Below are 57,671 nucleotides of genomic sequence, written 5' to 3' on the forward strand. Positions count from 1 at the left end.
GGCACTTGCGCCTTGCCCTACAATCGGGGTGGAGGTGCCGATGCGAATTTTTCACCTGAACTGCGGAAACGACTGTCCGCTCGGCGGCGCATTGTTCGACGGACGCAGCCTCGGCCCGCTGGGTCGGATCGTCTGCCAATGCCTGTTGATCGAGACCGACGCGCACGGTCTGGTGCTGGTCGATACCGGCTACGGCCTGCGCGACGTCGCGCATCCGCACCACCGCCCCGATCCGCGCATCGCGCTGCCGTGGCGCATGATGCTCAACATCCGGCTCCACGAACGCGACACCGCGATCCGCCAGATCGAGGCGCTCGGGTATCGCGCCGCCGATGTGCGGCACATCATCGCCACGCATCTCGACTTCGACCATGCCGGCGGACTGGAGGATTTCCCCAACGCCACCGTTCATGTGATGCAGCGCGAATATGACGACGCCACCGGCCCGCGCGCCGGGGTCGTCGCGCGCAACCGCTGGCGGCCGCGACAGCTCGACGACGTGCAGCGCTGGCAATGCTATGGCGCGCGCGGCGAGCGCTGGTTCGGGTTCGATGCGGTGCGCGATCTGGACGGGCTGCCGCCCGAGATCCTGATGGTGCCGCTGCCCGGCCACACCTGGGGCCATGCCGGGGTGGCGGTGCGGCAGGACGACGGGCGCTGGCTGCTCCATGCCGGCGACGCCTATTTCTACCGCGGCGAGATGCGGCAGGCGCGGCGGCGCTGCACGCCCGGCCTGCGCGCCTATCAGCGGCTGATGGAGGTCGATGCCACCGCGCGGCTCGACAACCAGCAGCGGCTGCGCACGCTCTCGATCGACCATCGCGACGCGGTGACCGTCACCTGCACCCACGATCCGGTCGAACTCGAGCGGTTGCAGGCGGGCATGCCGTTGTAGACTTTCGTCGCCCCGGACTCGATCCGGGCCCCCGCTTCTTCTTCCGGGCGGCGTAGGAAGCGGGATCCCGGGTCAAGCCCGGGATGACGCGAGATTAACGGACGTCATTCCCCCTTCAGATCGGCGACGATCGGGAAATGGTCGGATGGATAGCGCGCGCCCTCGTGCGTGGTCAGCACCTTCGCCGCGACCGGGCGGAAGCCTTTGACCAGAATATAATCGATCCACTTGCCCGCCTCGGGCGTGCCGGTGAAGTCGTGAAAGGTGCCGGTCGGCGCGTCGGCGGTGCGCGCGAGGCGCGAGGCGTCGGCTAGGAACGCCGTCAGCCGGCGGACCGCGGCGCTGTCGGGCGTGGTGTTCAGATCGCCGGTCAGCACGATCGGCAACCCCGGCGCGATCGCCGGCAGCCGCTCGGCGATCAGCGCGGCGGAGCGGTTGCGCGCTTCCTCATCCTCCGCGCCGCGATGCGCGAAATGCGTATCCGCCATCAGGAAGCGGCGCTTCGCCTTTCCGGTCGTCTCGAACACCCCCCATGTCACCATCCGCGGCAGGTTCGCGCCCCAGCTGATCCTGCCCGGCGTCTCGGGGGTGTCGGACAGCCAGAAGTCGCCGCTGCGGATCAGTTTCAGCCGGTCGGCGCGGTAGAAGACGCCCATATGCTCGCCCTTGTGCCCGCCGTCGCGGTCGCGCCCGAACCAGCGATAGCGCGGCAGCGCGCGGACGATGTCGTCGCCCTGCGTCTTGAGCAGCTCCTGCGTGCCGATCACGTCGGGGTTGGCCTCACGCACCGTCTGCATGAACAGGTCGCGCCGCGCCGGCCAGACGTTGGGACCGTCGCAATCGCAGGCGAAGCGGACGTTGAAGGTCATGACACGCACGTCCTGCGCCTGTGCACCACTTGCGGTCACCAGCGCCGCCGCCGCCATCATCAAACGCTTCATCTGCAACCCTTCTTTCTTTCCGTCTCGCTATCCCAGCGCGCTCGTCATTGCGACCCCGGCGCAGGCCGGGGGAAGCAATCCAGGGCGTCCTGGTCCGGCGCTGGATTGCGTCGCTACGCTCGCAATGACGATTGGCGCTGCCGAGAAGCTGCAATTGCCCCGCCGCAACCAATTCCACGCCCCGCTGCCGCGCGTTTCCGCGCAAGGGATGACAGACGCATGACGACCGGACCCGCGCGTCCGGCGTAGAGGGAAGCGAATGTCACGGTTGCTCGATCACCAACGCCTTACCCACCTGCAACGGCTCGAGGCCGAGGCGATCCACATCATGCGCGAGGTGGTGGCCGAGGCGGACAATCCCGTGATGCTCTATTCGGTCGGCAAGGACAGCGCGGTGATGCTGCACCTCGCACGCAAGGCGTTCTTTCCCAGCGCCCCGCCCTTCCCGCTGCTGCATGTCGACACGACGTGGAAGTTTCGCGAGATGTACGCGCTGCGCGACCGGATGGCGGCGGAAAGCGGGATGACCCTGCTCGTCCACCAGAATCCCGAGGCGATCGAGCGCGGGATCAACCCGTTCGACCACGGCGCGCTGCACACCGACCTGTGGAAGACCGAGGGGCTGAAGCAGGCGCTCGACCATTACGGCTTCGACGCCGCGTTCGGCGGCGCACGCCGCGACGAGGAGAAGAGCCGCGCCAAGGAGCGGATCTTCAGCTTCCGCACCGCCACGCACGGCTGGGACCCGAAGAACCAGCGGCCCGAGCTGTGGAACCTCTATAACGCGCGCAAGAACAAGGGCGAGAGCATCCGCGTCTTCCCGATCTCGAACTGGACCGAGCTGGACATCTGGCAATATATCCACCTGAACGACGTGCCGATCGTCCCGCTTTATTTCGCCGCCGAGCGCCCGACCGTCGAGCGCGACGGGATGCTGCTGATGGTCGATGACGAGCGCTTCCGGCTGTTGCCCGGCGAGGAGCCGGTGCTGCGCTCGATCCGCTTCCGCACACTCGGCTGCTACCCGCTGACCGGCGCGGTCGAGAGCCGCGCGACGACGCTGCCGCAGGTGATCCAGGAGACGCTGCTCACCACCACCAGCGAGCGGCAGGGGCGCGCGATCGACAAGGATGCCGGCGGCGCGGGAATGGAAGTGAAGAAGCAGCAGGGGTATTTCTGATGAGCACTGCACCTGCTTATGTCGTCGACGACCTCATCGCGCGCGACATCGACGCCTATCTCGACAGCCATCAGCATAAGACGATGCTGCGCTTCATCACCTGCGGCTCGGTCGACGACGGCAAGTCGACGCTGATCGGGCGGCTGCTCTACGATTCGAAGATGATCTTCGAGGATCAGCTCGCCGCGCTGGAGAGCGACTCGCGCAAACAGGGCACGCAAGGTGGCGAGATCGACTTCGCGCTGCTGGTCGACGGACTCGCCGCCGAGCGCGAACAGGGGATCACGATCGACGTCGCCTATCGCTTCTTCAATACCGAGAAGCGCAAGTTCATCGTCGCCGACTGCCCCGGGCACGAACAATATACGCGCAACATGGTGACGGGCGCGTCGACCGCCGATCTCGCGGTGATCCTGATCGACGCGCGCAAGGGCGTGCTGACGCAGACGCGGCGGCACAGCTACCTCTGCCACCTGATCGGCATCCGCAACATCGTGCTGGCGGTCAATAAGATGGATCTGGTCGGCTACGATCAGGCGACGTTCGACACGATCGTCGCCGATTACGCCGCCTTCGCGCATTCGATCGGGATCGCCGGCTTTACCGCGCTGCCGATCTCGGGGTTCAAAGGCGACAACATCACCGCGCGCTCGGCGAACACGCCGTGGTATGACGGACCGACGCTGGTCGAGCATCTCGAAACGGTCGAGGTGCTGGCGTCGGTCGATGCCGACAAGCCGTTCCGGATGCCGGTGCAATGGGTCAACCGCCCGCACCTCGACTTTCGCGGTTTCTCGGGGCTGATCGCGACCGGACGCGTCGCGGTCGGCGACCGGGTGCGCGTGCTACCGTCGGGCAAGACCTCGGCGGTGACGCGGATCGTCACGCTCGACGGCGATCTGGAGCAGGCGGTCGCCGGCCAGTCGGTGACCTTGTGCTTCGCCGACGAGATCGACTGTTCGCGCGGCGACGTGATCGCCGCCGCCGAGCAACCGCCCGAAGCCGCCGACCAGTTCGAGGCGACCTTGGTGTGGCTCGACGATGCGAGCTTGCGCGTCGGGCGCGGCTATTGGCTGAAGCTGGGCACGCAGACCGTCTCGGCGACCGTCCAGCAGCCCAAATATGTCGTCAACGTCAACACGCTCGAACAGCTCGCCGCCAAGACGCTCGACCTCAACGCGATCGGCGTCGCGGAGCTGACCACCGATCGTGCGATCGTGTTCGAGCCCTATGCCGACAATCGCACACTCGGCGGGTTCATCCTGATCGACAAGCTGACCAACGCCACGGTCGCGGCGGGGATGCTGCATTTCAGCCTGCGCCGCGCGCAGAACGTCCATTGGCAGGCGGTCGACGTCGGCCGCGAAGCGCACGCCGCGCTCAAGGAACAGCAGCCGGCAGTGCTGTGGTTCACCGGCCTGTCCGGCTCGGGCAAGTCGACGATCGCCAATCTGGTCGAGAAACGGCTCCACGCACTCGGCCGCCATACCTTCCTGCTCGACGGCGACAATGTCCGCCACGGGCTCAACAAGGATTTGGGCTTTACGGAAGCCGACCGGATCGAGAACATCCGCCGCGTCGGCGAGGTGGCAAAGCTGATGACCGACGCCGGCCTGATCGTGCTGACCGCCTTCATCAGCCCGTTCCGCGCCGAGCGCGAGATGGTGCGCGCGATGCTGCCGGCGGGCGAGTTCGTCGAGGTGTTCGTCGACACGCCGTTCGCGGAAGCCGAGCGCCGCGACGTGAAGGGGCTCTACAAGAAGGCGCGCGCCGGGCTGCTCAAGAACTTCACCGGCATCGACAGCCCCTATGAGCGGCCCGAGGCGCCCGAGGTGCGGATCGACACGACCGTCACCACTCCCGAACAGGCCGCCGAGCAGATCGTCGACCTGCTGCTGCGCCGCGCATGACCGTGGAGACGAGCGACGCGGCGCTGGCCGCGCATCTCGCCGAGGTGGCGGGCGCGCTGCTGCTCACGGTGCGCGACAGCGCGGCGCTGACCGAGCAGGCGCTCGCCAAAGCCGGCGACGCGATCGCCAACCGCTTTCTGGTCGAGGCGCTGCGCGCGCAACGCGCTGCGGACGGGCTATTGTCCGAGGAAGAGAAGGACTGCCCGATCCGCCTCGACCGCTCACGGGTGTGGATCGTCGATCCGGTGGACGGGACGCGCGAATATGCCGAGCGGCGTGCCGACTGGGCGGTGCATGTCGGGCTCGCGATCGACGGCGTGCCGACCACCGGCGCGGTCGCCTTGCCCGCGGCGGGCGTTGTGTTGCGCAGCGACGCGCCGGTCGCGGTCCCGCCCGCACCCGAACGGCTGCGGATGGTGGTCAGCCGCTCGCGCCCGGCGCGCGAGGCAGTGGCGGTCGCCGAAGCATTGGGGGCGGAGCTTGTGCCGATGGGCAGCGCCGGGGCGAAGGCGATGAGCATCATCCTCGGCCAGTCCGACATCTATCTGCATTCGGGCGGGCAATATGAATGGGACAGCTGCGCCCCCGCCGCCGTCGCCCGCGCGCACGGCCTCCACGTCAGCCGCATCGACGGCACGCCGCTGATCTACAATTGCGCCGACACCTACATGCCCGACCTGCTGATCTGCCGGCACGAACACGTCACCCCGGTGCTGGCGGCGCTCTCGCACATATGAACGTCGCCCCGGGCTCGACCCGGGGCCCGCTTCTTACTGGCGCGTACCGAAGAAAAAGATTGGCAACGACGCCCCCCGATCCGTCATTGCGAGCGTAGCGAAGCAATCCAGGGCGCCTCGATCCGGCACTGGATTGCTTCGCTCCGCTCGCAATGACAGCCGCAGCCTACCCCCCGATCGCCATCGCCCCCGCCGCCGCAAACCCGGCGATCGCGAGAATCCCCAGCACCCGCGCCAACGATTCCTTGCGGTAATCCGACAGCCGCGCCTCGTTGAGCCAGTACAAGCCCTCCGGCGTCTTCTCGATCGCGCCGAACGCCACCATCCGCTCGAACACACGCCGGTCGAGCCGCGACTTGGGCGTCGGGAACTTGGTCGCGGTCTCCTTCGACGTCGCGCCCGCCGAGGTGAAATGCCAGGTGACGCGGTTGCGCGCCTTGGCGATCAGCGCCGCCATGATCGTGCCGGACATGCGAACTCCTTCTTACTTCTTGCGATTCTGATGACGCAGGTTACCGGGCCGCCCGCGGCGCTTGAGCACGCGCGGCGGCTTGACGCCCTTCGCCGGGGCGCGCTCGCGCGGTACGCCGCCATAGCGCCCCTCGGGCAGCTCGAAGCGCAGCGCCCCCGACACCGGATTGGCCTCGGCGAGCCGCAATTCCAGCCTTTGCCCCTGCGCATATTCCTCGCCGCTCTGCTCGCCGACCAGCCGCCGCGCCGCCTCGTCGAAGCGGAAATATTCGCCGCCCAGATCGCGCACCGGCATCAACCCGTCGCCGCCGATCCCGTCGACGGTCGCGAAGAAGCCGAAATTGGTGACCCCGGTGATCCGCACCTCGACCAGCTCGCCGACCCGCTCCGACAGGAACGCGGCGACATAGCGGTCGATCGTCTCGCGCTCGGCCTCCATCGCGCGACGCTCCAGCTTGCTGATCGTCGTGCCCGCCAGCTCGAAATCCTCGTCGCCGTTCAGCCCGCCCGGCCCCAGTCCGTAAGCCGACACCAGCGCGCGATGCACCATCAGGTCGGCATAGCGGCGGATCGGCGAGGTGAAATGCGCATAGCTGCCCAGCGACAGCCCGAAGTGGCCGTGGTTGGCGGGCGCATAATAGGCCTGCGTCTGCGAGCGGAGGATCTGCTCCATGATCTCGGGCCGGAACGGCACGTCGCCGACCCGCTCGAGAATGCGGTTGAAGGTCGCCGGCTTGACGACCTGCCCCAGCGCGAACGGCACCTCGAACGTCTCGAGATAGTCCTTGAGCGCCACCAGCTTCTCGCGCGCGGGCGCTTCGTGGACGCGGTACATCACCGGAGCCTTCTTCGCCTCCAGCGCCTTGGCGGCGGCGACGTTGGCGGCGATCATGAAGTCCTCGATCAGCCGGTGCGCGTCGAGCCGCTCGCGCGCCGCCACCGACATGATCCGCCCCTTCTCGTCGAGCACCACCCGCCGCTCGGGCAGATCGAGGTCGAGCGGCTCGCGCTTGTCGCGCGCCGCGGCCAGCGCGTGCCAGCAGTCCCAGAGGTTGGTGAGAGCAGGAAGAAGCCCTCTCCCCTCCGGGGAGAGGGTTGGGTGAGGGGTAGGTGTCTCACCGAGACCATCGCCCGTTGCAGCCCCTCCCCCAACCCCCTCCCCGCAGGGGCGGGGGCTTAGGTCCACACCATCGATCGCCGCCTGCGCCTCCTCGTAAGCGATGTTCGCCGCCAGCCGCACCACCGCCCGCGTAAACCGCCAGCTCTTCAGCGTCCCCGCCTTCGTCACCTGCAAATGGCACGTCAGCGCCGCGCGATCCTCGCCGGCCTTCAGCGAGCAGACATCCGCCGACAGGATCTCCGGCAGCATCGGCACAACCCGATCGGGGAAATAGACCGAATTCCCGCGCGCGCGCGCCTCGCGGTCGATCGCGCTGCCCGGCCGCACGTAGAAGCTGACATCGGCGATCGCGACGATCGCCTTCCACCCGCCCTCATTCGCGGGATCGTCGTCGGGCGTCGCCCACACCGCATCGTCATGGTCGCGCGCATCCGCGGGATCGATCGCGACGATCGGCAGATGCGTCAGGTCCTCCCGCCCGTCCCCAAGCGGTTGCCGCGCCACCCGCTGCGCCTCGTCCAACGCCTCCTGCGCAAAGCTATCGGGGATGCCATGCTTGTGGATCGCGATCAGCGAGAAGCTGCGCGGCGCGAACGGATCGCCGAGCCGCGCCACCACCTTCGCCATCACCCGCGGCGGTCGCCCGGCGATCTCGGCGCTGACCAGATCGCCCGCCTCGGCGCCGCCAGCGTCCGAGACCGGATATTCGCGCCGCTCCTTCTTCTCGACGCCCTGCAACCACAACCGGTCACCCTCGCGCCGCAGCACCCCGATCACCTGCTCGGCGGCGGGCGCGAGCACCTTCATCGGATGCGCGGTCCAGCCGCCGCCGGTCTCCTCATTGCGCGCGAGGATCCGTTCGCCGACTCCCAGCGCCCCGCGCTTGCGGTCGCGCACGCGAATACGCGGGGTCGGCACGTCGGCCTCCCAGCGCTCGGGCACGCCCCAGACGTTGCCGCCCTGATCGACGTCGACGATCCGCAGCACCGTCACCTTGGGCAGCCCGCCCATCTTGTGGAACGCGCGACCGGGCGCGGAGTCGATCAGCCCTTCGTCGCCCATGTCCTTGAGCAGCGCCTTGAGCGCGATCTTCTGCTGCGCGGTCAGGCCAAAGGCGCGCGCGATCTCGCGCTTGCCCGCGGGCGTCGCGGAGGAGGTGATGAAATCGAGGATCTGCTCGCGCGTCGGCAGGCCGGGGCTGGGTTTCTTGGGCACGGACGGGAGATAGGGAGTGTGGCGCGGGAAAGCCATCGAGTTAAGCCCTCTCCCCTCCGGGGAGAGGGTTTGGGTGAGGGGCCGGGGTCTCATAGAGAGTCCGGTCTCGGTGAGACCTCAACCCCTCACCCAACCCTCTCCCCGAAGGGGAGAGGGTTACGGCAGTGCCCTACCGCCCCGCCGCCGTCATCTCGCTAATCGGATACACCGGCTGCGCCGACATCGTCCGCACCAGCGTCTCGAACCGATCCCCCTCGACCCGAATCTCATTGAACGCCGGCGGCGAGTTGCGCGTCCGCTTCGACAGCGTCCCCGCGCCGATCATCCGCACCCGCCAGCCGTTGCGCTCATACGGCATGTCGAACGGATCATGGACATGCCCCGACAGCACCGCATGGACCCCGGCATCCGCCAGCGCCGCCAGCGCGACATCGCCGCGCTTGGTCTTCGCGGTCCCCTGGCTGCCGCCGTCGATCAGCGGATGGTGCCCGGCGACGAAGATCAGATTGCCGCGCGGCGCCGCCTCGACCAGCGCCAGCGCGCGGCGCAGCGAACCGTGGCTCACCCGCCCCTTCGACCAGTTCCAGCGCCATTGCGCGCGCGCGGTCGTCTTCAACGGGACGATCGTGATCCCATGGATCTCCAGCGGTCGCTCGATCATCTTCTCGACCGCGGCATAGCGCGAATAGGGCGCGAACAGCCGCCGCAGCGGGTCCCAGTAATAAGGAATGTCGTGGTTGCCGACCTCCAGCGTCACCGGCACGCCCAGGCTCTTCAGCCACGCGCCGCCGTCGTCGAACTCACGCCTGGTCGCGCGCATCGTCAGGTCGCCGGTCATGATGACCGCGTCGGGCTTCTCTTCCGCCACCACGTCGCGGAACCACGCGACCGCGGCGGGGTCCTCCGCGCCGAAATGAACGTCGCTGACGTGGAAAAGCCGGGTCATCCCTGTCCTTTTTATCGGTTATCCCCCGCGCGAACGCATCACGCGCCGATCGGCTGCGTCACCCGCCAAACGAGCGCCCGCCGCCCCAGCCGCCGCTCGACCGCGCCGAGACGCGCCCCCCGAACCCGCCGCGCGACACGACCGAGCTGCGCGTCTGGATACGCTGTGTGGTGATCGGCGCGGTCACCGCGCGCGACCCGACCTGATAATTATACCCGCGCCCGCCATAGCCGCCGCCGTACAGCCACGCGCCCGACGGCGTATACCAGCTGCCGTCGCGGCGGTTCTGGTACAGGCCGTTGTAGCGATAGCCCGATCCGTCGAGCAGCCGCCCGATCATGAACCCCGTCAGCAGCGGCACGAAGAAGCTCTGCCCGCCCTCGTTGCGCGCCAGGCATTGCCCGGACCCGAACTGGTCCTCGCACAGGCTCTTCTCGTCGAAGCGCGGCGCGGCCTTGCCGTCGGTGTTCGCGGCTTCCCTGGCGGCATTCTCGCACGTCACCTTGGCGAACGCGCCGCTCGCGACGCATTCGTCGACGGTCTTGAACGCCGACACCTCGGTCGGCGGGCCGAACTGCTGTTGCTGGTCGGGGGTGCCGTCGCAGCCGGACAGCATCGCCAGCGCGCCGGCGGCGGTCAGCCCGGCGGCGGCGGAGCGCTTGCGGCGGAGGGGAAGGGAATCGGTCATCGCGTCGGCCTCAATAGCTCATGCAGGCGGCGTTGAGCAGCCCGACCGCGATCGACGTCGCCGCCATATACACCGCGCTCGCGACATTGCCGGTTTCGATCCGCGCCACCAGATCGCGGATCACGATCCGCCGCACCACCAGCGACGCCACCACCTGGATCACCCCCGCCAGCACGCCCCATGCCACGAACTCCAGCGGATCGGCGGTCACCTCCAACGCCGAGGCGAGCGGCAGCGCGAACCCGACGATCGCCCCGCCGAAGGTGATCGCGGCGGCCATATTGCCCTCCGCGACCAGCCGCCGTTCGTCATAGGGCGTCGAGACCTGATACAGCCATTTGAAGATCGCGAGGAACAGGCACGCGATCGCAAAGGCGATCAGGAAATGCCCGGCCCCGAACAGAAAGGCGGTCGTGTCGAACATACGTGCTCCCCTTTTCCCATGCGATCGGTGTTCCGGCCCTCACGTCATCCCGGACTTGATCCGGGATCCCGCTTCTTCTTCCACGCCCGCGGAGAAGAAGCGGGGCCCCGGATCAAGTCCGGGGCGACGATGGAAGGGTTCGCCCTTGACTGCAACCTCACCGTCAAACCGGCCTGCGGCTTCATCGTCATTGCGAGCGTAGCGAAGCAATCCTGGGCGTCCTGGTCCGGCACTGGATTGCTTCGCTACGCTCGCAATGACGGGCACCTTGGCGCAGGACGCAGACAAACTCACATCATCCACCCCGTTCGTGCTGAGCCTGTCGAAGCACGTGCGGCAGGCGGAACACCGGAAACACGCACGTCGACAAGCTCAGTGTGAACGGCAGATAAGCGCTACGCACTGAACTCCGCCGGCGACAGCGGCAGCCCGATCATGATGTCGTGCGTCGTATCGCCCCCCTCCGGCCGCGCCGACAGCGCGAGCAACAACTCCTGCCCCTCCGGCGCCAGATCGCGGACGTACAGCATACATTGCTGGCGGATATGCTTCACCGGGTCCCCGTCGCGCTCATAGTAAAGCGCTTCCCACAATTGCACCGGCGGCTGCACCCGTTCGTCGCCGTCATACCAGAAGCGGCGGAAGGGCGGCAGCCCGGCCTCGTTCCACACCGGCTGGCTCAGCCGGTCGCGGAACGCCGCATCGTCCCACCCGCCGGTCGCATAGGTCGACGACCACGGCCGGAACAGCGTGAAGTCGTCGGCGTCCGACCCGTCAGGCTGCTGGCTGACCGCCTGCAGCATCAATTCGTCATCGGTGTAGAAACGATGGACATAGCCGCCGCCGTCGTCGAGCTTGATGATCCCCTGCGCGGTGATCTCCAGCGTGTCGCGGTCGAGCGTGAAGGTGCCGCCGGCCAGCCGCCGCCACGCCAGCGCGTCGAGCCGCACCATCCGTCCGATCGTCACGTCGCGCACCACCGCCACCGCGCTGCGCGCTTCGTCGCGTCCGCCGCCGAACAGGCTGCCGAAGATCATGTCGCGCGCGTTCCCGTCAGCCCATCCACCTTGCCAAAGGCTGCGGGCTTATGCTTGGAGTGTCAAGCATACCGAGAGGACGAAGAGCGTGGACGATACGGCACGGGTGTGGACGATCGGGCGGCTGGCCGAGGCGCTGGGCGCCGGCGATCATGCCGCGGAAGTCAGCGTCGAGCGCGTCGGCGACGTGCTGCGCGTCACGATGCACGAGCACGGCGATCTCGCGGTGTTCCTGAGCGTCGCGGGCGAGCAGATCGTCGTCTCCAGCCTGTTGTGGCCGGTCGCCGAGATGGACGACCCCGCCGCCTTCAACCACTTCCTGCTCAAGGCGCAGAAGCTGGTTCCGCTCTCCAATTTCGCGATCACCGAGGTCGACGGGCGTGAATATTACGAGCTGATCGGCGAGCTTTCGATTGAATCGACGCTGCGCACGATCCTGATCGAATTGCGCGTGCTGGCGCATAACGCGCTGGATGCCGCCGCCGATCTGCGCCACGCCTTCGCCGCTGCCTGAGGAATACTGACCGATGTCGATGTGGAAGCAATTCGTCACGCTGATCCGCGGCACCGCGCATGAGGCGGGCCAGTCGGTGGTCGACGCGCGCGCGCTGACGATCCTCGACCAGCAGCTCCGCGACGCAGGGACGGCGCAGGCCAAGGCGCGCGACGATCTCGCCACCGTCACCGCCAAGCGCCGGCTGATCGAAAAGGACATCGAGCAGCTTTCGACGCAGCGCGACAAATACGAGGCGTCGGCGCGCGCCGCGATGGGCCGCGGCGACATGGACCTCGCGCGCGAGGTCGCCGAGCGGCTGGCGCAGATCGAGCGCGAGCTGAACGCCAAGACCCCGCAGGTCGCCGACATGCGCACCGCCGAGGACCGGATGCGCGGGATCATCAAGCAGGGCGACGGCAAGATCGAGGCGCTGCGTCGCGAGGTCGACGTCGTCCGCGCCAACGAAAGCGTCCAGCAGGCGCAGGCGCAGATCGCCAGCAACACGCACGGCGCGCAGTCGCAGCTCGGCTCGGCGGCCGACAGCCTCGCCCGGCTCAAGGAGCGGCAGGCGGTGCGCGAGGAGAAGTTCCGCGCCGCCGCCGAGCTGGAGGACATGCGCACTGGCGCCGATCTCGACGCCAAGCTGGAGCGTGCCGGGCTGTTGCCGGGCGCATCGAGCGCCGACGACATCCTAGCGCGCCTGTCCGCCCCCCGCGACGGCGGCGAGGCGAAACGGCTCGACGACAAATCCGGCGGCTGATCTCCCGTGGAACGCATCGTCACCGGGGAACGCGCCGGATGGGAGGAGACCGCCCGATCGATGGGCTTCACCTTCCACCACATGGAGGGTCAGCGTTACTGGGACGAACGCGCCTATTACCGCTTCTCGCTCGACGAAATCGAGCGCGGGATCGAAACGCCGAGCGCCGAATTGCATCAAATGTGCCTCGATCTGGCCACCGAGGTGGTCGCAAGCGATCATTTGATGCAACGACTTGCGATCCCAGAGGCGATGCGCGACGTCGTCGCCGCGTCGTGGAGGGCCAACGCCCCCTCGCTCTACGGCCGCTTCGACTTCGCCTATGACGGCACCGGCCCGGCCAAGCTGCTGGAATATAACGCCGATACCCCGACGAGCCTCTACGAGACCGCCCTCTTCCAATGGCAATGGCTCGAAGACCGCATCGCCGACAACACCCTCCCGCCCGACGCCGACCAGTACAACCGCCTCCACGACGCCTTGGTCGCCCGCTTCGGCGCGCTGCTGACCCCCGGAAGTGTCCTGCATTTCGCCAGCGTCGCCGATCACGAGGAAGACCGGCAGACCGTCCGCTACCTTGAGGATACCGCGCGGCAGGCCGGGCTCGACCCGGCGTTCGTTGCGATCGACCGGATCGGTGTCGATGAAGACGGCCAGTTTGTCGACGAGGAAAATGTCCTGATCGCAGCGCTTTTCAAGCTGTATCCGTGGGAGGACATGCTGCGCGAGCCCTATGCCGCGCACCTGCCCGCGACGAAGACGCTGTTCCTCGAACCGGCATGGAAGGCGATCCTTTCAAATAAGGGCATCCTTCCGCTGCTTTGGGAACGCCACCGCGGCCACCCCAATCTCCTCCCCGCCGCCTTCGCCGACGATGCGGCGAGCGTGGGTGAGATCGGCGACCGCTTCGTGCGCAAGCCACTGTTTTCGCGCGAGGGCTGGGACATCGAACTCCACGACGGCACGGCGGAGGATCGCGGTCCCGACGGCGGCTATGGCGAGGAAGGCCATATCGTTCAGGCGCTCAGCCCGCTCCCGGTCTTCGACGGCCAACATGCGGTGATCGGCTCATGGATCGTCGGCGACGAACCGGCCGCGCTGTCGATCCGCGAAGACGACGGCCCGATCACCCGCGACCTCGCCCGCTTCGTCCCGCACGCGATCGTCTAACTCGTCATTGCGAGCGTAGCGAAGCAATCCAGAGCCGGATCAGGACGCCCTGGATTGCTTCGCTACGCTCGCAATGACGATCCTGTGCCTACCCCTTCGCCGCCACCCCGCGGCTGTCGCTGACCTCCAGCCAATAGCCATCTGGGTCCTGCGTATAGATCTGCCGCACGCCGTCGAAGCGCGTCTGCATCGTGCGCGGCTTACCGGCAAGATCGGTCCACGGCCGCTTGTGCGCGTCGAGCCACGCGGTCACGCTCGCCAGATCGTCGACGTGGATGGCGACATGCTCGTTGATGTTCGACGGCTTGGGCGCGGTCCGCCCGTCGAGGATGTGCATCGCGAAACCGTTGCCGAGATCGATCCAGCGGCGGTTGGGCAGCGGCTGCTTGATGAGCTGGAGCCCGAACGCCTCGTGATAGAAGGTCGCGCTGCGATCGATGTCGGACGCTTGGATCGCGACATGCTCGCCCTGCGCGGCGGCAGCGAGGACGAACAGGGCAGATAACAACGACATAAGGGCACGCTCCGACAGGGATCAGGTCAGCCACGCTACCGCATTTTGCCGACCGCGCCAGCCCGGCGAAGGTCTGTCCTACATCGTCCCACATCCGGCATCACGCCCTTATGATGCCGCCGTCGATCCTCAACATTCACCCCGCCAGCGTCTCAACATTCGCAACATTCGCCGGTGCGGTCACGCCGCCGCGCGCAGCGGTTCCGGCGTCGCCGCACCCGTGTCGTTCACCGCGACGCCGCCGGTCCGCTCCAGCTTGCCCCAGCCGACCTTCGGCCCGGTCGCCGCGACGTACAGCGCGCGCAACACCACCGCGTAGAGCAATTGCCGATAGCCGAACCGCTGCATCAACAGGCGGATACCCGGAAAGCGTGCCTCGCGCCCGTCGAGGCGATAGGCGATCCACCCGCACGCCAGATCGACCACCGCGAACGCCGCCCAGAACGCGACCACGGTCAGCGCATCGCCGCCCGCCGCGTCCCAGCCGCGATCATGGACCCGCCACGCGGTCCCGCCGACCCCGAGCAGCAACGCGACGTCGATCAACGGTGCCGCGAGCGTGAACAGGAACTGGAAGACCAATGCCTGCGGCAGCCCGATCCGCCCCAGCCCGCCGTGCCGCCCGAGCGCGCCGCGATGCTTCCACAGGCATTGCAGCGTTCCGAACGCCCAGCGGAAGCGTTGCTTGAACAGCGCACGCACCGTCTCGGGCGCCTCGGTCCAGGCGATCGCATCATTGTCGCACGCGACCTGCCATCCGGCGCGCTGCACCGCGATCGTCAGGTCCTGGTCCTCGGCGAGCGTATCCTCCGGATACCCGCCGACCGCGTCGAGCGCGGTGCGCCGCCACGCGCCGACCGCGCCCGGCACCACCGTCACCGCGCCGAGCGACAGCAGCGCACGCCGCTCGAGATTCTGTGCGGTGACATATTCCAGCGCCTGCCAGCGCGTGATGACGTTGGTGCGATTGCCGACCTTGGCATTCCCCGCCACCGCGCCGATGCGCGGATCGGCGAACCAGTGCGTCAGCTTGGCGATCGTGTCGGCTTCGAACTGCGTATCGGCGTCGAGCGCGATCACCACGTCGCCGCGCGCCTGCGCCAAAGCGGTGTTGAGCGCGCGCGCCTTGCCGCCGTTCTCCAGCGTCAGCAGTCGGACGCGCGGGTCGATCCCGAACGCCGCCTGCACGACGTCGCTGGTGCCGTCGGTCGAGCCGTCATCGATCACGATCACCTCGATGCGCGGTCCGGTGCTGGCGAGGATGCGGCGCACCGACGCCTCGATCACCCGCGCCTCGTTGAACGCGGGGATCAGCACCGACACGAACGTCGGCACCAGATGCGGTGCATTGTCCGGCACCGTCTCGCGCCGCCGCCGCCACAGCGCCAGCCCGGTCAGCGCCAGCGCACGCGCCATACCGATCGCGATCACCACCGCGAACAGCACCGCCCCGGCGTCGCGCAGCCACGCCAGTCCGTCGAACAGCCCGCGCGTCCCCGCCGCATCGGCGGCCGCATGACCGCGCAATTCGGGCATGACGGTGGCGGGCGAGAGCCGGGCAAGCGTCGAGACAGGCACGAAATCATAACCGCGCGCCCGCAGACCGCGAATGATGAGCGGCAACGCCTTGATCGTCTCGGTCCGGTCGCCGCCCGAATCGTGGAGCAGCACGATCTGCGCCGGGCGCTCGGCGGTACCCGCCGCGACCTGCGCGATCACGCGCTGCGCGATGACGTCGGCCTTCGGCCCCTGCCAGTCGAGCGGATCGACGTTGAGACCGACGGTCAGATACCCCAGCCGCGCCGCGACCCGCGTCGCGTGCAGCTCGTCGCGGCGATCGGGATCGGCGTCGCCGAGGAACGGCGGGCGGAACAGCGTCATCGCGCGGCCGGTATAGGCTTCGACGATCCGCTCGGTCGTCTTCAGCTCCAGCGCGATCGCGCGCTCGGATCGCCGCGACAGATCGGCATGCGAGGTCGAGTGGTTGCCCAGTTCGCTGCCCTGCGCGACGATCCGCCGCAGCAGCGTGCCCTGTCCCAGCGCGTTGGTGCCGGTAACGAAGAAGGTGGCAGGCGCCTTCTCGCGCGCCAGCACGTCCAGGATCTTCGGCGTCCAGGCCGGGTCCGGGCCATCGTCGAAGGTCAGCGCGATCTGCCGGCGATGCGCACCGGTGCGCTCCACCGTGTCCGGCTGCGGCAGGCGCACGAAGCGGGCCGCGCGGATCAGCCCGTCGCGCCACGTGACGGCGCGTTCGCCGGGAGCCGCCTCGGCGCTCATGCGCATGATCTCGCCCTGTCCGCGCACGGTGATCCCGGTCGCGACCGGCATCATGCGCAGATCGGGCCGCGCCGCGCCGGACAACGCGCGCCACACCGACGGGTCTTCGCTCCCCAGCCGCCACAAGGCGACCCCGGCCGCCCCGGTGCGCCGCACCACCGCCATCTGGTTCGCGGCGCTGGGCGCGTCGAGCATCCACACCTCATGGTGCTGCCCCGCGCGGTCATAGGCGAAATGCGTATTGCCGCTCGCGGCGTCGAACTGCGGCACCGCCCCGGCCTGCGCCGCCAGCGCCAGCGCCTCGGGAATGGCGAGCGGCTCGGTGGTGCGCCCCTGCCAGTCATAGGCATAGCTGCCGATCGCCACGATCGCCTTGTCCGCGCCGGCCTGCGCCACCGCTTGCGCGACGACGCGGGCGAACCACGGCTGCGATGCGATCGGCCCCGCCGCCCCGCCCATCCAATGTTCGTCATAGGCCATCAACACCAGCCGGTCGGCCGCCGCGGCATAGGCGCGCAAATCCCACGCCGGATCGGCGACCGGCACGGCCAGCGCGACCGTCCAGCCGCGCGGGGCGAAGCGTGCGCGCAGCTCGCCAAGGAAAGCACGATAGTCGCGGTGCGCGCGCGCGGGCAGGCTTTCGAGGTCGAGCATCACGCCCGCGCCGCCTTCGCGCGCGACCAGCGCGACGATCTGGTCCGCGAACCGCGCGCGTGCCGGACCGTCGGCCAGCAGCGCGGCGGTGCCGGCGCCGTCCCAGCTCCCGTCCTCAGCGGCGTTCTGCACCATCGGCAGGAGACGCGGCCGACGCGCGGCACGCGCCAGCACCTGCCGCATGTACGGATCGTCCTCCGCGACGAAGCGATGCGCCTCGCCGGTGACCGTCGCCAGCCCGGGGACAAGCCACTCCAGCTCGCCGACATGCGCCGCCAGCGATTGCCGCGACGGCGCATCCCACGGCATGTAGAAGCCCATCGTTCCGCCGGTCAGCGCCGCGCCGCTCTTCGGGGGCAGCCAAGCGCCCGGCGTGACGTCGCGCGCGGGGGCCGATGTTGCAGCGCGCGGCGCATCGGGGAGAGAAAAGCGCGGCTGAGTCGCCGTGATCGGGCGCACGATCGCTGCGATCAGCAACACGGCGAGCAACATCGGCACGGCCACCGCCACGCCCAGCGCAACGCGCACCCGTCGGGCGCGTCGCCCGCTGGCATCGTAGAAAATCGCCACGCCTGCTTTCGTCCCATCGTCCCGATCGATGGCACGCCGGATAGCCGCGGTTGACGAAGAAGCGGTTAACTACGGCGCGTCGGCGCCTCCCTCTCCCAGGATCCAGCCAGCGTCCGGGGTCGTGGTGCGCTGTTGCCGCGCCGACATGGAGCGGAGGCGTGCCGGATCGAGCAGCACGATCCGCTGCCGGTCCCGCGCGACGAGCCCGGTGTCGGCCATCTGGCGGAAGACGCGGTTCACGTGCACCGCGGTCAGCCCGAGATGGTCACCGATCTGCTCCTGCGTCAGCGGCATGTCGAAACCCTCGTCTCCGGCCATCCCCAACGGGCGCAGCCGTTCCTGGACGTCGAGCAAGAGCGCGGCGACCCGCGCGATCGCCGGCGTGCGCCCGATCGCGGCCAGCCGATCCATCAGCGCGACGCGCTCACGCTGCACGCTCAGGAACATGGCGGCGGCGAAGCGCGGCGAACTGGCGAACAGCGCGCCGAACGCCTGCAGCGACACGCGGCTGACCGTGACCGGCGTCAGCGCGGTCAGCGTGTCGGCGGCCTGCGCCAGGCACATGCTGGGCGTCCCCAACATGTCGCCGGGGAGGTGGAATTTGACGATCTGGCGCTCGCCACCGGGCAGCAGCACCGACGCGCCCACCCACCCGCTGAGCAGAAGGTAGATGTAGCGCGGCGGCTCGCCCTCGCGGCGCAGCACGGCATGGCGGGCTAGCGCGACGGGCGGCTCGCCCAGCGCCTGGACGCGCTCGATCTCCGCCTCGGACAGCGGCAGGAATTCTCCGAAACGATGAAGCGGCAATCGTGAAGGCACACGGTTTTCCCGGAAAGAACTACCCGCCATCCTAGTCATGGTTCTATCCCATTAGCGCTGATCCATTTTATGACCCCGCTCACTTTCTCGGCGCCACCGATCGACGCAAACGATCGCGGCGATTTGGGCGTGACGCGCCGTGCGGATCGCGGCACGATGTCGACGAAGACAGGGGATTCTCATCATCGTGACCTTTCGTGCCATGACCGCCGTTGCCTTGTGCCTGCTCGCCGCGCCGCTCGCCGCGCAGGACAAGCCGGTCGAACAGACCCAGTTGCCCGAGAACGAGGCGACCGCACCGACGCCCGATCCCGCCGGAACCCTGCCGCCCCCCGCCCCGGCGACCGCGGCGGCGGGCGCAAAGGACGCCAAGCCGGCGAAATGGGACGTCAACGCCCCGCGCGGGCTGCGCACGAAGCAGGTCCGGATCGCAACCGACGAAGGCAGCTGGATGAACGTCGACGTCTCGCCGGACGGGCGGACGATCGCCTTCGACCTGCTCGGCGACATCTATACGATGCCGATCGCAGGCGGCACGCCGACGCGCATCGCCGAGGGGCTGGCGTTCGAGCATCAGCCGCGCTTCTCCCCCGATGGCCGGCGGATCGCCTTCACCTCCGATCGCGGCGGGGGCGACAACATCTGGGTGATGAACGTCGACGGCAGCGACAAGCGGCAGGTGACCAAGGAAGACTTCCGCCTCCTCAACCAGCCGACGTGGAGCCCGGACGGTCGTTTCATCGCCGCCAAGAAGCATTTCACCACCGGCCGCTCGCTCGGCACCGGCGAGGTGTGGCTCTACCATGTCTCGGGCGGCGGCGGGGTGCAGCTCGTCAAGCGCGCCAGCGAGGTGCTGCAGAAGGAACTGGGCGAGCCGATCTACGCGCCCGACGGCAAGAGCATCTATTACACGCGCAACGTCTCGTCGGGGCCGATCTTCGAATATGCGCAGAACTCGCGCACCGACCTGTTCGACATCGAACGTTATGACATCGACAGCGGCGAGGTAACGACCGCGGTCAGCGGCGTCGGCGGCTCGGTGCGCCCCACCCCGTCGCGCGACGGCAAGATGATTGCCTTCGTCCGCCGCGACGACAATGTCACGAAATTGTGGGTGAAGGACCTCGCCACCGGCGTCGAGCGGATCGTCTACGGCCCGCTCGATCGCGACGTACAGGAGACGTGGGCGGTCACCGGCGTCTACCCGAACATGAGCTGGACCGCCGATGACAAGGCAATCGTCTTCTGGTCGGGCGGCAAGCTGCACCGCGTCGGAGTCGATGGCGGTTCGGCGAGCGTGATCCCGTTCCGCATCGACGACACGCGCGTGATCGCCGAGGCCGCGCACCCGCAGGTCGAGGTCGCGCCCGCGCGCTTCATGACCAAGGCGACGCGCTGGGCGACCGTCTCGCCGGACGGCAAACAGGTGGTGTTCGAGACGCTCGGCAAGCTCTGGATCAAGCCGCTAGCGGGCGGCGCACCCAGGCGGCTGACGCGCGCCACCGACGAGCTGGAGCTGTGGCCGAGCTGGTCGCGTGACGGGCGCACGATCGTCTTCACCGGCTGGACCGACGCCGGGCTCGGCCAGATTCGCACCGTCGCGGCGGGCGGCGGCGCGGCGAAGGCGGTGACGACGGTGGCCGGCCATTACCGCCGCCCGCGCTTCTCGCCCGACGGCAGGACGATCGTCTTCGAACAGGGCGAAGGCGGCGAGCTGACCGCGCCGCGCGGCAATTCCGGCACCGGCGTCTATCGCGTGGCGGCGACCGGCGGCGCGCCGGTGCGGGTCGCGAAGGACGCCGCGTCGCCGCAATTCGGCCTCGCCAGCGACCGCGTCTTCCTGATCGTCAACGAGGGCAACAAGCGCCAGCTGGTCAGCACCGACCTGTCGGGCGAGAACCGCCGCGTCCATGCCGCGGGCGAGCTGGTCAACGACTTCCAGATCTCGCCGGCCGGCGACTACGTCGCCTTCCGCCAGAACTACGAAGCGTTCGTGATGCCGCTGATGCCCGGCACGCAGGCGGTCGAGGTCGACGCCAAGTCGGGCGCGCTGCCGGTGACGCGGGTCAGCGCGGACGGCGCCGACTTCATCAACTGGTCCGACAACGGCAAGCGCCTCCACTGGAGCGCCGGCCCGACGCTCTACTCTGCCGACACCGCCGCCTTGTTCCGCGCCGCGCCGGCGGACGAGGACGCCGCCAAATTCGTGGCGCCGCGCACCGGCGTGTCGCTGTCGATGGACGTCGCCGCCGCCAAGCCGACCGCGACGGTTGCGCTCACCGGCGCGCGCGTCGTGACGATGGCGGGGGCCGATGGCGGGATCATCGATAACGCCACGGTGCTGATCCGCGGCGACCGGATCGTCGCGGTCGGGTCGCGCGCGTCGGTGCCGGTGCCGGCCGGTGCGACAACCGTCGACGTCAGCGGCAAGACGATCGTCCCCGGCTTCGTCGACGCGCACGCGCACGGCCCGCAGGGCGACGACGAGCTGGTCCCGCAGCAGAACTGGTCGGCGATGGCCAATCTCGCGCTCGGCACCACCACCGTCCACGATCCGTCATCGCGCTCAGCGGAGATCTTCCCCGCCGCCGAGATGCAAGCCGCCGGGCTGGTGCTCGCGCCGCGCACCTTCTCGACCGGCGAGGTGATCTATGGCGCGAAGAGCCCCGACGTCTATGCGCAGATCGACAGCTATGACGATGCCTTGTCGATCGTCCGCCGGCTGAAGGCGCAGGGCGCGCATAGCGTCAAGAACTACAACCAGCCGCGTCGCGAACAGCGCCAGATGGTCGTCGCTGCCGCGCAGGCCGAGGGGATGGAGGTCGTGCCCGAGGGCGGTTCGCTCTACACGCTCGACATGACCCTGGTGTCGGACGGCAATTCGACGCTCGAGCACAATGTTCCGCTCGAGCATTTCTACAATGACGTGCTCAGCCTCTGGGCGCAGACCACGGTCGGCTACACCCCGACCTTGGTCGTCGCCTATGGCGGGCTCGCGGGCGATCCGTACTGGCGCGCGCACAGCGACGTGTGGCGGCACCCGTTGCTCACCCGCCATGCCCCGCCCGCCTTGCTGGCGGCGCAGAACGCCCGCCGCCCGATCGCGCCCGAGGAGGATTATGTCGACGGCGCCACCGCCCGCGAGGCCAAGAAGCTCGCCGACAAGGGCATACCTGTCGCCATCGGCGCGCATGGCCAGCAACCGGGGCTCGGCGCGCATTGGGAGCTGTGGAGCTTCGTGCGCGGCGGAATGACCCCGATCGAAGCGCTGCGCGCCGGCACGATCGCGTCGGCGACCTCGCTCGGTTACCAGAAGGACGTCGGCTCGCTGGAACCCGGCAAGCTCGCCGATTTGGTGGTGCTCGACGCCGATCCCACCGCCGACATCCGCAACAGCGACAAGATCAGCCGCGTGATGCTCGGCGGTCGCCTGTATGAGGCCGCGACGCTCAACGAAGTCGCGACCGGCAACCGCAAGCGCCTGCCTTATTGGTGGGAAACGGCTGGCGGCCGCGGCGCGGACACCGGCGCGAAGGTGACGGTCGGTCACGGCCATGGCAACAGCGACCTCGACTGACGACGCAACCCTGCGGCCCATCCTCGACACGCTCGAGGATGGGCCGCAGGGTCGGCCGTAGCGCGCAAGACGGCCAGCGCTGGCCCTTCACAGATCGACCGCGCCCGGAGATGCGGCGCAATCGGTCGGGCGATGACGAGCGGGGCGTCAGCCTTGCCGCTGCACGCCGCGCCGCGCCCAGGTGCGTGCGCGTTCCAGAACCGGCTCCTCGAAATATCGATAGCTTACCCACGCGATGGCGATGGTCATCGAGAACGAGACGGTAGCGATGATCCCGCAGCGCAAAAGACTATCGACCTGTTGCGTATCGATCGCGGCAGTGACGAAGGTGAGGACGAGTTGCTGCCAGATGTAGACGCCGAATGACAATTGGGCGAATTTCTCGATAATCTTGTTGTCGATCAGTCGCCCGAAATCGACATGTTGTACAACCACCAGGAACATGGCGACGGCGATAGGCAGCTTCGGAAAGGCAAAGGGCGGGGTCGGCACGGCAAAGGGCGCGGCGATCAGCCTGAACACCACGAACGGCACAAGCGCGCCAACACCCAAGACCAGGATCGCCCGCACCGCGGCCGCATATCCGACTTTCTCCCGCGGCGCCGTCTGCACCCCGGCCGCCAGCGTGCCGATCGCGAACATCGCGAAGAACCCGAACGCATTATAGGTCGGGAACCAACTGACGGCCGTCTCGGCAACCTCATATCGAGCGGCCGTGGCGACGTCGGCCTTGGGTAGCCATTCGTAAGCGACGGCATGGAGCAACAGCGCCGCCAGGATGACCGCCGACCAGACATACCGCCCCCGCCATCCGCGCAGCAGCCCCGGTGCGACCGCGCGAAAGGCCAGGAAAGCGGCCGGCATGAAGATGTAGGACGACACCTCCATCGACAGTGACCAGAGAGGTCCGTTGGAATCGGTTGGAAAGAAAGTCAGCCAGTGCCACGCACTGACGAAAGCGAAGCCGGACATCAGCCTCAGGATCGTCCAGTCGTTGAAATAGCCAAGATAGAAGATGCCGACAGCAACACTGACGATGAGACAGACCCACGTCGCCGGAACGATGCGCGCTATCCTCATGATAGCGTAATAACGCATGTCGAAGGTTCGCGCCGCGTCCGATCTTCTCCAGAACGGCAATGCCAGCAAGAAGCCGCTCAGCACAAAGAACACCGACACGCCGAACTTGCCCTTTTCGGCCCAATCCAGAACAGTCAACAGTCCGACGGGAAGATCCGGCTTGCGCACCGAAAAAGCAAGATGATGGATGAAGACTGCCGAGCACGCGATGACGCGCGCGAGATCAGCCCCCTTTATGGTGTCGCGAAGCATTATGAACCCTTTAACCCCCACAAGCGGTTAGAATTAATTCCGGGATTTCGCAACGGCGGCATCGTGGCCGAACGCGGGATGGCGGCAGATTCCGGCTTCATGGGTGTGGCGGGACATGGGCATGACGCGCTGCCGACGGCCTGCTTCATCTCACGGCGCCGCTCGTCAACCGATGAGGTCGGGTGAATCCGCACGATCTACGTTGACGACCACGCCCGGACTGTGGCACTCGGCCTTCGTATCGCACGCGGGTTTGCCACCGGAACGGAAAACCGGAGCATCCACGGCGGCCAGATCGGCGCTAAGTCGTTGATTTGCGGGTGTAGCTCAATGGTAGAGCAGAAGCTTCCCAAGCTTACGACGAGGGTTCGATTCCCTTCACCCGCTCCAAGCTTTTCTGCCATTTTCCGATTGCCACCTGCTGAGGTGCTGCGGTGAGACTGCGGTGAAAAGCGCGTTTGCGCTTCAATAACGGTCGTTACCCGCATGCTCGCCCCGCCTCCCGTTGCCTTCGATGATCGACGACCGCTTCCGCCCACTTGCAGACATCGCGGGGGAGGTGCGACAACGACGGTGTGGATGAGAGCGCAAAGCTATTTCGGGCCGAGCAAAAATGCCTCGCTGACGCGGGCGGACCTATTCGCTCGTTGAAGAGGCAGATCGCAGACGGAACGATAGCGCTTGGGGCGTTTGCCACCGTCATGTGGGCTCTTGCCGAGGGATTGAACGTTCTTCCGCGCAACCCGGACAACTCCATCAAGCTGATCTACTTCGGCCCTGTACTCATCACCTTATCGGCGATCGCCGCCTTATCTCTTCGAACCGGCATTACGAAGCGCCGCCCACTTAGGCTTGTCGCATGGAGCGTGATTGCATTGGCTGTGATCGCAATTCCTGCGGGAGTGGTCGACTCGCTCGGCCGGAACGGCGGCTAATCGCCAGAAGCAGATATTCCGCTTGCGCCAGATTGTGTTGAAAAAGGCCGTCTTGCAGTAGTGTCGCTGATCTGTTTCAATCTTCGCGAGGTGAGCGGAGACGGGCCGATGATCGGCGAGCGGATGGTAGCCCAGGAGGCGCTGTTCTACAGCTTCAACCTCGAGCGGCACGTGCCGGCGGACCGTTTGCTGCGCTCGATAGACCGGTTCGTGGATCTGTCGGGCATCGCGAGGAGCTGAAACACTTCTACAGTGAAACGGGTCGCCCCTCGATCGATCCGGAGCTGATGATCCGGATGCTCATCATCGGCTATTGCATGGGTAACCGGTCCGAGCGGCGGCTATGCGACGAAGTTCATCTGAACCTGGCCTATCGCGGGTTCTGCCGGTTGGGCTGGAGGGCGATGTGCCCGACCATTCGACCTTCTCGAAGAACCGGCGCGGACGCTTTCGCGACAGTGACCAGTTGCACCGGTTGTTCGAGACGACGGTCGCACGCTGCATGACCGAAGGCTTGGTGGCGGCGAAGGGTTTGCGGTCGACGCCAGCCTGATCCGAGCCGATGCCAATCGCCAGCCCGGCAGTCCTATGCGGTTTTTCGCGCTCCTAGGCACAGCGACTACACCGGTGCGCCAGCACTGCTCGGCGCGCGAGCTTACAATGCCGACTGACTGGAGAGATGCTTTGCAACTCAAGGTGCCGCGCTCGCTGCCTTGGCTAAGCGGTCTGGCCAACGAATCGGTCACGTGTATCAGACGGCGTAATCGGCGGCGTAGCCGCACTGAAACCGTCTAAAAGGCTAGCGCCGCATTGCTACCCGTTACGACCGCTGCTTTACGCAAAGTTTTTTTGAAGCCACGCTCGATGCTCCCGTATTTTGCTCACGACCGTAAATTTAGGTTCATAACCTAGTTGGTAGACAAAACGCGGGCAGCCTGCGCCAATAGTGCTGCGGCTGCATTGGCGGCTTGATTTTTCTATCAGCCGTCATTTGCTAAGCAAATAATTAAATAAGGAGGATCGTTTTGACCGATTTCGTCAAGATAATGAAAATATCGACCGCACTCTCGGTCGTGGCATTTTCAGCTTCTCCGTTCACCTCGAAAGCTGCTCAAGCGCAAAGCTTCATTGATGGACAGCGCTATGATAACGAATGTCTATACAAGGTTGCGAAGCGCAATCCTGGTATCGATGACGCAAGCTACATTGTGCGGGTTCAGAGCGAATGTCCAATTTGGGTGGGGGCAGAGAATCCTAGCCCTCCCCTTGCGCCACCAATTACGACAGTTGGGTCCCTCAACGGAATAGTTTGCACCAACTGCGTGAGTGTTCCGCCGTCACGCATCAAGTGGGTGGCTAGATAAAGGCAAAAGGAACCTGAGCTTGTGTCTAGCACGCTATTTAAGCTTTTAAGACCATAGCATTCAGGCAACTGCGCTATCATCTTCAAAGGGTCGCAGCTTAAGGCAAATTGCTATTGTTGCGGATGAGAGCGAATCTGACAACGGGCGGGGTATACCTCGCCCGTTGGTGTTCCAGCCCAGCAGCGAACGCGGTTGGTGCCGCGTAGCCAAGCGAGAAATTCGGTCGCTCGGCGCCTTAGTTTTCGCCGCAGCGGGCGAAGATTGAGCGAGTTTGATCGGCGGCGAACAACAGCGTCTTGTGCCCAAGCGACCGTTGAAGCTCTCGCCTCATCCGGCCTGCATAGGCTTGTCGGGCGCGACTTATTGCCACCCGACGCTATGATCTCCAGTTAGGCACTCACCGCGTTTCTGGTGAGTTCAGGATTTCGGGCGTTGGATCGGCATCAAAAAGTTCTGCTCAGCCGAAGGGTTATGCTGCGGCCAAGCGGATCAAGGAAGGCCTTCTGGAACGCAACCGGGACCTGTCCGCTACCATCATTGACCCGCTGCCGCCGGTTGAAGACATTTTCGACGGAGAGCCAAAGCCGAAGCGTCTTTTCCGCGTTTTCACGTCCTGATCTTCCGATTCGAAAGTTGAATGACATCTCGCCATCGACCGTCCACAACGCGCCATATTGCACGCGATCTGGCGCGTCTGATGCCACAGCTGCGCTATCCGCGGCGGCGCGCCATCGTCCTCCAAGCTGAACGTTCAGCCGCTTGTACGACATCGCCAGATCGATTGTGAGGCGATGGCGGGTTGTTCCTTGCACGCCATCGAGCGGCGTAGCGAGCAGGTTGATTGGCTTGCCACCTGGCTCCACAACAAGGGTGTCACTCAGGATCCACTCATGTGCAGCGCTTAAGTCCCACGTGCCATTCTCACCCGCTAAGGCTCCAGTCGCATGGAGGTTTGGCCGGAGCACGTTCCTGCGTTCCTCTTCGCCGTTGAAGGGGCGTGCGTCTATCGTAGTGAGCCGGCCAGCAGAATCCCTTGCAAACCGGGTTGGGAAAAGACGTTGAAACAGGAGGGTCGGGTAAGCAGATACAATGAGCGGGCTTGCGACGTTCGACGCGAGATGTTCGATCGTCGCCGAAATTTGCACCCGCCTGATGGTGCTGTTCAACGTTAGGCGAAGCGACTGTTCGGACATCGTGCTAAACCGCAAGCCGGGCGCTCTGCCCGAGATTCGCGTTACAAGAATATATTCCCCCGTAAGTGCATCGGCAACGAGCACCCCAGGAGTGACAATTGTAGGCTCTTGGCTGTTGCCGAGCGGCGGCCGCGTTTTTGTCACGGCACGGCCCGCGTTGAACGAAACCCATGCAGCAGGTTGCCACAAAAACGTAAGGTCGTAGCCTGGTAATCCACCTACACCGCTGACGTGCTCGTAGTCTCCATTCACAGTTAATGCTGTTCGCCCTATGATGCTCCGCGTAGAATTGGTAAGGGGAATGTCTACGCCAATATGATGTTGAGACCGTGACTGGTCAGAATCACCGGTTCCAACGTCTTTTGTCCCCGAAGATGCGCGCAGCCGTTGCGTCGTACCCGACAGTCGGAAATTCCCGGTGATCTGGCCAGCGGGCAGTGAGACAAGAGCCGCATTGCCAGACAATCCCGCAGTCAGGTTGGTGAAAGAACTTCTTATATTCAGCGGCTCCAACAGGATTGGTAAAGAATGGACTACTGCCGAATCTACAACATCAACAATACGTTCGGAGACAAGGCTGGCGTTGCGCCTTTCTAAGATGTTTGCCCCCAGTTCCAGTGCCCACGACGCCCGACCGAGATTGCCGTATACTGTTGCGCCGAACTGATAGGATTGATTGCGGCTCTCGTCGATGATTCCGCGAACCTTCGATGCTTCGCCGGCGCTGACAGCCTTGCCATCGTAGCGAAAAAATCGCGTGGTCTGGCGTGAGGTAACGACGCTGGCAGAACCGGACAAACTGGTGCTGATCGATCCGATTGGGACGGTCATGCCGCCGGTCAGCGTCACCGATCGACTCGAAGGAAGCAAGCTTCGATAGTTCAGGAGGGGGTCTCGTTGACCTGTCGAGAAAAGGCTTTGCCGGTTGGCTGCGATCAACGCGTCGGTGTTCTGGATCGACAAAGCGGCGTTGAAGCGCTGCTCCTTAATGATTTTAGCTGACCGCAAGGCTGCCGATGCACTTGTCGCGCTACCTTCTGTCGGCTGCTTAATTCTCGTCTCACCCGAAGCGGACACGAACTTTGGCTTGAACGTCAGGTTAAGCACATCATTTTGAGGCGTTAATCCGTATGCACCCGCTTGCGCGCGATCAAGGATGTCAACCTGTTGAAGCGCTTCAGACGGCAACTCATTTATGTCTGAGATGTTTGTTAACCGGCGACCATTCACCACGATCGAGAAAGGCCGCCCGCCTAGGCGACGCTCCAACTTATTAATAATTTCCCCGACGGTAGAGGCGTTTAAACTGTTGATGCTGTGGGTGTCATAGGAATCTTTAGGGCGGCGGGGCGGCTTCTCACGGCGCCCAGTCACGACGATCTCATCACGCGACGAGCCATTAACCTGGAGGGCGTCAGCATCGCCGGTCCAAGGCGTCAGGGCGATTAGGAGGAACGATCCCTTCCGGAGCAAAGCCTCAGCCTTCCGACAACGTCCGTGCGCCATTATGTTACTGAGGTGCACGCAACCGAGACCTTATTTCGGCGTCGGCGGGATAGCCGACTTAAAACATTTGGACGCCTTTGGCCGAAAGCTAGCGCGAGGGTGGCGTTTGCCATCGAACGGCTGCTTAGGGGTGCTTCAGACACAGAACTGGCATAGCACTTCCCACCGAAAGATCCTCGAAAATCAAACGCTGTCGGGAAAGGCGGTGCCACGCTATGCCAGCTAACGCCACCGGTTCTCCCAAAAGCGGTGGCTCCACTTCTCACCAGTCAGCGACATTGCGGACGGCCGGCTTTGCCGGCAACCGGAGCGAATGTCAGAAGCCCTTCAGATCGTTGCGACCGATGTCCTGTACTACCACGACGCGGATGAGCGAGCCTTCTTCGAGTGGCTTGATCAAATGGATTTCGTGAGTGGTTGCTACGGCGTTACTCGACATTTGTTCGTCGATGCAAGTCGGCTCCCGACTGAGGACGACCTCTGGAAAAATCATCGCCTTCTGTCGATCGTACGAAATTGATTTCAAGCAGCTCGCAAAGTTCGGGACAGTAGAAAACAGCGCATGGTTGCGAGATCAAACGAAGGCTTGGTGCGCGTATATCTTTGGATATTGTTGCGGGGCAAATGGCAGCTAGGGTTGTTCAAGAACTTATAAGATTTAATGCCTCAACGCTTCATCGTAAGCCTCGGGAACCAACGCCGCTATTTCGCAAATAATTTCGCCGGTTGCTGCTAGCGCCAAGCCCAAGTTCGCCGGATCCGGTATGGCATAGATATCGCTGATCGATGCCTTGACGTGTCCAAGCATCATTTCCCCCTGCCGCCAATTCGCCTCGCCAATGCGCTTTCGCACAAGCGTCGCCATCGAGCGACGGATTAGCTTGGCACCAGCCTGCCCGCGGTCAGATGGTAATCCGATCGCGACCCGCATTTTCTCCCAAGAGGAACGCGGGGCCGCCGATAGGTAAGGACCAGTGAGCCCGTCCAGGAACGGCGCAAACTGCGGCGGGATCGGGATCGTGCCCCGGTACTTTCGCGTCTGCCGGCGTCCGGGTGGATTGAGGTTAAGCACCTGCGCGGCCGGAAGCCACTGGCCCGGCCCCAGATCGTAGATCTCTTCCGGACGCGCCCACGTCGCTACAGCGGCGCGCAGATAGGCGAGCAGCGTCGCGCGCTCCTTCAGCCGCTGCGCCTTCTCTTTGAGCGTCCCGCCAGGCTCAAGGCAGTACCGGAACATGGCAGCGAGCTCCGGCACACTGGCTCGGAATTGCGGTGAGGCGGCAACGGTTCTGGCTTGGACCGGCTTGAACTGCGCGACCTGCCCTGGCGTGTCATTGATCGCTGCGGCGAGCTGGAGGACGCAGCCTTCTACATGGCTGAGGCTGCGCTGCCTGGTCGTGCCCGTCTTTCCGATCGCGACCGGGCGCGCGGCGAGCCATGTTCGAAAGCGATCTATCCACTCGGGCGTGACCTGTGGGACGGTCACCGTCTGGGCGGTCGCGTCCAGGTAGTCGATGACGTGCCCAAGCCGGGAGCGTGTGGCCTTGTAGCCCGCCTTACCCTCGCTACGCAGGAGATAGTCGCTGATTGCGATATCCAGCAGGGGTGCCGCCTCTCCTTCGTATACTCGCCCGCACGTTGGGCAATACCGATGCCCATTTGCCTCGTTGTAGCGGCGGTCGACTTCTAGGCGGGCCGCCCCGTCATCTGACGTGCCCGCACTCGTGCTGCGCTCGCGCTTTCGCTCGGCGTCATACCAGACGATCTCGAGGTTCGCGCGATCGGGACGACGATAGAGCCGGAAGTCGCCGCGCTGGTAGATTGGTTTTCCGCGGCCCGAAGCGCGCATAGTTCCTGCAACTCCTTGCTCGCTGCCTTTTGCAGCAGCGCGATCGCCCCCGTTGTCACGAGCAAGCGCATGTCGTCCTTGGTGAGCGCGGTGCCTCGCCCAGCCTCTGCCTTCTTGGTGAGGCGCCGTGTGAGATCGCCTATGGTCGCCATAAGAACCTCCCTCCCCCGTCGCGCGTCAACATCGCCGGCATCACGCCGCCACCTTGTTCGCCGTTGGGGTGAGCGGGAAAGCGATGATCCGCTCGTCACCATCGGGACCGCCGCCGTCGCGTGCCTTCCAGTCGCCGCAGAAGCGATCCTCGTGCGTCACCGGGAAAACCGATACGGGGAAGGTCTGCGCGGCCTGAACAACAGGAGCGTGGGCCTGACAGGTGCCTTCTTCGAAGGAGGCGCTCGGGTCTCGGCTGGCGTTCGCGAGCCGTGGCCCCATGCGCTGCCACCAGGTGCAGGTGGCGCAACGGCGGCAGTCGGTCATAGTGGCACCCCGCCCTCGTACTCACCGCAAAGGTGAGCTTTGTGCACTGCCGGGAAGACGGAGGAGAGATAGGTCGCGCTGACCGGCCGCGGCGGGTAACGCCGGCAGATGCCGATCGTCACCTCGCCTTTGATCGGAGGCTTTCGCGCGTCGAGCTCCCCGGCGACGAAATGCTGACAGTTCGCACACGTGCTCACTTGACCGTCTCCAGCGCGGTGCCAGCCAGCGTCCCCACGCTTACGAGTGCGATGGACCGGCCAACGAGGCGTTTTGCCCGATCCTCGTCGATGGTGCTTCCCTCCGCGGAAAGCTGCGTCGCAAGTACCATCTGTACGAGAAGATCTTCTTGCGAAGTCGCTGGCGTATCGAGGACAAGAAGCTCGAGTTCGCTGAGCCGCGACAGGGCTTGGTCATGCTCCTCTTCCGACATCGAACCCGGCGCGTTGCACAGCACCATCAAGTCGTTGCGCTCCTGAAACCACAGAGCGTGTCCATCCTTCACGGTTCTCGCGGCTCGGAAAGCAGCCGTTATCTGCCCACCGATTGCTGGCGAAAGGGCGAGCAGCTTCTTAGGCGAGGCTCGCCAAGCTGAAGCGGCAAGTTCGTCGAGCGCTTGCACGAGAGGAGAGAAGGAACGCAGCGCCGAAGTCACTCCAACGGCGAGGTGCGCAAGGATCGTGTCGCTAGCCTGCCCATCGGCGAGAGCGCCGAACGATGAGGTGTCTACCGCCTCAATCGTCAGAAGGTCGTTTTGGTATAGACCGTCCTGAACGTTCTCGCACGGCGTCGCGGCAATACGACCTCGTGCAGGATCCGACGCAGGCGCGCCAACTGGCTGCCTACGAGCTTCTCGACCGGCGCGAGCTTGGCGAGATCGAGCTGCCCTGCAAGCCGCGGATGCGCCGATATGGCCCAGGCGACCTGCTGAACATCGACCTCCCCGCGCTTGGCCTAGTGAACCAGCCGGCCGTCGTGCTTCGCCGTTCGCTCGACCCTGCCACGATGGGGGTCACGCTCGTGATGCGTGGCGAGACTTTGGCCAAGCACGAGTTCGCGCTGGGGCGCACCGGCACCCCGCCGCCTACTCCGTCGTTGGTGACGACCGGCACGCGCGATGAAGCGGCGTTCCCGGTCACGCTGGTCGACATGGGGCCGTGGGATCTGGCGACGACGTATCGCGAAGGACACGTCGTCCAAGATCAGGGCTCAAGCTGGGTCTACATCAACACGACGCCGAGCGCGGGCAATCCGCCGCCATCGCTGCCGGCGGTGAGCAATGCCTACTGGCGGGTGCTGGCGAAGGCAGGTGAGGACGGCAAGGACGGCGTTGACGCCTTGCCGGGCACACCGGGCAAGGATGGGCAGACCTGGTACCCGTACTATGCCTATGCCAACTCACCGGACGGTACTGTAGATTTCACGACCGGAGCGCCTGGCGGCCGAGCATACGTCGGCTTCGCGACCGGTACTTCGGCAGCCGAGCCCAGCATTCCGGGGGTTTATGCTTGGTCCGAATACAAGGGCCCCCCATTCGGCATCGCTACGCGCGGGGCTGCGGTGTCCGCTGGGCGCCAGTTGATCAAGAATGGTGGCGCCAATGAATGGGACAGCGATGCTTATTCTACCATCGGGTTTCGTGGCGGCGCCGTCGCATCTTTTAAAGCTGGACAGACTAATGGATCGATAATGGCGGGACTAAACACCGACCCCACAACGGATTCTTCATACACGAGCCTAGATTACGCGTGGTACATCCGCGATAACGGAAAATCCTCTATTTGGGAAAACGGCGAAGCGCGCGCTGATTTTGGCTACTATTCAACCGATACACAGTATCAGGTTTCCTATGACGGAACTTCGGTGGCCTACTATTTAGATGGCATAGAAGCGAGGCGCATAAATCACGGCGCTAATGCGCTTTTCTATTTTGACAGCAGCTTTTCCACGCCTGACGGGCGGCTATACGATATCGATTTCGTAGCTCGTGGGAGCAATGGGCGCGACGGTCTTGATGGTACAGACGGTATCGACGGCACAAACGGCCAAACCATCCACATCGCCTATGCCGATAGTTCAGACGGCACGGTCAACTTCACGACCGGCGCGGCCGGCGGCCGCACATATATCGGCGTCTACACGGACACGAACCCAGGCGCAGACAGCACCAACCCAGCATCGTACGGTTGGACACGGCTGCGCGGTATCGATGGCACTAACGGCTTGGCTGGCCCAGGGGGCTACGTCCACATCGCCTATGCCGATAGTGCAGACGGCGCGGTCAACTTCCACCTGAGCGATCCCACTGGCCGACGCTACCTCGGAACCTATACTGACCAGACTGAACCTGACAGCACCGACCCATCGCGCTACGCTTGGTCGCTGGTGAGGGGCGCTGACGGCAGCGACGGCGTCTCGCCGATCGCAGTGACCTTGCAGCCCAACGCGGTAACGTTCCAGGCGTACGCCAATGGCTCTCCGTATGCTGGCCAATTCCCCTACAATGTCGGGGTGTCTGCGACGCGTGCGGGAACGATCGTTCCGGTTACGTCGGTGGCGATTGTCTCGACGAACGGCATGACGGTCGCGACCGGGCCGCTCCGGATCACCAGCATGACATCGTCGGATGGCTATGCGGTGCTTGATGTCACCGCAGCTGGACAGACCGTGCGCGTGCAGCTGGGTGCGTCGATCGTGCGCGAGGGGTCAGATGGCAGCGTGGCTACGCGGCTGGCGATCAACTCGCCGCAGCTGACCTGGACCGACTTCACCCAGCACGGCAACGCGATCGGCATCAACGCTTCGCCATCGGGCAAGCTGACGGTGAACCTGAGCGGTCAGATGACAGGTGATCCAGCCGCTGATTACGTCCTGCGGTTCGTGTCCAAGGTTCAATACCGTCCGGCCGGGGGCAGCTGGATTGATGTGCCCGGCTCCCAGGTGACCAGCACCGAGGGCGGCATCAGCACGATCGGCGACGGCGCCGGCGGCGGGACGCGGATTGTCCGCGCGAACGTTAATGGCACCGGGCCTTACGCCATCACCGGGCTGACAGCCGACGGCTCGTACGAGGTTCGCGCCATGACTTACCGGCTGACCCAGTTCGGCTCGAGCGCAGTCGGCTTGAGCCTCTATGCGGAGCGCACGGCGTGACGATCGCGATCAAGCATAAGACCTCGGGCGAGATCCAGTTCGTTGAGAGCCTGTCCGGCTATCAGAAGGATTGGGCGCAGTATGGGCCGGTCTTGCCGACCGGGACCGAGCCCAACATGCTCACGCTCGTTGGCGCGGCATGGGTCGAGGATCCCGCGAAGATCGAGCCCATGCTTTTGATGTTGATCAAGAGCGAGGCCGAGCGGCGGAAGATGGGCTTCCTCTCGGCGGGCGGCGCGAAGAAGGCCGAATATGCGCAGAAGGCGGCTGAGGTCTCCTTCTACGATAGCCTCGGCGGATCGGTAGTGACGATCCTCGCCGCGATTGGCGCGCTGACGGCGGCGCAGCGACGCGCGAAGTTCGGCTACGCGCTTGCCGACGCGGCGGCGTTCGGAGAGCCGACGATCACCAACGCGATCGAGCGATTCCGCTCGGGCATGGCCAGTTCCGACAAGGTGCCGGCGATCGCCGCGGCGGAAGCGAAGACATGCGCCGCGATCAAGGCCGCGACCACGGCGGTCGCCAAGCGAGCGGCGGCGAACGCCGTCAGCTGGCCAGCGTAACAACCAAGGAGAACGACCATGAAGAAGATCGCGATCGCGAGCGTCCTGCTCGCGTCGGTGCTGCTGGCTGCGTGCCAGGAAGAACGGCCAGCCTCCCCGCCCACGACGAACACCGTTGACGAGTCGGATGGCGTCATCGTCGAGACCGCTCCGTACCCCGGCGACCGCCGGTAAAACCATGATGCAGCGTCATGCGGCCCTCCCGGTCGTAGAACGGAGGGCCGCATGAACGCGTCAGCCACCAGCAACTATATCGGCGAGGCGTTACACACGGCGACCACGCTCGCCCCGCCCAGCTTGGCGGATAATCCTGCGCTGCTCGCCTGGAACCTCTTCGTCATGACCGCAGCCCTGTGTCTCGGGGCGATGATGGCGGGGCGGCAAGCGCGGCGGCTTTGGGCTGCCCGCTTCATCGACCATCCGACCGACCCGGTGTCGATCTATCGGATCATCGTCTTCCTTGCGGGCTGCGCCATTGCCACGCGGGGCGGTGCCGAGGCGGTCAGCCTTTGGTCATGGTCGTCGGGCGATGCCGCGACGATCGAGCGGGTAGCCGAGGCGAAGCGCTGGCTGGACCCGTTGTCGGTCGGCTGCGGTTTCCTGTGGATGGGGCTGCACACCTTGGCCGAGCCGATGATCGAGCACCAGCTCCGCAAGGCACCCCTCCCGGTCGATATGTGGTCGCGCTGGCCGCAGCTTCGCAAACCTGTGCTGGTTCTCGCTGTCGCGCTTGGCATGGCGACCGCCGCTGTGTGGTTGCGATGATGAAAGAGGGCGTCGTCGCAGCGGCACCTCCGCTCACTGTGCCCGTGGTCTGGTCTTTCCTCGGCTACAGCTTCCCCGCCGGCTCGATGATCGTGGGCCTCTTAGCTTGCCTCATGATCCGGCTCTTCATCACTCTCGACACGCCGGGTCCAAAGCGCTGGTTGCTGGACGGCATCGTGACCGGGATCGCGCTTCTGGTAACAGCGGTGTGGATCGCGGAGCATCAGGTCGACCTGTTCGCCGCTCTGGGCACCGGCGGCACCGCCGGCGCGGTCGGCGCGGGCATCATCAGCTTCTTCAAGCGCCGCGGGCAGAGCGCGATTGACGCATTGGACGCGGCCCTGCCCGGCAAGCCCGCGGTTCCGCCCGAGATGGCGGCGACCCTGCGCGAGATCGACAAGCAGGCCTGACCCTCCCTCTTGCGGAGAACCCCATGATCGACATTGCGAAGTTGCAGCGCCGCGTCGGCGCCACCCCTGACGGCATCCTCGGCCCGGGGACGATGACCGCACTCTTCCTTCAACTGGGCGCTACAGGAGCGATCGCGTCGGAGCTCGGGCTGTCCGCGGCGGTCCACCTGCCTGCGGCCGGGCTGTTCGAAACTGAGCGCCGCCTCGCCCACTTCCTCGCGCAGCTAGGGCATGAGAGCGACGGCTTCCGGGCGATGGAGGAATATGCCTCTGGCGCGGCCTATGAGGGGCGCACCGCGCTCGGCAATACCGAGCCCGGGGACGGCAAGCGCTACAAGGGCCGCGGCCCGATTCAGATCACTGGCCGCGCGAACTATCGGCGGTATGGCCGAAAGATCGGCATCGACCTCGAGCGGCGACCGGAGCTCGCCTCCGCGCCGTCTATCGGGCTCATCGCGAGCATCGCTTACTGGACCGACAAGGGCCTTAATGCGCTCGCCGATCGCGACGACGTCGAGGCGATCACGCGCAAGATCAATGGCGGAACCAACGGGCTGGACGATCGCAAGGCGCGCCTCGCCGCGGCCAAGGCGCTGCTGGCATGAGCCGCGCGATCACCTTCGCCGGGCTGGCGGTGCTGCTGGTGCTGATCGGGCTGGCGGTGCTTGGCGTACGGGCCTGCGCGCGCGAGCAGGACGCGCCGTCCTCGACCATCGACGCCTCGCGTGACGCGGCGCTCGTCGGCGGCGCAGCCGAGGGCAACGCAATCACCGCCGATGCCATGACCAACGCGGCCGACATCGCCGCCACCACCAAGGAGAACGAGAATGCGATCCGGTCTGCGCCGGGCGGAGACACGCGCGTGCCCGCTGCTTCCAATCGGGCTGCTCTTGGCCGCCTCTGCCTGCGGCCCTCGTATCACGCTGACCCGCGCTGCGCTGCCCTGCAGCGACCTGGTGCAGGGACCGCTGGCCGCTGATGTTCCGCCCGCCGATCTCCCGCCAGATCCTGCGACGGTGGCTGACTGGCAGGTGTTCGGCGACGCGCAGACCGGTCGCCTCGAGACCTCGAACCTCTACCGGCGCGCAGCGCTCGACATCGTTCGCCGCTGCGAAGCGCGCGACCGCGCCCTCGATCAGCAGCTGAAGGCGCGCTGACCCCATCACGCAAAGACGGAGGATAGAATGACCAATGTACCGACCGGGATCAGCGGCAACATTCCAGGCGCGATCGACTGGGCGTTTGAGAACCGGCGCGACGCCGCGGCAGGCCTTTCCGCGCCGATCGACAAGCTCTTCCGTAATATGCAGCGCGCGCGCGACGTGAATCCATTTTCTCTCCCAAACTACGGAGCCGGCCCGACCGCAGGAGAGCCCATTCCTTCGATCACCTGGGCGTCGACCGGTGCAAGTGGAACGGTCGCCCGGGGAAGCGTGAACACGGGCGATCTTCAGCAGTACATCCGTTCGGAAAGCGGCATCTACACGCTCGACGGGAGCGGCGCAGCCGGCTTCCCAGTGGTTTCTACGACCATCGCCAATGTGCCAAATGGTAGCGGCAAGGGTGGCACGGTGACGGCGGTCAGCATCATGACCGACGAGCTTACCCCTTCCTTCCGCATGCCGTACAATCCTGCGGTCAAATACATCGTACTGGTGCAGGATCAGTTCCTCGGCACCCACACGAACGCTACGACGTCGGGCGCCACCGCCGCGCGCGCACCGGACGTCATCCCCAACGGCAACTCAGGGGGTAATCAGAACTGCATCCTGACCTTCCCCACCCGGAAGCTGCGGAAGATCACGTTCATCTCGGAGCTGAACTGGAAGCTGCTTTCGGTCTGGGTAAAGGACGCTGCGCAGCTGTACCCGCCCCAGAACGTCGATCAGATGGCGTTCGCGTGCGTGACCGACAGCTACGGCGCCTACGTCTCCAAGTCCACGGTGCCGAACAGCTTCGGCTTCTTCAATGTCGCCTCTATGCTGATGACGAAGCTCGGAGCGTCGTTCCGCTACAATTTGGGCGTTGCTGGAACCGGCTTCGACACAGATGGCGGTGACGGTAAGCGCTACAACGATCCGCCGCGTCTTGCGGACATCGCCGCCGTGCACGCTCTAACTCCACTCTCCGGTATCCTCGGATTCGGTTCGATCAATGAGCGTAACATGTCGCCGGCTGCCGCCGCGGCAGGTGCGGTTCGATGGGTTTCCTCGGCTCGCAGCATCCTCGGGCCAGCGGTACCGATCTTCGTCAGCGGCACATCGTCCGGAGGCCAAGGCGTGGGAACGGCTCCATCGTCTGCAATCTTGGACATCGAAAAGGCCACGTTCGCTGCGGTGGCAGGACTGAGCGATCCGCTCGTCGCGGTCCTGCCGATCAGCACCTTGGGCGCGCGAGGTTTGTTCAATGGAGACGGCGCGACCGGCAGCTCACCTGGTAATGTTCAGTCCGACCTGATCCATCTGACATTCGGAGCCGATCCGGGCCTGGCCAACAGCGTCGTCGGGGGGAATGAGCTCATGTGCAACGTGCTGCTTGAGCAGATGCAGCTGGCTGCGTCGGCGATGCGACGCTGATCCCATAACAGGGGCGCGCTCTTTCAGCGCGCCCTCACCGGGAGGTGTCTATGACTGCTCTCAGCGTTCATCCGCACCTGCGGCATGTGCGACTGCGCGAAGCGCTTGACGGCCGAGAACACCTGCTGCTCGTCTATGGCGACCGCGACAGCCTTATCTGCTGGTGCGGTCCGTACACGGCCCCGGAGGCGTACGAGCATTCGCTCGCTTGGGGCGCGGTGGGCTGGTGTTGGGCAAAGGGCGTCGTACCTGCCGAGTTCAGGCCTGTTAAGCCGCCCCGGGTGAAATCTCGCTTCGCCATCGCCGAGAAGCTGGCCGCCAACCGGACGATCCGCGGGTCAGTCCCGCTGCTCCTGAACCCGCCGGCTCAATGAGGCTATAGCTGTCGCCGCGAAACCGCGGAACACCGGCTGCCAATGCCCGCCGCACTCAGCCCAGGAGACATCGTCGAGCGTGCCGTGACGTCGGCTCTCCCAGAGATCCTCGGCAACCTGCTCGATCAACGCCTCGTCACAAAGACCGGTGCCGTCGCATAGCGCGCAAGGCCGGTTGTGGCCGATCCCATGCAGCGGCGCGCGATCGTCGCTCATCGGCTAGTAGGCCGCCCAATCGAGCTCGGCGTCGTCGACCGCCTCGAACATATCGCCATCTGCTTGAAGCGCACGCAGTCGCGCGCGCACGTCTTCCGGGTTGCCTTGATTAGGAAAGGCGCGATCCGCTGCGGCGCCGGCCGCCAGCGTACCGATCAGCCCGCCGCGATCCTTCTGCGCGAGCAGCCATTCACCGAACGCCAGCGAGCGCGCCGGCGCGAGACCTTCGATCCGCATCATGTCCGTTGTCCTCGATCAATCTGCGCCCGCCGCAGCGACTCGCCAGCGGCGGTTCTGACCACCTGATGCACCCGTCAGCGCGCGCAATCCAGTCTTTTTGTTCTCTCAATGTTCCCACATATCTGGCGCATGGTCGGGCAGCCGAAATCCCTCTACGACCTCCGCAAGGTGGAGGGAGCGGTCAGCGTCACCTGCAAGGCGTGCGGCAAATCCCGGCTGTACGATCTTGAGGAGCTGATCAAGTCGCGGACCTTCCAGCGGCAATCGACCGATTGGGAAGTCGTGGTGCGCGAGATGCCGTATTGGCACTGCCCCGATCGCACCGAGACGCGGGTCGCCATCGTCCCGTATGCCGCCAACGACCGCGAGCTGCGCGTGCGCCGCGCCGAGATGCTGATCATGAACCTGGCGCTGGCTGTGTTGAAGGATTCGACGGCCCGCGCGCAGCGGATCGGCGTCGACACTCCCGCCGTCCGCCTAGCGCTCCGCGTGCTCCGGCCGTTTCTTCCCGATCAATCGCTGCTCGTCCGGTTCTGGAATGAAGGACAAGCCGCAATCAACGTGCCGGCGAATGAGGTGCACTTCGCTCATGGCTGGATCGTGCAGGCGCTTGTGAAGCAGGGGCACTCGGTCTGGGCTGAGTTCCGGCTTGGGTAGCCTGTAGCCTTTCCCGCCCGTTCACACGAACGGCCCCAGCGTCGTCGCTTTGATTCTTCCGGTGGTGAGGTCGATCGCCAATCACGAATTTCTGTTGCAGGCATGCCTGCTACTCTGGCTATAGAGGGCGCTATGGGAAAGGCGGAGTATGGCATAGGAATTTACACCGCCCCTGAAGCGGCGCGGATGGTCGGCATGCAGCCGATGACGCTCCGGCGATGGCTCTTGGGCTATGACCATGATGCGAAGCGCGAAGCCCCTCTATGGCAGCCGCAGTACGATGCGGATGACGGGGAAGGTGTGTTGCTCGGCTTCCGCGACCTTGTCGAGGCGCGGATTGTTAACGCATTGCGCGCGAGGAAGATTGGCCTGCCGACGATCCGGGTCTGCATGGACCGCGCCCGTGACATCGTAGGGCAGGATCGACCATTTTCGACGTCGCAGTTCAAGACGGATGGTAAGACGATCTTCCTTGAGATCACCAAGGGGCTGGACGAGCCGCAGCTTATTGATCTGCGGCGCAGTCAAGGCGTTTTCAATCGTGTTGTCGCCCCCAGCCTTGCTGACCTAGATTTTGGGCCGGATGGAGCCGAGCGCTGGTGGCTTCTGCATGGTAAGCGCACGATTGTCGCCGATCCTGAAAAGGCGTTTGGTCAACCCATCGTTGCCGAGCATGGTATCACCACCGCGCGCGTCGCGCAGGCAGTGAAGGCCGAGGGATCAATCGACGCCGTTGCCAAGATCTACGAAATCAAGCCACGACTTATTAGAGACGCGCTAGCTTACGAGCAGCAGATCGCAACCAAAAAGGCCGCGTGAAGCTGCTGGTAGATAACTGCATGTCTTACCGCTTAGCCGAAGGGCTGGCGGGCATTTTCCAGAGTCAGCATGAAATCGTGCACATAAAGGCTAAGTTCGGGACGGGCTCCTTGCCCGACGCAGCGTGGATCGAGCAGCTGGGCAAAGAGGGCGGCTGGAGCGTGCTGTCAGGCGATATACGCATCGCCAAGAAGGTGCCGTCCCGCGAACTGTTCCTGCGATCAAAGCTTGTTGGCTTTTTTCCGTTAACGGCGGTTCTTGACCTCCCTGTTCACAGGCAGGCTGCTCGCATTTTGACGCTCTGGGCGACGATGGAAAGCGTGACCAACACAGTCGCAAGCGGGTGCTTTGAGGTCGGCATCAAGAGTACGCTGTTAAAGCAAATAGCTTAGGCGCGGCATCAGAAATCCAGCCCGCGCCGCTCAACCTCGGCTGCCAGCGCATCCATCCGCGGATCGCCGCTCTCCCACGTCGTCTTCATCCATTCGGTGATGAGTTCCTGGTCTGTCCAGGTGGCGAGAGCATTGGGGTCAGCGGCGGCTGCGAGCCGGCCATGTAAACATTCTCTCCAAAACCGCTATCAACGAACGCGCCTCATCATTTTGGCCAGATGACGATCCGGCGTGGTGAAAATTGGCGCTGCGCCGTTGGGGACCGGTCGGTCTGTTAGAATGCGCACCTCGTGCTCTTGTTGAAAGCGTAAGGACTTCACAAACGGATTAGGCTGAAGCGATGTTTCATCTAAAAAGCTCTTGTCTCGCTCTTGGTATGTTACATGCGATACATTAAGCGACTTTAGGTCGGTATTTCTGATTTGTATAAGATGAAGCCACGCCTCAACGTCAGGGATTTCGAATACAGCCTGTTTGCTAGTAGCAGCATCGTCAAGGTCGTCGCGGTATGACGCGCAAAAACAATGCAAATTATGCCCGCTCACACGCATGACCGAGTTAACGACAATAACAGAGCCAGTTGAGTTTCCGCCAACTAAGCCAGAAGCTTCCAATCGTTGACGATGCTCAGGGTTGCTACCATCGGCATAATCTATAATTGCCCGAGCGGTAAACTCATCTGCATCTCGTCGTTTATCATCTTCTAGATCTGCATACCCCCGCAGCGTCCCAAATTTCAAAGACCCGCTTTCAATGAAGTGTGCGTCTGCCTCATCGACATATTTGTAGAGAGGCATTTTGATTGTCCACGGACTGGTATCGTCGGAGGGGACTCGGCCCTGCCGCACCAGCATCGTCGCTCTCACTGAAATTTCGCTGTACCCGTACACGATGTGCCTCAAGCTGATTGCAGCGTGTCAAAGCCTTGGTCGCAGGGAGCTGCAAATCGGTCGACATAGATGCAACTTACGCATCCCCCGGTCGGAACGATCCTCGTGATGCGGGCATGAAGCCTCATGTGCAACAGATACCGCATGACCCAGGCGCAGATCGCTGGCCGCCCACTACGGCGTTGAGGCACCATTTTCGCGAGATAACACTAACGGCGGCGCGATCCCAGAGGTGAGACCACGCCGCTCAAGTTTGACAATTACCTATATGGTGTAGGGCGGTTCTGTCGCCCTAAAGCACCCGCTTATTCTTTTTTGAACCAGCCTGGCAGCGGCGCAGGCGGGATATATGGTGGCTGGTTGCCGTCTCCGCCGAGCCACCTTTGTTCGCACACGCTCATGCACTGTGCGAGGAATGCACTCCTGTCATAGCCGCTTGTGTAGTTGACAGCTTCCGCGCAGCCTTGGATGCAGCTCTCATAGTTGGTCGGAGCTGCGTGAGCGACATTTGCGGTCATCAAATATCCAGTCGCGATGACGGCCGACGGAATCCACGCGGTGACTTTCCTGCTCATCTTTGACTCTCCCTTAGCGCCGAGTTCATTCGACATCTTAGTTAAGCTAATAGTTTCTAGTTTTACAACTCGCAGGATGTGTCAGAATTACATCTCTTTGTTTCTCGATGATCTGCGTTTATCGTCTACCCGTATTTTTCGCGTTCTGATGTTACCTCAAGAATGTCGCTTACCTGTCGGCGGGAGATGACCATCGGCGCCATTTCAGAAGGCGAGCCCCCGCCCCTCGATCTCATCCGCCAGCGCGGCGGGCTTCGGATCAGCGGTCAGCCACGACGTCTTCCGCCACTCGCTGACCAACTCTTCATCCGTTCAGGTAGCGAGGCTCTCGGGGGTCAGCGGCGGCTGCGGATCGGTCATGTCGGGAGCGTACGCCACCCGGGCGAACGCCGCAAATGGCTGCGGTAAGAATGCGGTGACAGCTGCGCATGTTCGCGATACGGTCGCTATTCGGCCACGGTTCGCCCCTCGGCGCCCTCGCAGAAAACCCTTGGAAATCCTTCCGTCCGCAAGCTTCCCAAGCTTACGACGAGGGTTCGATTCCCTTCACCCGCTCCATCAAAAGCACACGTCTGATCTTCGCCGCGCAGACGCTTGGTCGAGCGACAGCGCCACACCGTCTGGAACGGCTGCCCCCACGAGACGTCGGCTATGGGCATCCGTTGTGCCTCCGCTTTCGTCGCGGCCGCCGATTGACAGCGCGATAAAGCTCATGCGAGCAATAGTACCAGAACATTACAAATTGGTCTTTCAGGAAGACCAATTCGTGCAAGCGGTGCGGGGCATCCGGTATGGCCCATGCCGATGCGCGGTGCCGCTCATCCGACAGGGAGCAAACGACAATGGCCGTTTCGATCGAGGACGTTGCATGGCCCCACCGTTGACGCTGCGGCACGCGATCGCGTCGATCGCCGCGTTGCTGCTTTCCCCTTCCGTGGCGGCGCAGACCGCGGCTGACGCGCGCGCGGCGTTGCGGCGGCTCGGGGTTCCGGCGGCACGCGTGTCGGTCACGCTGACGCCCGCTGCGGACGCGCGATACCGCGTGCGGATCGCACGCGATCGGATCGCGGTGACGGCGTCGTCGCCGGTCGCAGCGATACGCGGCGTCATCGGGATGCTCGGCACGCAGGGCCGGTTTCATGCATCTTGGGAGGGAAGCCGGCTCGGTGCGATGACCGGCCTGGCCGCGCAGGACACCGGGTGGATCGCGTCGCCGTTCGGCTATCGCGCGTACCTGAACACCTGCACCTATGGATACACCACGCCGTGGTGGAACTGGGCGCGCTGGGAGCGCGAGATCGACCTGATGGCGGTCCACGGCGTCGACATGCCGCTCGCCATGGAAGGGCAGGAATATGTCTGGCGCGCCTTGTGGCGCGAACAGGGGCTGAGCGACGCCCAGACGGGCGCGCTGTTCGCAGGCGCGCCGTTCCTGCCATGGGAGCGGATGGGAAATATGGCGGGCTATCGCGCGCCGCTGTCGGCCAATTGGATCGAAAAGAAGCGCGTGCTGCAAAAGCGCATTCTGGCGCGGATGCGTGGCCTGGGCATGACCCCGATACTGCCCGCCTTCGCCGGCTATGTCCCCGAAGCGTTCGCCAAGGCGCATCCCGAGGCACGCATCTATCGGATGCGTGAATGGGAGGGTTTTCCCGGCACCTATTGGCTCGATCCATCCGATCCGCTGTTCGCCAAACTCGCGGCGCGGTTCCTGAAACTCTACACCGCCGAATATGGCGCCGGCCGCTACTATCTTGCCGACGCCTTCAACGAGATGGTGCCGCCCATCGCCGACGACGGCAGCGACACCGCACACGCCAGCTATGGCGACAGCACCGCCAACACCGCCGCCACGCGCGCCGCCGCCTTGCCGCGGGCGGTGCGGGATGCGCGGCTGGCCGCTTACGGCAAGCGCCTTTATGCCTCGATCGCGCAGGCGCAGCCGGGCGTGACCTGGGTGATGCAGGGCTGGCTGTTCGGGGCGGACAAGGAGTTCTGGACACGCGACGCGATCGCCGCCTTCCTTCGCGAGGTGCCCGACCGGCGGATGCTGATCCTGGATATCGGCAACGACCGCTATCCCGGCATCTGGAAGCAGACCAACGGCTTCGACGGCAAGGACTGGATCTACGGCTACGTCCACAATTACGGCGGCAGCAACCCGGTCTATGGTGCCCCCGACTTCTACCGACGCGACATCGCGGCACTGCTCGCCGATCCGGGGCGCGGGCAGGTGCGCGGGTTCGGCATGTTCCCGGAAGGATTGCACAACAACAGCCTTGCTTATGATTACGCCTTCGATGCGGCATGGCCCGGGGGCGACATGGCGATGCGCCCGTGGCTGGAGCGATACACCCGCGCGCGCTACGGCAGCAGCGACGCGGCACTGGTCGCAGCGTGGCAGGAGGTGGTCGCAGGCGTCTATGACGTCCGCTACTGGACGCCGCGCTGGTGGAACCAGCGTGCGGGCGCATATCTGTTTTTCAAGCGCCCCGCCGCCGACGCGCCCAGCTACCCCGCCAGCCCCGGTGACCGCGTCAAGGCGCGCGCGGGGATTGCGACGTTGCTGTCGCTGGCGGCGCGCCATCGTGACAGCGCGCTATTCCGCTACGATCTGGTCGATCTGGTCCGGCACGAGGCGAGCCTCGCGCTCGACGAGCAGTTGAAGGCGGCGGTGACCGCGTATCAACACGGCGATGTCCCCGCTGGCGATCGCGCGACCGCGCAGAGCACATCGCTGGCAAAGGCGATCGACGCGCTGATCGGCGGCCAGCAGGAAACCCTCGCCACATGGATCGGCGACGCGCGCGCTTATGGCGACACGCCCGCCGAGAAACGCCGCTTCGAGGAGGACGCCAAGGCGCAGGTCACGATCTGGGGCGGCGCGGGGCATCTCGGCGATTATGCGTCAAAGGCGTGGGCGGGGCTGTATGCCGATTATTACCTGCCGCGCTGGGCGATGTATCTCGGCGAAGCCCGCGCGGCGGCGCTTGCCAGGCGCCCGGTCGACGATGCGGCGTTCCTCAAGCGCTTACGTGCGTGGGAAGATCGCTGGGTCGCCGATGGTCGCACCTATCGCACCAACGCGCCGGCCGACACGATCGGCGCAGCGCGCGCGGTGATGGCGCAGGTCGCGCAGTCGTGACGGCCCTGCCCCGCCCGGAGCGGTTCGCCTCGCTCGACATGTTCCGCGGTGCGACGATCTTCCTGATGATCGTCGTCAATACGGCGGGCGCGGGCCGGCCGTTCACGCAGCTCGTTCACGCGCCGTGGATCGGCTTCACGCTCGCCGATCTCGTCTATCCGTCATTCCTGTTCGCGGTGGGCAATGCGATGAGCTTCGCGCTGAGCCGACCGATGTCGGACGGCGTGTTCCTGCGACGGATATTCAAGCGGGCGGCACTGATCTTCCTGCTCGGTTTCCTGATGTACTGGTATCCGTTCGTCACCCATGCGGCGGACGGTGGCTGGGCGGTGAAGCCGTTTGCGGAGACGCGCGTCACCGGCGTGCTTCAGCGGATCGCGCTCTGCTATCTGCTCGCCGGATTGCTCGCGCGGTATCTGACGGCGCGCTGGTTGCTGGTCGCCGCGGTCGAGCTGATCGGCGCGCACTGGGCGATCCTTGTCGGCCTCAGCCCGCCCGGCGAGGCGTTCGGGCGGTATCGCAACGCCGGCACCTTGCTCGATCTTTGGCTGATCGGTCCCGAGCATTTGTATCGCAAGGACCATGGCTTCGATCCCGAGGGACTTCTCGGGACGCTGCCGGCCACCGCCAATGTCATCGCAGGGTATCTCGCGGGACTGGCGATCCAACGCTGGGGGAAGCACACCGCGACGGTCGTGCGGATGGCGGCGATCGGTATCGTGCTGGTCGCCGCTGCGTTGCTGCTCGCACCGGTGCTGCCGATCGCGAAGAAATTGTGGACCGGGTCGTTCGTTCTGCTGACGGTGGGGCTCGACATGCTCCTGCTCGGTGGCGTGATCGGCCTCGTCGAGGTGAAGGGCGTGCGCGTCGGGCGCGATTTCCTGCAGATGCTCGGGCGCAATCCGCTGGCGATCTATCTGTTCTCGGAACTGCTGGTCGTCACGATCGAGCTGATTCATGTTCGGCCCGGCGTCGGCCTGTACCGCTGGATCGGCGAAACGTGGTTTCAGACGCTGGCGCCCGGCCCGGTCGGGTCGTTGCTGTGCGCGCTGGCCTATACGTTGGTGTGCTGCTGGTTCGGGCGCGCGCTCGATCGCAGGGGGATCATCCTGAAGGTGTAAGCCGCCCCGGCACCGGCCGGGGCGGCGTCACGCCGGATTACAGGCGCAGCGAGCCTTCCAGCCCGATCGTGCGCGGCGGGTTGAAGTTCGCATAATCGCCCAGCGTCAAGGCGTTGGCGGCGGAACGGCGATAGATATGCGTCTCGTTGAACAGGTTGCGCGTCCAGAGCGACAGCGTGACCTTCGTTCCCGCATCGTTGAGCGGCAGGTCGGCAAGCGCCAGGCGGCCGTTGACGATGAAGCTCTTGTCGCTCTTCGTCGCCTCGTTCTGGAAGCTGTAGACCGAATCCGAGTAATTGCCGTCGATGTGGAAGCGCGCCTTCGCTTCGCCGATCGCGACCGGCAGTTCATAGTCGAGCGACGCCGAGGCGGCGTTGCGCGGCGTGAACACCACGAAGACCTTGGTCAGCGCGTTGTTCAGGAACGGGTTCGCGGTCGCGGGAACGTCGGTGTAGGTATAGGCATAGCTGCCGCCCAGCGTCAGCCCCTCGACCGGGTTGATCGTCAGGTCCGCCTCGACGCCACGGATTTTCGACTTGCCCGGTGCATTGCGCGTTTCCTCGGTGTGGAGGTTGAACGTCGGGCTGGTCGTAACGGTATCGACGTTGTCGAAGTCGATCTGCGTGCCGGTGCGATCCATGATGTAGCCCGCGAGGTTCAGGCGCACGCGGTGGTCCGCGAAGTCCATCTTCGAGCCGATCTCATACGACTTCACCACCTCGGGACCGAAGGCCGCGAAGGTCTGCGAACGCGAGTTGGCACCGCCTGCGCGATAACCGGTGGCGTATTTGGCGTAGAGATGCACCGTGTCGGTGGCGTCGATCGCGGCGGTGACCATCGGATCGAAGCGGCTGCGATCGAACAGGAACTTGAAGTTGGTGGCCTTGTTCTGAACGATGAACAGCGTGCCGTCGCGCTTGTCCTTCGTGTAGCGTCCGCCGACCGTCAGGTGGAAGATGTCGAACGCGTCCGGCGTGAAGGTCGCCTGCGCAAAGGCCGCGTAGCTGTGCGCGGTCGCCTCGCTGCCGCGCTGCAGGAAGCGCGAGCCGACCGCCCAGCCCTGGTTGCCGCTGGTGATCGCGCCGGTCACGACCGGGCTGAGGATCGTGTAGGCGGTGCCGTTCGCATTCCACTGGTTGGTACTCGGCGTCGCCGCCGTTTCCTCGGCATGTTCGCGGAAGTAATAGAGGCCGGCGGTGTAATCGAGCTGCGGGATGCTGCCGACCGCCTGGAATTCCTGGCTGAACTGGCGCTGCGTCATCCACGACAGGCTGTAGCGGCTGAACTTGCCGTTCGGGGTGAAGACGGTGCGGTGCGCGCCGCCCGAATTGTCCCACTGATCGGTGTCGACGCCGCGCCAGGCGGTGATCGAGCGCAGTTCGAGCGAGGGAGCGACTTCCCACTTGATCGTCGACGACACGCCGTGCGTACGGTCGGTGCTAAGCTGCTGCGGCACGCCGATGTCCGCGCGGGTCATGCGGCGATCGCCCGCCACGACCACCAGCGCCGGAAGCGGCGCGATCGTGCCCGACGGCAGCTTGCCGTTATTGGCATTGATCTGCGCGATGGTCGCGACCGGCAACTTCTTCGGGTTGTAATTGACCAACTGGCTGTAGAACGGGGTGTTCTCGTCCTTTGCCTGATCGTAGGCCACGGTCACCGACACACCGGGCGCCGGCTTCCACAGCGCGCTCGCGCGGCCGCCGACGCGGTTGTAATAGTTCCAGCCGTAGCTGCCCGACAGCGGATTGCTGACGGTCGCGTCCTGATGCTGGGTGACGCCGTCGAACTTCAGCGAGATGTTCGCGAACTCGGGCAGGTTGACGTGGAACTGGCCGGTATAGGCACCATAATTGCCGTAACCGGCGGTGACGGTGCCGCCGTACTGCCCGGTCGGCGCCGCGGTGACGATCGACAGCGCGCCGCCTTCGGTGTTGCGCCCGAACAGCGTACCCTGCGGCCCGCGCAGCACCTCGATACGTGCCACGTCGAACAACGCGGCGTTCAAGCCCTGCGAGCGGCCGAGGTAGACGCCGTCGACATAGACGCCGACGCCGGTGTCACGCGCGGTCTGGTTCTGGTCGAAGGGGACGATGCCGCGGATGCCGATCGTCAGCGCCGACTGGCGCGCCTCGAAGGTGGCGACGCGCAGCGACGGGATCGCGCCATCGCCCAGATCGAGCAGGCTCTGGACGTGACGGTCCTTGATGATGACGGGGTCGATGACCGAGATGGCGATCGGCGTCTTCTGCAGGTTCGTCTCGCGGCGGGTGGCGGTGACGACGACATCGGTCAGCCCCTGCGCATCCGTATTGTCGGCCGCATCGGTCGTGGGATCGGCGGCGGCAGCTGGGGTGACGGCGGCGGGCGTCTCGGCCTGCGCGGCAAACGGCAACGTCAGTGCGGCAATCCCGGTGAGCAGACGCAGCCGCGTCCGCGAAGCATTCGACATGTTGATTATCCCCTTTCGGCCAATCGGCCTGACGGGGCGCGTCTAATTCGATTCGGCTGCAAGATCGTGACGCATCGATGACACGATTATCCGATCGAATTTCACGCTGTTTTCATGTTCTCTTCTTTACCCTTATCGCTCGCCAGGACATGGAGAAGCAACCCATTATCTTAACAAGATCATGGATTGCTTGACCAATTACACGGGTGACGGGATGTTATTGCGGTGGGCTGATCCGCCCGCCGACCGCGGCGAACAGCGCAACGGTGTCGGTCAGTCGCGCGGCGCGGGCCTGCACCAGTTGCGCGCGCGCCTCCGCATCGGCGGCGCTGGCGTTGAGAAGGGTCAGCGTGTCGATGTCGCCGAGCGCCAGCCGCCGCCGCGCGAAGGTCAGCGCCTGATTCGAGGCGTTTGCGGCACGGGTGGCGGCGTCGAGCGCGACCGCGTCGGTCGACAGCCCGGTCAGCGCGTCGGACACGTCGCCGAAGGCGGTCAGCACCGCGGTACGGTAACCCGCTTTGGCGCCCTCGAGCGCCGCTTCCGCCGCCCGCTGCTGATGGCGGAGCTGGCCGGCGTGGAACAGCGGCTGGGTGATGCCGCCGATCAACGTCCAGAAGGGGTTACCGTCCTTGAACATGTCGCCGAAGCGCTGCGCCGCGCCGCCGGCATTGGCGCTGAGCGTGATCGACGGCAGGCGCGCGGCGATTGCCGTCTGGACATCCGCGCCGGCGCCTTCCAGCTGCGCGCGTGCCGCCTGCACGTCGGGGCGCTGTGCGACGAGGTCGGAGGGGAGCACCGAGGGTAGTCGGGTGGGGAGCGAAAGCTGCGCGAGCGTTGGTAGATCGGGCAGCGCATCGCCGGCCGCGCGACCGAGCAACGTCGCGATTACAACGCGTTGGTGCGCCTCCTGCCGGACGAGCGCGGGCAGCGCGCCCTCGGCGGCGGCGAGCGCGGTCTGTTGGGTGACCACGTCCGCCGCGCCGACGGCGCCGAGGCGTTGGCGCATTTGCAGGCGGGTGAGGATGTCGCGGTTGACCGTCACTGCGGTGCGCGCCGCGTCGAGCTGGTCGGCGAGCGCCGCGCGCTGGATCACCGCCTGCACCAAGTTACTGACAACACTCGTTCTTGCCGCGTCGAGGCGGCTGCGTTGCACGGCGGCGGCGGCGCGGGCGGAGCGGAGGCGGGCGCGGGTGCCGCCGAAGGCGTCGAGGGTGTAGCTGACGTTCACCTGCGCGGTGTGGAGCGTGTAAAGTTGCTGGTTCTGGTTCGCGATCACCGGGGAGATCGCGTTCGAAACTCTCGTCCTTTCAGCCTGATAGCTCGCGTCGACCTGGGGCAGCAGCGCGCCGCCGGCCGCGCGCGCCTGTTCGGCGGCCTGCCGCAAGGAGGCGTCGGCGGTGGCGATATCGTTGTTGTGGCGGAGCGCTTCGGTGACCAGAATGTCGAGTTGTGGGCTGTCAAATGCCGTCCACCACGCCGCTGGGGACGCGGTTGCGGGCAAAAAAACCTGTCCCGGTGCGCTGACCGGCGCGATTGCGGCGGGCATGGTGGCAGCCGGGAGCGCAATATGCGCGTCCAGATCGCGCGGGCCGACGGTGCACGCCGTTATCGCGGAACAGGCGAGCAGCAGGGCGAGCGTGCGGGTCATGCGGTCACCTCCGATCCGCCGTCATGGTGGTGGCCGACGTCGCGGCCATGCGCGCCGCGGTCGGTGGGGGCGACGCGGCGGGAGAAGCGGTCGATGAGCACCGGCAGGATCAGCAGGATCAGCACCGGCGCGAGCGTCATCCCGCCGACCACGACCAGCGCGAGCGGCTTCTGCACCTGGCTGCCGATGCCGTGCGACAGCGCGGCGGGCAGCAGGCCGATCGCGGCGACCAGACAGGTCATCACCACCGGGCGCAGCGAATGGCGCACCGTCGTCGCCACCGCCCGTGCGCGGTCGAGCCCCTCGTCGATCGCATTGTTGAAGGTGGTGACGACGAGGATGCCGTCCATCACCGCAATCCCGAACAAGGCCACGAAGCCGATCGCCGCCGAGATGCTGAACGCGGTGCCGGTCAGCGCCAGCGCCAGCACCCCGCCGACCACCGCCAGCGGGATCGCGGCAAAGGCGAGCAGGCTGTCGCGGATCGACCCGAAATTGGCGTAGAGCAGCAGCAGCATCAGCAGGAGGCTGATCGGCACGACGATCTCCAGCCGCGCGATCGCGTTGTTGAGATTGTCGAGCTCGCCCGCCCATTCGAGATGGTAGCCGGCGGGCAGATGCACCTCGTGCTGGATCCGCGCGCGCGCCTCGTCGACCGCGCCGCCCAGATCGCGCCCGCGCACCGAGAATTTGATCGGGATGTAGCGTTCCTGATGCTCGCGATAGATGAACGACGCGCCCGAGGTCAGGCGGACGTTGGCGACCTCCGACAGCGGCACCTGGATCGTTTGCGCGCTGCCGTCGAGCGCGGGTGCGCCGATCGTGATCCGGCGCAGCGCCTCCAGCGAGTCACGCTGCTCGGGCTTCAGACGCACGACGATCGGGAAGTGGCGGTCGGTCCCGGCCTCGTAGAGATCGGCGGCGGTGCTGCCGCCGATCGCCGCCGCGACCACGCCGTTCACGTCGTCGGGCGTGAGCCCATAGCGTGCGGCGCGGGCGCGATCGACGTCGATGCGGACGGTCGGCTGGCCGAGCGACTGGAAGACGCCGAGATCCTCGATCCCGCGCACCTTGCCCATCTGGTCCTTGATCTGATTGGCGTATTTTTCGAGCGTCGGCAGATCGGGGCCGAACAGCTTGATCGAATTGGCGCCCTTCACCCCCGAGGCGGCTTCCTCGACGTTATCCTCGATGATCTGCGAGAAGGAGAAATCGACGCCCGGATATTTGGCGCTCAGCTTCTTCGACAATTCGTCGATCAGCTTCTCCTTGGTCATCCCCGACGGCCATTCGTCGGCGGGCTTGAGCGGCACGAAGAATTCGGCGTTGAAGAAGCCGGTCGCGTCGGTGCCGTCGTCGGGCCGGCCGTGCGCGGACAGCACCGCGGTCGCCTCCGGATATTGCGCGATGATCCGCCGGATGCCGTTGACGGTTGGCTCGCCCGCCTCAAGGCTGATCGACGCCGGCAGCGTGGCGCGAATGTACATATTGCCTTCCTCCAGATGCGGAAGGAATTCGATGCCGAGCGAGCGCACCCCGACCATCGCGACGAGCAGCAGCAGCACGCCGCCGCCCAGCGCGAGCACGCGGTTGCCGAGCGCGAAGGCGGCGGCCGGTTCGTAGACGCGGCGCAGCTTGCCGACGATGAACGTCTCCACTTCCGACAATTTGTCGGGGAGCAGCAAAGTCGCGAGCACCGGCGCGACCGTGAAGGTCGCGATCAGCCCGCCGGTGATCGCATAGGCATAGGTCTTGGCCATCGGACCGAAGATGTGCCCCTCGACCCCGGTCAGCGTGAACAGCGGCAGGAAGCTGGCGATGATGATCGCCGCGGCGAAGAAGATGCCGCGGCTGACCTCGCTCGACGCGCCCAGCACCGCCGAGAAGCGGCTGGCGAGCGAATAATGCCCCTTGCCGCTTTCGACGTTCGCCGATCGCTCGACCATGTGGCGGAAGATATTCTCGACCATGATGACGCAGGCGTCGACCACCAGCCCGAAGTCGAGCGCGCCGACCGACAGCAGGTTCGCGCTCTCGCCCTGCAGCACGAGGATCAGGATCGCGAAGGCGAGCGCGAACGGGATCGTCGCCGCGACGATGATCGCGCTGCGCAGATTGCCGAGGAACAGCCATTGCAGCGCGAAGATCAGCAGGATGCCGACCACCATGTTCTCGAGCACGGTGTGGATCGTCAGCTTGATGAGGTCCGAACGGTCGTAGATCCGCTCCAGATGCACGCCGGGCGGCAGGACCCCCGAATCGTTGATCTCGGCGACCTCCTTCTGGACGCGTTCGATCGTCGGCATCGACTGCGCGCCGCGCTGCATCAGCACGATGCCCTGCACGATGTCGTCCTGGTCGTTATAGCCGGCGATGCCGAGCCGCGGCGTGTTGCCGATCGTGACCTTCGCCACGTCCTTCACCAGCACCGGCTGCCCGCCGGCGGTGCCGACCAGCACGTTCTCGATCCCCGACGGCGACTGGATCAGCCCGACCCCGCGGACGATCGCGGCCTGTGCGCCGAAGTTGATCGTCTGCCCGCCGACGTTGCCGTCGCTCTTGGCGATCGCCTGCAACACCTGGTTGACGGTGACGCCGTGCGCGGACAGGCGATCGTTGTCGATCACCACGTCATAGGCGCGCAGCTTCCCGCCCCAGCCGGTGACGTCGATCACACCGGGAATGCGCTTGAAGCGGCGTTGCAGCACCCAGTCCTGCAACGTCTTGAGGTCCATGACCGAATAGCCCTTGGGCGCGGCGATCCGGTAGCGATAGATTTCGCCGACCGGGCTGGTCGGCGACAGCGTCGGCTGCGCGCCACCGGTGAGCGGCGGGAGCTGCGACAGGCGGTTGATGACCTGCTGCCGCGCCTGTTCGTTGGTGTAATCGTAGCTGAACTGGATCTTGATGTCCGACAGGCCGAACAGGCTGATCGCGCGGATCGCGGTCAGATGCGGGATGCCCGCCATCTGCACCTCGATCGGGATGGTGACGTTGCGCTCCATCTCCTCGGCGGACAGGCCCTGCGTCTGGGTGATGACCTCGACCATCGGCGGGACCGGATCGGGATAGGCCTCGATATTGAGGTTGAGGAAGCCGATGACGCCCGCCACCAGCATGGCGACGAAGACGCCGACGATCAGCAGCCGCTGACGCAGCGCGAATCCTACGATGCGGTTCACTCGCCGAGCCCCGCTTCGTTGACGAACAGCGCGCCGGCGGTGACGATCCGCTCGCCGGGGGCGAGCCCCTTCAGGATCGCGACCTGCCCGTCCTGGCTGTCGCCGGTCACCACATCGCGCGCGGCCAGCACGCCGCCGGGCTGGACGACCCAGACGCGTGCCTGTTCGCCCTCATGAATCACCGCGGCGGCGGGGACGCGCATCTCCGCCCCCGCGCTGGCGCGGCGGATCGCGAAGCTGGCGAACATCTGCGGCTTGAGCGCGCCGCCGGGGTTGGCGATCGCGGCGCGTACCGGCAGGCGGTGCGTGACGGGATCGAGCGCCGCGCCGACCAGATCGATCCGCGCGCTGAACGTGCGGCCGGGCAGCGCGGGGGTGGTGACGGTGGCGGCATCGCCGACGTGGATCGACTCGGCATCGCCCTCCGCGACCTGCGCGACCAGCCAGACGCGCGACGGATCGGTGATCGTCATCACCGGCTTGTCGCCGCCCTGCCCGACATATTGCCCGGCGGAGACGTCGCGCGACGCGATCAGCCCGCTGATCGGGGCGTGGAGCGTGGTGACGTCGTGGATGCCCGAGACTTCGCTGACATTCTCCAGCCGGCGGATTTCGGCGGGCGACTTGCCGAGCACTGCGAGCTTGTCGCGCGCCGCGCCCAGCGCGGCGGCGGCGGTGCGCGCGCTGGCCTGCGCGGCGGCGAGATCGACCTGCGCCTGCTGATAGTCCTTCAGCGCGCCACCGGCGGTTTCGTAGATCTGCTTCTGGCGGTCGGCCGCGCGCTGCGCCGCGATCAGCTGCGCCTGTGCATTCTGATAGGCGGCGCGGGCGGCGAACAGCCCGCTGCGCGCATCGACGAAATCGCCGGTGCGCACCAGCAGCAGCGGCTGGCCCTGCACGACGCGCTCGCCGGCCTCGACCAAGACCTTCACGACCTGACCCGCATAGGGCATCAGCACCGGCGTGCTGCGGTCACCGTCGACGGTGATCGCGCCGCTGGCCAGCGTGCGCTCATCCGCGCTGCCCGCGCCGACGCGCATCGTCTGCAGCCCGGCAAGCTGCACCTGCGTGGGGCGGAAGGTGCCCGGCGGCGGCGGCGCGGGCGGTGCCTCTTCCTTGTGCGTCCATTTGCCGATCAGCGTGACGAGCAGCACCACGCCAACCAGCGCGGCGGCGGCGATCGCCAGCCAGCGCCACTGCGCCGGGCGCGACAGACGGTTCGCGGGGGGAAGCGGAACGGATTCGTCGGCTGCGTGCATGATCGACTCTGCGTACGGTGAACCGTAAGGCGCGTAGCGAGGGCGGCTTACATGTACCTGACGATTGCTGCGCTGCGGGGGAATCTTGCGCATATTATTGATCGAGGATGACAGGGCGTTGGCGGAGGCGCTGACCGCGGCGCTGCTGCAACGCGGGCTGACGGTGGATCATGCCGCGTCGCTGGACGAGGCGGAGGCGTATATGGCGGCGGTCGACCATGCCGCGATCCTGCTCGACCTCGGGCTGCCGGACGGCGACGGGCTGGCGTGGCTGCGGCGACGGCGCGCGGGCGGCGAGACGCGGCCGGTGCTGGCGCTGACCGCGCGCGGCAGCGTCGAGGCGCGCGTCCGCGGGCTGCACGACGGGGCGGACGATTATATCGTGAAGCCGTTCGACGCCGACGAGCTGCATGCGCGGTTGCTGGCGGTGCTGCGGCGGCAGGGCGGCTATCTGGGCGTGTCGCTGACGTGCGCGCGGCTGACCTTCGATGTCGAGACGCGAACCGTGCGGGTCGGCGAGACGGTGCTGACCTTGTCGACGCGCGAGACCGAGTTGCTCGAACTGCTGCTGCGGCGGGCGGGGAATGTCGTGCCGAAACGCGTGGTCGAGGACCAGTTGTTCGGCGCCGGGAGCGATCAGGGATCGAGGAACGCGGTCGAGGTCTATGTCCACCGCTTGCGCAAGCGGCTTGACGAGGCGGGAACCGGCGCGCGGATCGAGACGGTGCGCGGGGTCGGCTATCTGCTGCGCAGCGCGGCATGAAGCGGTGGTGGCCGCGGTCGCTGTTCGGGCAGCTGGCGCTGCTCCATGTTGCGATCGCGCTGGCCGCCGCGGTGACGCTGCCGCTGGCGGTCGGGGCGCTGCTCCACCGCGTCGCGCGGCATTACCAGCATGAGGTGCTCCACCAGCAGGCGCAGCGCGTCGCCGACCGCCTGAGCGCCGATCGCGGCGACGCGCGGCGGGCGATCGCGAGCGTCGACCTGCTCGCGGGCGGGCTGTCGCTGGCGATCGTCGATGGCGGGCGGCGGGTGATCGCCGCACGCGGGGCGGCGGTACCGGCGGCGGTGCCGCTGGCGCCTCAGCCCGAACTGGTGCGGCGCGGGCGGGTTGCGGTGCTCAGCCGACCGGTGGGCGCGCGGTGGATCGTGGTGGCGCAGGACAGCACCGCGCCCGAGGTGGTGACCGACGATATCGTCACGACCTTCCTCAAGCGCTTCGTGCTCTTGCTGCTGCCGTTCGTGATGCTGGGGCCGCTGATGGCGGCGTGGCTGACGCGCGGGATCCGGCGGCGGATGCGGCGCGCGGCGCAGACCGCCGCCGCGATCGGGCCGGCGACGCTCGACCGGCGGCTGCCGCGCGGGACGCTGCCTGCCGAGATCGAGCCGCTGGCGGCGGCGACCAATGCCGCGCTCGACCGGCTGGAGGAGGCGTTCGCGGCGCAGGCGGCGTTCGCGGCGGATGTCGCGCATGAGCTGCGCACGCCGCTGGCGACGATCCGGCTACGCGCGGATGCGGTGGCGGACGTGGCGGCGCGCGCGGCGTTGTTGCAGCAGGTCGATCGCGCCGCGCGGGTGATCGCGCAATTGCTGAGCCTCGCCGATCTGGAGCGGCCGGTGCAGGACGATGGCGCGGTGGTCGATCTGGGCGCGCTCGCCGAGAAGGTGGTGGGGGAGCGCGCGCCGGCGGTGCTTGCGTCGGGGCGGACGATCGCGTTGCAGGTGGACGGTGCCGCGGCGATCCCCGGCCAGCCGGCGGCGATCACGCTGGCGCTGCAGAATCTGATCGACAATGCGGTGCGGCACACGCCGGCGGGAGCGCGGATCGCGGTTTCGGCCGGACCGGGCGCGCGACTGTGCGTGGGCGACGACGGCGCGCCGATCCCGCCCGAACGGCTGGTAAAGATGCGCGAGCGGTTCTGGAAGGGCGAGGCGCGCAGCGGCGGCTCGGGGCTGGGGCTGTCGATCGTCGCGCGGATCGCGGCGGCGCATGGGGGCGCGTTGACGCTCAGCCCGGGCGAAGACGGGCGCGGGTTGCGGGCGTGTCTGGTGCTGGGCGGCACTTCACCGTCATTGCGAGCGTAGCGAAGCAATCCAGGGTCGGACCAGGACGCCCTGGATTGCTTCGCTACGCTCGCAATGACGGCCTCTTACTGCGCCACAGGGACGATCGGGAGCAACAC

At 65.7% G+C, this 57,671-nt stretch carries 52 protein-coding genes, 1 tRNA gene and 1 pseudogene (1 of these 54 cut by a window edge); 30 read left to right on the top strand and 24 right to left on the bottom strand.

Annotation, left to right across the window (positions count from 1 at the left end; translation table 11 throughout):
• The first annotated feature begins 40 nt into the window (after window positions 1-40).
• Entirely contained in the window at window positions 41-895 is an 855-nt protein-coding gene (locus PGN16_RS10565; protein ID WP_335309357.1) for an MBL fold metallo-hydrolase, read from the top strand.
• A gap of 104 nt (window positions 896-999) precedes the next feature.
• Here PGN16_RS10565 and PGN16_RS10570 read toward each other — a convergent pair whose 3' ends face one another.
• Entirely contained in the window at window positions 1,000-1,836 is an 837-nt protein-coding gene (locus PGN16_RS10570; RefSeq protein ID WP_335309358.1) for an endonuclease/exonuclease/phosphatase family protein, read from the bottom strand.
• A 259-nt stretch (window positions 1,837-2,095) separates the two neighbouring features.
• Between PGN16_RS10570 and cysD the strand changes: the two genes are divergently transcribed.
• Genes cysD through PGN16_RS10585 form a run of 3 tightly spaced genes read left to right on the top strand, consistent with a single transcriptional unit; the run spans window position 2,096 to window position 5,663 of the window.
• Window positions 2,096-3,016 (top strand): sulfate adenylyltransferase subunit CysD, encoded by a 921-nt coding sequence (cysD, locus tag PGN16_RS10575; RefSeq protein ID WP_335309359.1) that lies wholly within the window; start codon window positions 2,096-2,098, stop codon window positions 3,014-3,016.
• Complete coding sequence (gene cysN / locus PGN16_RS10580) at window positions 3,016-4,926, top strand: sulfate adenylyltransferase subunit CysN (RefSeq protein ID WP_335309360.1); 1,911 nt, start codon at window positions 3,016-3,018, stop codon at window positions 4,924-4,926. Before cysD ends, cysN begins: the two co-directional genes overlap by 1 nt.
• Entirely contained in the window at window positions 4,923-5,663 is a 741-nt protein-coding gene (locus PGN16_RS10585) for a 3'(2'),5'-bisphosphate nucleotidase CysQ (protein WP_335309361.1), read from the top strand. Before cysN ends, PGN16_RS10585 begins: the two co-directional genes overlap by 4 nt.
• A gap of 166 nt (window positions 5,664-5,829) precedes the next feature.
• On the opposite strand, the gene PGN16_RS10590 is transcribed toward PGN16_RS10585, so the two are convergent.
• From PGN16_RS10590 to PGN16_RS10615, 6 genes are all read right to left on the bottom strand, one after another.
• The gene (locus PGN16_RS10590) at window positions 5,830-6,135 is read right to left on the bottom strand and encodes a hypothetical protein (RefSeq protein ID WP_335309362.1); all 306 of its coding nucleotides are present in this window, start codon (window positions 6,133-6,135) and stop codon (window positions 5,830-5,832) included.
• Window positions 6,136-6,147: 12 nt separating this feature from the next.
• Window positions 6,148-8,505, bottom strand: a complete 2,358-nt coding sequence (locus PGN16_RS10595) for a ribonuclease R family protein (protein WP_335309363.1) — start codon at window positions 8,503-8,505, stop codon at window positions 6,148-6,150.
• A gap of 133 nt (window positions 8,506-8,638) precedes the next feature.
• Window positions 8,639-9,415 (bottom strand): metallophosphoesterase family protein, encoded by a 777-nt coding sequence (locus PGN16_RS10600; protein WP_335309364.1) that lies wholly within the window; start codon window positions 9,413-9,415, stop codon window positions 8,639-8,641.
• Window positions 9,416-9,473: 58 nt separating this feature from the next.
• Window positions 9,474-10,103, bottom strand: a complete 630-nt coding sequence (locus PGN16_RS10605; RefSeq protein WP_335309365.1) for a DUF1190 domain-containing protein — start codon at window positions 10,101-10,103, stop codon at window positions 9,474-9,476.
• A 10-nt stretch (window positions 10,104-10,113) separates the two neighbouring features.
• Complete coding sequence (locus PGN16_RS10610) at window positions 10,114-10,527, bottom strand: DUF350 domain-containing protein (RefSeq protein ID WP_335309366.1); 414 nt, start codon at window positions 10,525-10,527, stop codon at window positions 10,114-10,116.
• Between the two features lie 395 nt (window positions 10,528-10,922).
• Window positions 10,923-11,564: a DUF2491 family protein gene (locus PGN16_RS10615; RefSeq protein WP_335309367.1), complete on the bottom strand. Its 642-nt coding sequence runs from the start codon at window positions 11,562-11,564 to the stop codon at window positions 10,923-10,925.
• A gap of 88 nt (window positions 11,565-11,652) precedes the next feature.
• On the opposite strand from PGN16_RS10615, the gene PGN16_RS10620 reads away from it, so the two are divergent.
• The 3 genes from PGN16_RS10620 to PGN16_RS10630 are packed head-to-tail and all read left to right on the top strand — an operon-like array spanning window position 11,653 to window position 13,990.
• Window positions 11,653-12,078 (top strand): YjfI family protein, encoded by a 426-nt coding sequence (locus PGN16_RS10620; protein ID WP_335309368.1) that lies wholly within the window; start codon window positions 11,653-11,655, stop codon window positions 12,076-12,078.
• A gap of 13 nt (window positions 12,079-12,091) precedes the next feature.
• Window positions 12,092-12,820: a PspA/IM30 family protein gene (locus PGN16_RS10625; RefSeq protein ID WP_335309369.1), complete on the top strand. Its 729-nt coding sequence runs from the start codon at window positions 12,092-12,094 to the stop codon at window positions 12,818-12,820.
• A 6-nt stretch (window positions 12,821-12,826) separates the two neighbouring features.
• A complete protein-coding gene (locus PGN16_RS10630) occupies window positions 12,827-13,990 on the top strand; it encodes a glutathionylspermidine synthase family protein (protein WP_335309370.1) in 1,164 nt (387 codons plus the stop codon).
• A gap of 88 nt (window positions 13,991-14,078) precedes the next feature.
• On the opposite strand, the gene PGN16_RS10635 is transcribed toward PGN16_RS10630, so the two are convergent.
• The 3 genes from PGN16_RS10635 to PGN16_RS10645 form a co-directional block, all read right to left on the bottom strand.
• A complete protein-coding gene (locus tag PGN16_RS10635) occupies window positions 14,079-14,504 on the bottom strand; it encodes a VOC family protein (RefSeq protein WP_335309371.1) in 426 nt (141 codons plus the stop codon).
• A gap of 180 nt (window positions 14,505-14,684) precedes the next feature.
• Window positions 14,685-18,005 carry a glycosyltransferase gene (locus tag PGN16_RS10640; protein WP_335309372.1) on the bottom strand — a complete coding sequence of 1,107 codons (3,321 nt, stop codon included), beginning with the start codon at window positions 18,003-18,005 and terminating at the stop codon, window positions 14,685-14,687.
• Window positions 18,006-18,074: 69 nt separating this feature from the next.
• Entirely contained in the window at window positions 18,075-18,812 is a 738-nt protein-coding gene (locus PGN16_RS10645) for a Crp/Fnr family transcriptional regulator (protein ID WP_335309373.1), read from the bottom strand.
• 214 nt (window positions 18,813-19,026) lie between these two features.
• On the opposite strand from PGN16_RS10645, the gene PGN16_RS10650 reads away from it, so the two are divergent.
• Window positions 19,027-22,401, top strand: coding sequence for an amidohydrolase family protein (locus PGN16_RS10650; protein WP_335310322.1), 3,375 nt, complete (start codon window positions 19,027-19,029; stop codon window positions 22,399-22,401).
• Between the two features lie 147 nt (window positions 22,402-22,548).
• Here the strand turns inward: PGN16_RS10650 and PGN16_RS10655 are convergent, their stop codons facing one another.
• A complete protein-coding gene (locus PGN16_RS10655) occupies window positions 22,549-23,733 on the bottom strand; it encodes an acyltransferase family protein (RefSeq protein WP_335309374.1) in 1,185 nt (394 codons plus the stop codon).
• 316 nt (window positions 23,734-24,049) lie between these two features.
• Between PGN16_RS10655 and PGN16_RS10660 the strand changes: the two genes are divergently transcribed.
• From PGN16_RS10660 to PGN16_RS10680, 5 genes and pseudogenes are all read left to right on the top strand, one after another.
• Window positions 24,050-24,123, top strand: a tRNA-Gly gene (locus PGN16_RS10660).
• 311 nt (window positions 24,124-24,434) lie between these two features.
• Entirely contained in the window at window positions 24,435-24,668 is a 234-nt protein-coding gene (locus PGN16_RS10665; RefSeq protein ID WP_335309375.1) for a hypothetical protein, read from the top strand.
• Window positions 24,669-24,728: 60 nt separating this feature from the next.
• The gene (locus PGN16_RS10670) at window positions 24,729-24,908 is read left to right on the top strand and encodes a hypothetical protein (protein ID WP_335309376.1); all 180 of its coding nucleotides are present in this window, start codon (window positions 24,729-24,731) and stop codon (window positions 24,906-24,908) included.
• Between the two features lie 77 nt (window positions 24,909-24,985).
• A pseudogene (locus tag PGN16_RS10675) lies at window positions 24,986-25,221 on the top strand (transposase).
• Between the two features lie 472 nt (window positions 25,222-25,693).
• The gene (locus PGN16_RS10680) at window positions 25,694-26,032 is read left to right on the top strand and encodes a hypothetical protein (RefSeq protein WP_335309377.1); all 339 of its coding nucleotides are present in this window, start codon (window positions 25,694-25,696) and stop codon (window positions 26,030-26,032) included.
• A gap of 443 nt (window positions 26,033-26,475) precedes the next feature.
• Here PGN16_RS10680 and PGN16_RS10685 read toward each other — a convergent pair whose 3' ends face one another.
• The 4 genes from PGN16_RS10685 to PGN16_RS10700 form a co-directional block, all read right to left on the bottom strand.
• Complete coding sequence (locus PGN16_RS10685) at window positions 26,476-28,731, bottom strand: hypothetical protein (protein WP_335309378.1); 2,256 nt, start codon at window positions 28,729-28,731, stop codon at window positions 26,476-26,478.
• Between the two features lie 658 nt (window positions 28,732-29,389).
• Entirely contained in the window at window positions 29,390-30,580 is a 1,191-nt protein-coding gene (locus PGN16_RS10690; RefSeq protein WP_335309379.1) for a hypothetical protein, read from the bottom strand.
• 192 nt (window positions 30,581-30,772) lie between these two features.
• On the bottom strand, window positions 30,773-31,057 hold the full coding sequence (locus PGN16_RS10695) for a hypothetical protein (protein ID WP_335309380.1): 285 nt from the start codon (window positions 31,055-31,057) through the stop codon (window positions 30,773-30,775).
• A 193-nt stretch (window positions 31,058-31,250) separates the two neighbouring features.
• On the bottom strand, window positions 31,251-31,709 hold the full coding sequence (locus PGN16_RS10700; protein ID WP_335309382.1) for a hypothetical protein: 459 nt from the start codon (window positions 31,707-31,709) through the stop codon (window positions 31,251-31,253).
• 152 nt (window positions 31,710-31,861) lie between these two features.
• Here PGN16_RS10700 and PGN16_RS10705 point away from each other — a divergent pair, with 152 nt between their 5' ends.
• From PGN16_RS10705 to PGN16_RS10750, 10 genes are read left to right on the top strand one after another with little or no spacing between them, the layout of a single operon-like run.
• Window positions 31,862-34,207, top strand: coding sequence for a hypothetical protein (locus PGN16_RS10705; protein WP_335309383.1), 2,346 nt, complete (start codon window positions 31,862-31,864; stop codon window positions 34,205-34,207).
• Entirely contained in the window at window positions 34,204-34,770 is a 567-nt protein-coding gene (locus tag PGN16_RS10710) for a hypothetical protein (protein ID WP_335309384.1), read from the top strand. The genes PGN16_RS10705 and PGN16_RS10710 overlap by 4 nt, the downstream gene beginning before the upstream one ends.
• 18 nt (window positions 34,771-34,788) lie before the next feature.
• On the top strand, window positions 34,789-34,944 hold the full coding sequence (locus tag PGN16_RS10715; protein ID WP_335309385.1) for a hypothetical protein: 156 nt from the start codon (window positions 34,789-34,791) through the stop codon (window positions 34,942-34,944).
• 51 nt (window positions 34,945-34,995) lie between these two features.
• Window positions 34,996-35,535, top strand: a complete 540-nt coding sequence (locus PGN16_RS10720; RefSeq protein WP_335309386.1) for a hypothetical protein — start codon at window positions 34,996-34,998, stop codon at window positions 35,533-35,535.
• Window positions 35,535-35,945, top strand: coding sequence for a hypothetical protein (locus PGN16_RS10725; protein ID WP_335309387.1), 411 nt, complete (start codon window positions 35,535-35,537; stop codon window positions 35,943-35,945). Before PGN16_RS10720 ends, PGN16_RS10725 begins: the two co-directional genes overlap by 1 nt.
• Window positions 35,946-35,986: 41 nt before the next feature.
• The gene (locus PGN16_RS10730; RefSeq protein WP_335309389.1) at window positions 35,987-36,550 is read left to right on the top strand and encodes a glycoside hydrolase family 19 protein; all 564 of its coding nucleotides are present in this window, start codon (window positions 35,987-35,989) and stop codon (window positions 36,548-36,550) included.
• The gene (locus PGN16_RS10735) at window positions 36,547-36,924 is read left to right on the top strand and encodes a hypothetical protein (RefSeq protein WP_335309390.1); all 378 of its coding nucleotides are present in this window, start codon (window positions 36,547-36,549) and stop codon (window positions 36,922-36,924) included. The genes PGN16_RS10730 and PGN16_RS10735 overlap by 4 nt, the downstream gene beginning before the upstream one ends.
• 37 nt (window positions 36,925-36,961) lie before the next feature.
• Complete coding sequence (locus tag PGN16_RS10740) at window positions 36,962-37,102, top strand: hypothetical protein (protein WP_335309391.1); 141 nt, start codon at window positions 36,962-36,964, stop codon at window positions 37,100-37,102.
• 27 nt (window positions 37,103-37,129) lie between these two features.
• Entirely contained in the window at window positions 37,130-38,521 is a 1,392-nt protein-coding gene (locus PGN16_RS10745; RefSeq protein ID WP_335309392.1) for a hypothetical protein, read from the top strand.
• 50 nt (window positions 38,522-38,571) lie between these two features.
• Window positions 38,572-38,895 (top strand): hypothetical protein, encoded by a 324-nt coding sequence (locus PGN16_RS10750; RefSeq protein WP_335309393.1) that lies wholly within the window; start codon window positions 38,572-38,574, stop codon window positions 38,893-38,895.
• Here the strand turns inward: PGN16_RS10750 and PGN16_RS10755 are convergent.
• The gene (locus tag PGN16_RS10755) at window positions 38,860-39,111 is read right to left on the bottom strand and encodes a hypothetical protein (RefSeq protein ID WP_335309394.1); all 252 of its coding nucleotides are present in this window, start codon (window positions 39,109-39,111) and stop codon (window positions 38,860-38,862) included. The genes PGN16_RS10750 and PGN16_RS10755 overlap by 36 nt on opposite strands.
• 3 nt (window positions 39,112-39,114) lie before the next feature.
• Window positions 39,115-39,351 (bottom strand): hypothetical protein, encoded by a 237-nt coding sequence (locus PGN16_RS10760; protein WP_335309395.1) that lies wholly within the window; start codon window positions 39,349-39,351, stop codon window positions 39,115-39,117.
• A gap of 129 nt (window positions 39,352-39,480) precedes the next feature.
• Between PGN16_RS10760 and PGN16_RS10765 the strand changes: the two genes are divergently transcribed.
• From PGN16_RS10765 to PGN16_RS10775, 3 genes are all read left to right on the top strand, one after another.
• Window positions 39,481-40,008 carry a hypothetical protein gene (locus tag PGN16_RS10765; protein WP_335309396.1) on the top strand — a complete coding sequence of 176 codons (528 nt, stop codon included), beginning with the start codon at window positions 39,481-39,483 and terminating at the stop codon, window positions 40,006-40,008.
• A 102-nt stretch (window positions 40,009-40,110) separates the two neighbouring features.
• Window positions 40,111-40,827 (top strand): DUF433 domain-containing protein, encoded by a 717-nt coding sequence (locus PGN16_RS10770; protein ID WP_335309397.1) that lies wholly within the window; start codon window positions 40,111-40,113, stop codon window positions 40,825-40,827.
• Window positions 40,824-41,219: a hypothetical protein gene (locus tag PGN16_RS10775; protein WP_335309398.1), complete on the top strand. Its 396-nt coding sequence runs from the start codon at window positions 40,824-40,826 to the stop codon at window positions 41,217-41,219. The genes PGN16_RS10770 and PGN16_RS10775 overlap by 4 nt, the downstream gene beginning before the upstream one ends.
• 188 nt (window positions 41,220-41,407) lie before the next feature.
• Here PGN16_RS10775 and PGN16_RS10780 read toward each other — a convergent pair whose 3' ends face one another.
• Both PGN16_RS10780 and PGN16_RS10785 read right to left on the bottom strand, forming a co-directional pair.
• Window positions 41,408-42,073, bottom strand: a complete 666-nt coding sequence (locus PGN16_RS10780) for a hypothetical protein (RefSeq protein WP_335309399.1) — start codon at window positions 42,071-42,073, stop codon at window positions 41,408-41,410.
• A 341-nt stretch (window positions 42,074-42,414) separates the two neighbouring features.
• The gene (locus PGN16_RS10785; protein ID WP_335309400.1) at window positions 42,415-42,684 is read right to left on the bottom strand and encodes a hypothetical protein; all 270 of its coding nucleotides are present in this window, start codon (window positions 42,682-42,684) and stop codon (window positions 42,415-42,417) included.
• 868 nt (window positions 42,685-43,552) lie between these two features.
• Between PGN16_RS10785 and PGN16_RS10790 the strand changes: the two genes are divergently transcribed.
• Both PGN16_RS10790 and PGN16_RS10795 read left to right on the top strand, forming a co-directional pair.
• A complete protein-coding gene (locus PGN16_RS10790) occupies window positions 43,553-45,829 on the top strand; it encodes an alpha-N-acetylglucosaminidase (RefSeq protein WP_335309401.1) in 2,277 nt (758 codons plus the stop codon).
• Window positions 45,826-46,950, top strand: a complete 1,125-nt coding sequence (locus PGN16_RS10795; RefSeq protein ID WP_335309402.1) for an acyltransferase family protein — start codon at window positions 45,826-45,828, stop codon at window positions 46,948-46,950. The genes PGN16_RS10790 and PGN16_RS10795 overlap by 4 nt, the downstream gene beginning before the upstream one ends.
• A gap of 37 nt (window positions 46,951-46,987) precedes the next feature.
• Here PGN16_RS10795 and PGN16_RS10800 read toward each other — a convergent pair whose 3' ends face one another.
• From PGN16_RS10800 to PGN16_RS10815, 4 genes are all read right to left on the bottom strand, one after another.
• The gene (locus PGN16_RS10800; protein WP_335309403.1) at window positions 46,988-49,402 is read right to left on the bottom strand and encodes a TonB-dependent receptor; all 2,415 of its coding nucleotides are present in this window, start codon (window positions 49,400-49,402) and stop codon (window positions 46,988-46,990) included.
• 217 nt (window positions 49,403-49,619) lie between these two features.
• The gene (locus PGN16_RS10805; protein ID WP_335309404.1) at window positions 49,620-51,050 is read right to left on the bottom strand and encodes an efflux transporter outer membrane subunit; all 1,431 of its coding nucleotides are present in this window, start codon (window positions 51,048-51,050) and stop codon (window positions 49,620-49,622) included.
• A complete protein-coding gene (locus PGN16_RS10810; protein WP_335309405.1) occupies window positions 51,047-54,232 on the bottom strand; it encodes an efflux RND transporter permease subunit in 3,186 nt (1,061 codons plus the stop codon). Before PGN16_RS10810 ends, PGN16_RS10805 begins: the two co-directional genes overlap by 4 nt.
• Window positions 54,229-55,491 (bottom strand): efflux RND transporter periplasmic adaptor subunit, encoded by a 1,263-nt coding sequence (locus tag PGN16_RS10815; RefSeq protein WP_335309406.1) that lies wholly within the window; start codon window positions 55,489-55,491, stop codon window positions 54,229-54,231. The genes PGN16_RS10810 and PGN16_RS10815 overlap by 4 nt, the downstream gene beginning before the upstream one ends.
• 85 nt (window positions 55,492-55,576) lie before the next feature.
• Here PGN16_RS10815 and PGN16_RS10820 point away from each other — a divergent pair, with 85 nt between their 5' ends.
• Together PGN16_RS10820 and PGN16_RS10825 are read left to right on the top strand one after the other, a co-directional pair.
• Complete coding sequence (locus PGN16_RS10820) at window positions 55,577-56,254, top strand: response regulator transcription factor (protein WP_335309407.1); 678 nt, start codon at window positions 55,577-55,579, stop codon at window positions 56,252-56,254.
• On the top strand, window positions 56,251-57,573 hold the full coding sequence (locus tag PGN16_RS10825) for a sensor histidine kinase (RefSeq protein WP_335309408.1): 1,323 nt from the start codon (window positions 56,251-56,253) through the stop codon (window positions 57,571-57,573). The genes PGN16_RS10820 and PGN16_RS10825 overlap by 4 nt, the downstream gene beginning before the upstream one ends.
• A gap of 65 nt (window positions 57,574-57,638) precedes the next feature.
• On the opposite strand, the gene PGN16_RS10830 is transcribed toward PGN16_RS10825, so the two are convergent.
• Window positions 57,639-57,671: the end of a CocE/NonD family hydrolase gene (locus PGN16_RS10830; RefSeq protein WP_335309409.1), read on the bottom strand. Its footprint extends 1,884 nt past the window's final position; the window shows 33 of its 1,917 coding nt (coding positions 1,885-1,917); the start codon falls outside the window, past its right edge; the stop codon is at window positions 57,639-57,641.

Source organism: Sphingomonas phyllosphaerae (assembly GCF_036946485.1).
In the GTDB taxonomy this organism is placed as follows: Bacteria; Pseudomonadota; Alphaproteobacteria; order Sphingomonadales; family Sphingomonadaceae; genus Sphingomonas; species Sphingomonas phyllosphaerae_E.

Bases quoted from the DNA above. Each gene is read 5' to 3' on its own strand.
- PGN16_RS10720 (WP_335309386.1), top strand. From the start codon at position 34,996: ATGAACGCGTCAGCCACCAGCAACTATATCGGCGAGGCGTTACACACG.
- PGN16_RS10665 (WP_335309375.1), top strand. From the start codon at position 24,435: ATGTGGGCTCTTGCCGAGGGATTGAACGTTCTTCCGCGCAACCCGGAC.
- PGN16_RS10735 (WP_335309390.1), top strand. From the start codon at position 36,547: ATGAGCCGCGCGATCACCTTCGCCGGGCTGGCGGTGCTGCTGGTGCTG.
- PGN16_RS10725 (WP_335309387.1), top strand. From the start codon at position 35,535: ATGAAAGAGGGCGTCGTCGCAGCGGCACCTCCGCTCACTGTGCCCGTG.
- PGN16_RS10685 (WP_335309378.1), bottom strand. From the start codon at position 28,731: ATGGCGCACGGACGTTGTCGGAAGGCTGAGGCTTTGCTCCGGAAGGGA.
- PGN16_RS10770 (WP_335309397.1), top strand. From the start codon at position 40,111: ATGCCTGCTACTCTGGCTATAGAGGGCGCTATGGGAAAGGCGGAGTAT.
- PGN16_RS10805 (WP_335309404.1), bottom strand. From the start codon at position 51,050: ATGACCCGCACGCTCGCCCTGCTGCTCGCCTGTTCCGCGATAACGGCG.
- PGN16_RS10595 (WP_335309363.1), bottom strand. From the start codon at position 8,505: ATGGCTTTCCCGCGCCACACTCCCTATCTCCCGTCCGTGCCCAAGAAA.
- PGN16_RS10605 (WP_335309365.1), bottom strand. From the start codon at position 10,103: ATGACCGATTCCCTTCCCCTCCGCCGCAAGCGCTCCGCCGCCGCCGGG.
- PGN16_RS10785 (WP_335309400.1), bottom strand. From the start codon at position 42,684: ATGAGCAGGAAAGTCACCGCGTGGATTCCGTCGGCCGTCATCGCGACT.
- PGN16_RS10760 (WP_335309395.1), bottom strand. From the start codon at position 39,351: ATGATGCGGATCGAAGGTCTCGCGCCGGCGCGCTCGCTGGCGTTCGGT.
- cysN (WP_335309360.1), top strand. From the start codon at position 3,016: ATGAGCACTGCACCTGCTTATGTCGTCGACGACCTCATCGCGCGCGAC.
- PGN16_RS10800 (WP_335309403.1), bottom strand. From the start codon at position 49,402: ATGTCGAATGCTTCGCGGACGCGGCTGCGTCTGCTCACCGGGATTGCC.
- PGN16_RS10585 (WP_335309361.1), top strand. From the start codon at position 4,923: ATGACCGTGGAGACGAGCGACGCGGCGCTGGCCGCGCATCTCGCCGAG.
- PGN16_RS10815 (WP_335309406.1), bottom strand. From the start codon at position 55,491: ATGCACGCAGCCGACGAATCCGTTCCGCTTCCCCCCGCGAACCGTCTG.
- PGN16_RS10610 (WP_335309366.1), bottom strand. From the start codon at position 10,527: ATGTTCGACACGACCGCCTTTCTGTTCGGGGCCGGGCATTTCCTGATC.
- PGN16_RS10750 (WP_335309393.1), top strand. From the start codon at position 38,572: ATGACTGCTCTCAGCGTTCATCCGCACCTGCGGCATGTGCGACTGCGC.
- PGN16_RS10790 (WP_335309401.1), top strand. From the start codon at position 43,553: ATGGCCCCACCGTTGACGCTGCGGCACGCGATCGCGTCGATCGCCGCG.
- PGN16_RS10695 (WP_335309380.1), bottom strand. From the start codon at position 31,057: ATGACCGACTGCCGCCGTTGCGCCACCTGCACCTGGTGGCAGCGCATG.
- PGN16_RS10755 (WP_335309394.1), bottom strand. From the start codon at position 39,111: ATGAGCGACGATCGCGCGCCGCTGCATGGGATCGGCCACAACCGGCCT.
- PGN16_RS10715 (WP_335309385.1), top strand. From the start codon at position 34,789: ATGAAGAAGATCGCGATCGCGAGCGTCCTGCTCGCGTCGGTGCTGCTG.
- PGN16_RS10600 (WP_335309364.1), bottom strand. From the start codon at position 9,415: ATGACCCGGCTTTTCCACGTCAGCGACGTTCATTTCGGCGCGGAGGAC.
- cysD (WP_335309359.1), top strand. From the start codon at position 2,096: ATGTCACGGTTGCTCGATCACCAACGCCTTACCCACCTGCAACGGCTC.
- PGN16_RS10825 (WP_335309408.1), top strand. From the start codon at position 56,251: ATGAAGCGGTGGTGGCCGCGGTCGCTGTTCGGGCAGCTGGCGCTGCTC.
- PGN16_RS10590 (WP_335309362.1), bottom strand. From the start codon at position 6,135: ATGTCCGGCACGATCATGGCGGCGCTGATCGCCAAGGCGCGCAACCGC.
- PGN16_RS10565 (WP_335309357.1), top strand. From the start codon at position 41: ATGCGAATTTTTCACCTGAACTGCGGAAACGACTGTCCGCTCGGCGGC.
- PGN16_RS10650 (WP_335310322.1), top strand. From the start codon at position 19,027: ATGACCGCCGTTGCCTTGTGCCTGCTCGCCGCGCCGCTCGCCGCGCAG.
- PGN16_RS10690 (WP_335309379.1), bottom strand. From the start codon at position 30,580: ATGCGCGCTTCGGGCCGCGGAAAACCAATCTACCAGCGCGGCGACTTC.
- PGN16_RS10625 (WP_335309369.1), top strand. From the start codon at position 12,092: ATGTCGATGTGGAAGCAATTCGTCACGCTGATCCGCGGCACCGCGCAT.
- PGN16_RS10615 (WP_335309367.1), bottom strand. From the start codon at position 11,564: ATGATCTTCGGCAGCCTGTTCGGCGGCGGACGCGACGAAGCGCGCAGC.
- PGN16_RS10655 (WP_335309374.1), bottom strand. From the start codon at position 23,733: ATGCTTCGCGACACCATAAAGGGGGCTGATCTCGCGCGCGTCATCGCG.
- PGN16_RS10745 (WP_335309392.1), top strand. From the start codon at position 37,130: ATGACCAATGTACCGACCGGGATCAGCGGCAACATTCCAGGCGCGATC.
- PGN16_RS10635 (WP_335309371.1), bottom strand. From the start codon at position 14,504: ATGTCGTTGTTATCTGCCCTGTTCGTCCTCGCTGCCGCCGCGCAGGGC.
- PGN16_RS10570 (WP_335309358.1), bottom strand. From the start codon at position 1,836: ATGAAGCGTTTGATGATGGCGGCGGCGGCGCTGGTGACCGCAAGTGGT.
- PGN16_RS10765 (WP_335309396.1), top strand. From the start codon at position 39,481: ATGGTCGGGCAGCCGAAATCCCTCTACGACCTCCGCAAGGTGGAGGGA.
- PGN16_RS10780 (WP_335309399.1), bottom strand. From the start codon at position 42,073: ATGCTGGTGCGGCAGGGCCGAGTCCCCTCCGACGATACCAGTCCGTGG.